Source organism: Variovorax sp. Soil_C_12 (assembly GCF_057657375.1).
In genome coordinates, this window is sequence record NZ_JBDGIO010000002.1 from 1 (window position 1) to 57671 (window position 57671).

At 66.3% G+C, this 57671-nt stretch carries 46 protein-coding genes (1 of these 46 running past the window's edge); 21 read left to right on the top strand and 25 right to left on the bottom strand.

The genetic code is table 11. The annotated features are described in order from the left end of the window. From AC3A6X_RS04955 to AC3A6X_RS04965, 3 genes are all read left to right on the top strand, one after another. Positions 1-891 (top strand): tripartite tricarboxylate transporter substrate binding protein (locus tag AC3A6X_RS04955; protein WP_487841108.1); only part of this gene is annotated, 891 nt, incomplete at its 5' end. 11 nt (positions 892-902) lie between these two features. Further along, positions 903-2432 carry a UxaA family hydrolase gene (locus AC3A6X_RS04960; protein WP_487841109.1) on the top strand — a complete coding sequence of 510 codons (1530 nt, stop codon included), beginning with the start codon at positions 903-905 and terminating at the stop codon, positions 2430-2432. Positions 2433-2627: 195 nt separating this feature from the next. Further along, on the top strand, positions 2628-3203 hold the full coding sequence (locus AC3A6X_RS04965; protein ID WP_487841110.1) for a flavin reductase family protein: 576 nt from the start codon (positions 2628-2630) through the stop codon (positions 3201-3203). Positions 3204-3357: 154 nt separating this feature from the next. Here AC3A6X_RS04965 and AC3A6X_RS04970 read toward each other — a convergent pair whose 3' ends face one another. From AC3A6X_RS04970 to AC3A6X_RS04980, 3 genes are all read right to left on the bottom strand, one after another. Then, positions 3358-6072 carry a sensor domain-containing diguanylate cyclase gene (locus tag AC3A6X_RS04970; protein WP_487841111.1) on the bottom strand — a complete coding sequence of 905 codons (2715 nt, stop codon included), beginning with the start codon at positions 6070-6072 and terminating at the stop codon, positions 3358-3360. Positions 6073-6258: 186 nt separating this feature from the next. Beyond that, complete coding sequence (locus AC3A6X_RS04975; protein ID WP_487841112.1) at positions 6259-9294, bottom strand: bifunctional diguanylate cyclase/phosphodiesterase; 3036 nt, start codon at positions 9292-9294, stop codon at positions 6259-6261. Next, complete coding sequence (locus tag AC3A6X_RS04980; RefSeq protein ID WP_487841113.1) at positions 9291-10373, bottom strand: TRAP transporter substrate-binding protein; 1083 nt, start codon at positions 10371-10373, stop codon at positions 9291-9293. The genes AC3A6X_RS04975 and AC3A6X_RS04980 overlap by 4 nt, the downstream gene beginning before the upstream one ends. A 385-nt stretch (positions 10374-10758) precedes the next feature. Here AC3A6X_RS04980 and bcsA point away from each other — a divergent pair, with 385 nt between their 5' ends. The 6 genes from bcsA (at position 10759) to AC3A6X_RS05010 (ending at position 21806) form a co-directional block, all read left to right on the top strand. Next, the gene (gene bcsA, locus AC3A6X_RS04985; RefSeq protein ID WP_487841114.1) at positions 10759-12930 is read left to right on the top strand and encodes a UDP-forming cellulose synthase catalytic subunit; all 2172 of its coding nucleotides are present in this window, start codon (positions 10759-10761) and stop codon (positions 12928-12930) included. Next, the gene (gene bcsB / locus AC3A6X_RS04990) at positions 12930-15224 is read left to right on the top strand and encodes a cellulose biosynthesis cyclic di-GMP-binding regulatory protein BcsB (protein WP_487841115.1); all 2295 of its coding nucleotides are present in this window, start codon (positions 12930-12932) and stop codon (positions 15222-15224) included. The genes bcsA and bcsB overlap by 1 nt, the downstream gene beginning before the upstream one ends. 23 nt (positions 15225-15247) lie before the next feature. Further along, entirely contained in the window at positions 15248-16456 is a 1209-nt protein-coding gene (gene bcsZ, locus AC3A6X_RS04995; RefSeq protein WP_487841116.1) for a cellulose synthase complex periplasmic endoglucanase BcsZ, read from the top strand. An 80-nt stretch (positions 16457-16536) separates the two neighbouring features. Continuing rightward, complete coding sequence (locus AC3A6X_RS05000; protein WP_487841117.1) at positions 16537-19500, top strand: cellulose biosynthesis protein BcsC; 2964 nt, start codon at positions 16537-16539, stop codon at positions 19498-19500. A 457-nt stretch (positions 19501-19957) separates the two neighbouring features. Then, positions 19958-21529 carry a putative bifunctional diguanylate cyclase/phosphodiesterase gene (locus tag AC3A6X_RS05005; RefSeq protein ID WP_487841789.1) on the top strand — a complete coding sequence of 524 codons (1572 nt, stop codon included), beginning with the start codon at positions 19958-19960 and terminating at the stop codon, positions 21527-21529. Positions 21530-21650: 121 nt separating this feature from the next. Next, entirely contained in the window at positions 21651-21806 is a 156-nt protein-coding gene (locus AC3A6X_RS05010; RefSeq protein ID WP_487841118.1) for a hypothetical protein, read from the top strand. Positions 21807-21812: 6 nt separating this feature from the next. Here AC3A6X_RS05010 and AC3A6X_RS05015 read toward each other — a convergent pair whose 3' ends face one another. After that, positions 21813-22535, bottom strand: a complete 723-nt coding sequence (locus AC3A6X_RS05015) for an SIR2 family NAD-dependent protein deacylase (RefSeq protein WP_487841119.1) — start codon at positions 22533-22535, stop codon at positions 21813-21815. Between the two features lie 465 nt (positions 22536-23000). Here AC3A6X_RS05015 and AC3A6X_RS05020 point away from each other — a divergent pair, with 465 nt between their 5' ends. From AC3A6X_RS05020 to AC3A6X_RS05045, 6 genes are read left to right on the top strand one after another with little or no spacing between them, the layout of a single operon-like run. Further along, positions 23001-23486, top strand: a complete 486-nt coding sequence (locus AC3A6X_RS05020) for a type IV pilin protein (RefSeq protein ID WP_487841120.1) — start codon at positions 23001-23003, stop codon at positions 23484-23486. Beyond that, a complete protein-coding gene (locus AC3A6X_RS05025; protein ID WP_487841121.1) occupies positions 23477-23959 on the top strand; it encodes a GspH/FimT family pseudopilin in 483 nt (160 codons plus the stop codon). Before AC3A6X_RS05020 ends, AC3A6X_RS05025 begins: the two co-directional genes overlap by 10 nt. Next, complete coding sequence (gene pilV / locus AC3A6X_RS05030; protein WP_487841122.1) at positions 23960-24568, top strand: type IV pilus modification protein PilV; 609 nt, start codon at positions 23960-23962, stop codon at positions 24566-24568. 8 nt (positions 24569-24576) lie between these two features. Next, positions 24577-25635: a PilW family protein gene (locus AC3A6X_RS05035; RefSeq protein ID WP_487841123.1), complete on the top strand. Its 1059-nt coding sequence runs from the start codon at positions 24577-24579 to the stop codon at positions 25633-25635. Continuing rightward, positions 25632-26171, top strand: a complete 540-nt coding sequence (locus AC3A6X_RS05040; RefSeq protein ID WP_487841124.1) for a pilus assembly PilX family protein — start codon at positions 25632-25634, stop codon at positions 26169-26171. Before AC3A6X_RS05035 ends, AC3A6X_RS05040 begins: the two co-directional genes overlap by 4 nt. 19 nt (positions 26172-26190) lie before the next feature. Further along, a complete protein-coding gene (locus tag AC3A6X_RS05045) occupies positions 26191-29502 on the top strand; it encodes a pilus assembly protein (protein WP_487841125.1) in 3312 nt (1103 codons plus the stop codon). A 173-nt stretch (positions 29503-29675) separates the two neighbouring features. Here the strand turns inward: AC3A6X_RS05045 and AC3A6X_RS05050 are convergent, their stop codons facing one another. After that, a complete protein-coding gene (locus AC3A6X_RS05050; protein WP_487841126.1) occupies positions 29676-30947 on the bottom strand; it encodes an MFS transporter in 1272 nt (423 codons plus the stop codon). 118 nt (positions 30948-31065) lie between these two features. Then, complete coding sequence (locus AC3A6X_RS05055) at positions 31066-32883, bottom strand: winged helix-turn-helix domain-containing tetratricopeptide repeat protein (protein ID WP_487841127.1); 1818 nt, start codon at positions 32881-32883, stop codon at positions 31066-31068. A gap of 163 nt (positions 32884-33046) precedes the next feature. On the opposite strand from AC3A6X_RS05055, the gene AC3A6X_RS05060 reads away from it, so the two are divergent. Continuing rightward, a complete protein-coding gene (locus tag AC3A6X_RS05060; RefSeq protein WP_487841128.1) occupies positions 33047-34159 on the top strand; it encodes a substrate-binding protein in 1113 nt (370 codons plus the stop codon). A 78-nt stretch (positions 34160-34237) separates the two neighbouring features. After that, entirely contained in the window at positions 34238-34912 is a 675-nt protein-coding gene (locus AC3A6X_RS05065) for a glutathione S-transferase family protein (protein WP_487841129.1), read from the top strand. A gap of 19 nt (positions 34913-34931) precedes the next feature. Here the strand turns inward: AC3A6X_RS05065 and AC3A6X_RS05070 are convergent, their stop codons facing one another. From AC3A6X_RS05070 to AC3A6X_RS05140, 15 genes are all read right to left on the bottom strand, one after another. After that, complete coding sequence (locus AC3A6X_RS05070) at positions 34932-37091, bottom strand: hypothetical protein (RefSeq protein WP_487841130.1); 2160 nt, start codon at positions 37089-37091, stop codon at positions 34932-34934. A gap of 240 nt (positions 37092-37331) precedes the next feature. Beyond that, on the bottom strand, positions 37332-37949 hold the full coding sequence (locus tag AC3A6X_RS05075) for a DUF1989 domain-containing protein (RefSeq protein ID WP_487841131.1): 618 nt from the start codon (positions 37947-37949) through the stop codon (positions 37332-37334). Continuing rightward, positions 37950-38675 (bottom strand): guanitoxin biosynthesis heme-dependent pre-guanitoxin N-hydroxylase GntA, encoded by a 726-nt coding sequence (gene gntA / locus AC3A6X_RS05080; RefSeq protein ID WP_487841132.1) that lies wholly within the window; start codon positions 38673-38675, stop codon positions 37950-37952. Positions 38676-38912: 237 nt separating this feature from the next. Further along, entirely contained in the window at positions 38913-39938 is a 1026-nt protein-coding gene (locus AC3A6X_RS05085) for a patatin-like phospholipase family protein (protein ID WP_487841133.1), read from the bottom strand. A 133-nt stretch (positions 39939-40071) separates the two neighbouring features. Further along, positions 40072-41043 carry an extracellular catalytic domain type 1 short-chain-length polyhydroxyalkanoate depolymerase gene (locus AC3A6X_RS05090; RefSeq protein WP_487841134.1) on the bottom strand — a complete coding sequence of 324 codons (972 nt, stop codon included), beginning with the start codon at positions 41041-41043 and terminating at the stop codon, positions 40072-40074. Then, the gene (locus tag AC3A6X_RS05095; protein WP_487841135.1) at positions 41033-41323 is read right to left on the bottom strand and encodes a hypothetical protein; all 291 of its coding nucleotides are present in this window, start codon (positions 41321-41323) and stop codon (positions 41033-41035) included. Before AC3A6X_RS05095 ends, AC3A6X_RS05090 begins: the two co-directional genes overlap by 11 nt. Before the next feature lie 134 nt (positions 41324-41457). Further along, entirely contained in the window at positions 41458-42933 is a 1476-nt protein-coding gene (locus tag AC3A6X_RS05100; protein ID WP_487841136.1) for an NAD-dependent succinate-semialdehyde dehydrogenase, read from the bottom strand. An 11-nt stretch (positions 42934-42944) separates the two neighbouring features. Continuing rightward, complete coding sequence (locus AC3A6X_RS05105; protein WP_487841137.1) at positions 42945-43982, bottom strand: ornithine cyclodeaminase family protein; 1038 nt, start codon at positions 43980-43982, stop codon at positions 42945-42947. Further along, the gene (locus AC3A6X_RS05110) at positions 43979-44929 is read right to left on the bottom strand and encodes a Bug family tripartite tricarboxylate transporter substrate binding protein (protein WP_487841138.1); all 951 of its coding nucleotides are present in this window, start codon (positions 44927-44929) and stop codon (positions 43979-43981) included. Before AC3A6X_RS05110 ends, AC3A6X_RS05105 begins: the two co-directional genes overlap by 4 nt. A 62-nt stretch (positions 44930-44991) precedes the next feature. Continuing rightward, the gene (locus AC3A6X_RS05115) at positions 44992-46011 is read right to left on the bottom strand and encodes a dihydrodipicolinate synthase family protein (protein WP_487841139.1); all 1020 of its coding nucleotides are present in this window, start codon (positions 46009-46011) and stop codon (positions 44992-44994) included. A gap of 134 nt (positions 46012-46145) precedes the next feature. After that, positions 46146-47060, bottom strand: a complete 915-nt coding sequence (locus AC3A6X_RS05120) for a LysR family transcriptional regulator (protein ID WP_487841140.1) — start codon at positions 47058-47060, stop codon at positions 46146-46148. Between the two features lie 73 nt (positions 47061-47133). Continuing rightward, entirely contained in the window at positions 47134-48246 is a 1113-nt protein-coding gene (locus AC3A6X_RS05125) for an FAD-dependent monooxygenase (protein WP_487841141.1), read from the bottom strand. A 26-nt stretch (positions 48247-48272) separates the two neighbouring features. After that, complete coding sequence (locus AC3A6X_RS05130) at positions 48273-49442, bottom strand: MFS transporter (RefSeq protein ID WP_487841142.1); 1170 nt, start codon at positions 49440-49442, stop codon at positions 48273-48275. 22 nt (positions 49443-49464) lie between these two features. Further along, positions 49465-49815 carry a Rieske (2Fe-2S) protein gene (locus AC3A6X_RS05135; protein ID WP_487841143.1) on the bottom strand — a complete coding sequence of 117 codons (351 nt, stop codon included), beginning with the start codon at positions 49813-49815 and terminating at the stop codon, positions 49465-49467. Positions 49816-49824: 9 nt separating this feature from the next. Beyond that, positions 49825-50772, bottom strand: a complete 948-nt coding sequence (locus AC3A6X_RS05140) for a VOC family protein (RefSeq protein ID WP_487841144.1) — start codon at positions 50770-50772, stop codon at positions 49825-49827. A 284-nt stretch (positions 50773-51056) separates the two neighbouring features. On the opposite strand from AC3A6X_RS05140, the gene AC3A6X_RS05145 reads away from it, so the two are divergent. Together AC3A6X_RS05145 and AC3A6X_RS05150 are read left to right on the top strand one after the other, a co-directional pair. Beyond that, positions 51057-52037, top strand: a complete 981-nt coding sequence (locus AC3A6X_RS05145) for a Bug family tripartite tricarboxylate transporter substrate binding protein (protein WP_487841145.1) — start codon at positions 51057-51059, stop codon at positions 52035-52037. A gap of 27 nt (positions 52038-52064) precedes the next feature. Next, positions 52065-52919 (top strand): ABC transporter substrate-binding protein, encoded by an 855-nt coding sequence (locus tag AC3A6X_RS05150; protein WP_487841146.1) that lies wholly within the window; start codon positions 52065-52067, stop codon positions 52917-52919. 20 nt (positions 52920-52939) lie between these two features. Here AC3A6X_RS05150 and AC3A6X_RS05155 read toward each other — a convergent pair whose 3' ends face one another. The 4 genes from AC3A6X_RS05155 to AC3A6X_RS05170 form a co-directional block, all read right to left on the bottom strand. Next, the gene (locus AC3A6X_RS05155) at positions 52940-53521 is read right to left on the bottom strand and encodes a TetR/AcrR family transcriptional regulator (RefSeq protein WP_487841147.1); all 582 of its coding nucleotides are present in this window, start codon (positions 53519-53521) and stop codon (positions 52940-52942) included. Positions 53522-53739: 218 nt separating this feature from the next. Then, complete coding sequence (locus AC3A6X_RS05160; RefSeq protein ID WP_487841148.1) at positions 53740-54306, bottom strand: cupin domain-containing protein; 567 nt, start codon at positions 54304-54306, stop codon at positions 53740-53742. Between the two features lie 56 nt (positions 54307-54362). After that, positions 54363-55412, bottom strand: a complete 1050-nt coding sequence (locus AC3A6X_RS05165) for a fumarylacetoacetate hydrolase family protein (RefSeq protein ID WP_487841149.1) — start codon at positions 55410-55412, stop codon at positions 54363-54365. Next, positions 55382-56359 carry a fumarylacetoacetate hydrolase family protein gene (locus tag AC3A6X_RS05170; protein ID WP_487841150.1) on the bottom strand — a complete coding sequence of 326 codons (978 nt, stop codon included), beginning with the start codon at positions 56357-56359 and terminating at the stop codon, positions 55382-55384. The genes AC3A6X_RS05165 and AC3A6X_RS05170 overlap by 31 nt, the downstream gene beginning before the upstream one ends. 261 nt (positions 56360-56620) lie before the next feature. On the opposite strand from AC3A6X_RS05170, the gene AC3A6X_RS05175 reads away from it, so the two are divergent. Further along, positions 56621-57505, top strand: coding sequence for a beta-keto acid cleavage family enzyme (locus AC3A6X_RS05175; protein ID WP_487841151.1), 885 nt, complete (start codon positions 56621-56623; stop codon positions 57503-57505). Between the two features lie 18 nt (positions 57506-57523). Then, positions 57524-57671, top strand: partial view of a PaaI family thioesterase gene (locus AC3A6X_RS05180; RefSeq protein ID WP_487841152.1) — the 5' end (the start) only. It continues 320 nt past the right edge of the window; 148 of the gene's 468 nt are visible here — the first part of the coding sequence; its start codon is at positions 57524-57526; its stop codon lies beyond the right edge, outside the window.

Below are 57671 nucleotides of genomic sequence, written 5' to 3' on the forward strand. Positions count from 1 at the left end.
CCGGCCAAACCGGTCACCATCGTCGCTGCGTTCCCGCCGGGCGGCACCGCCGACTTGCTCTCTCGCGTGCTGGCCGTCAAGCTCGGCGAAGCCTGGAAGCAGACTGTCGTCGTCGAGAACCGGGCGGGCGCGAGCGGCATCATCGGATCGCAGTACGTCGCCCGGCAACCGGCGGATGGCTACACGCTGATGGTGGTGCCCATCACGCACGTCACCAACTCGAGCCTGTTCGCCAAGGTGCCGTTCGACCCGATTGAAGACTTCACGCCGATCTCCATGCTCGCCGCGTCGCCCCTGATGATCGTCAGCAACAACAACTTTGCGGCGAAGAGCATCAGCGAACTGGTGGCGCTGGCGAAAGCCAAACCCGGCTCCCTGAACTGCGGCTCGGGCGGCACCGGCACCTCCCAGCACCTGGCCTGCGAATTGTTCAAGAGCACGGCCAAGGTCGACATCAAGCATGTCCCCTATAAGGGCAATGCAATGGCGATGACCGACGTGATGGGCGGCCAGATCGAGCTGTTGTTCGACCAGATGGCCACCGCGGTGCCGCATGTGAAGGCGGGCCGGGTCCGCGCCTTGGCCGTCACCAGCGCCAAGCGTTCGCCCGCGATGCCCGACGTGCCTACGGTCTCCGAATCCGGTCTCCCGGGCTTCGAAAGCAACGCCTGGTTCGGGATCGTCGGGCCGCGCGACATGCCCAAAGACGTGGTCGATAGCATCAACGCGTCGTTGCACAAGGTGCTGGCGCGCGCGGAGGTGAAGAAGCAGCTCGGCGACCAGGGACTCGAACTGACGCCCAGCTCGCCCGAGGAATTCCGCAGCACGTTGAAGTCCGAGATGACCAAGTGGGCTTCCGTGATCAAGGAAGCCGGCGTCAAGCTCGAGTGAGGGATTCATTCATGATCACTGGTGAATCCCTGGCGCTCAGGCTGGATCCGAACGACAACGTGGCGATCGCGCGGCACGCGCTTTCGCGCGGCAGGGTCCTGTCGGAGTACGCGGGCGTCGTCGTCGGCGCCGACATACCGGCGGCGCACAAGGTCGCGATAGCTGATATCGAGCAGTCCGAAGCGGTCCGGCGATATGGGCAGATCATCGGCTTTGCTACCCGACCGATTCGACGGGGCGAACACGTGCACACGCACAACCTGGCAATGGGCGCGTTCCAACGCGACCACGCCTTCGGGGCCGACGCCCGGAAACCCGAAGCCGCCGCGGAGCGCGCAACGTTCCTGGGCTTTCGGCGGCCGGACGGCCGGGTCGCGACGCGCAACTTCATTGGCGTGGTGAGCACTGTCAATTGCTCGTCTTCCGTCACTAAGCTCGTCGTTGAGCATTTTTCCAAGGCAGGCATGCTCGATGCCTATCCCAACGTCGACGGCGTAGTTCCCGTCACGCACAGCTTCGGTTGTTGCATCGACCACAACGGCGACGGGGTGAATCAGTTGCGCCGAACGCTGGGCGGCTATGTGAAGCATGCGAATTTCGCAGGCGTCGTGGTCATCGGGTTGGGCTGCGAAGCCAATCAGATGGGGGCCATGTTCCTGGCGCAAGGAATTGAACCCGGCCGCACGACCGTCCCGTTGGTGATACAGGACCTGGGCGGCACGCGCAAGACCGCTGACGCGGCGATTGCAGCCATAGAACAGATGCTTCCCGCGGCCAACCAATGCACCAGGGTGCCAGTGTCCGCCGCGCACCTGACGGTCGCGCTGCAGTGCGGCGGGTCCGACGGCTACTCCGGCATTACGGCGAATCCAGCGCTCGGCGTTGCGGTCGATCTGCTGGTCGCCCAGGGTGGCACGGCGATCCTGAGCGAGACCCCGGAGATCTATGGCGCAGAGCACCTGCTCACGCGACGCGCGGTTTCGCGCGACGTCGGCCAAGGCATCGTCGACCTGATCAAGTGGTGGGAAAGGTACGCCGACCGAGAGAAGGGCAGCATCGACAACAACCCGACGCCCGGCAACAAGGCGGGCGGACTGACGACCATTCTCGAGAAGTCGCTGGGCGCCGTTGCAAAGAGTGGCTCGTCCGCCCTGATGGCGGTCTATCGGTACGCGGAACCGATCACCGCCCGCGGGCTGGTGTTCATGGATGCGCCCGGCTATGACCCGATGGGCGCTACCGGCCAGATCGCCAGTGGGGCGAACCTGGTTGCTTTCACGACCGGCCGCGGATCCTGCTTTGGTTCGAAGCCTGCGCCCTCCATCAAGCTCGCCACCAATTCAACGATGTATGCCCGCATGCGCGACGACATGGACATCAACTGCGGCGACATCATGGACGGCGACGCCACGCTTGAGCAAAAGGGAAGGGAAATCTTCGAGAAGATGCTGGCCGTCGCGTCCGGCGAAAAGTCGAAGAGCGAGCAGCTAGGCGTGGGCAACGAGGAAACCGTTCCTTGGATGATCGGCGCTCAGATGTAACCCGCGAATACGGCGATGTCAACGGTGGCCAAACGGTACAGGAATGGTCGCGGGCGTTGGCGGGGCCGTACTTCTCGGGCTTTGAACCCCGGGTGCTCCGATCACCGGTGAGAGATGGACACACGCCATGACTCATTCGCTCGCGATCCTCCGCACCGTTCTGCTGGTCGAAACCTATCGCGCCATGAGCATCTCATGAACAACTTCGACAGCCGTGACCTTCGCACGACACTCGGCGCGTTCACTACCGGCGTGACGGTGGTGACCACCGTCGATGCCACCGGTAGGCGCCATGGCATTACTGCTAACTCCTTCAGTTCGGTCTCGCTCGACCCGCCCTTGATCCTTTGGAGCCAGTCGCTGAACTCGAGGAGCTATCCGGCATTCCGTGACGGGGAGCGCTTCGTGGTGAACATCATGGCGCATGACCAGGCGCACGTGTCCAACCAGTTCGCAAAAGCGGCCGAAGACAAGTTCGCCGGAATCGCCACCTCCGACGGTATCGGTGGCATGCCGATCATCGAGGGAAGTGCAGCCCATCTGGAATGTGTCAAGGTTGCGGCATGGCCCGGCGGGGATCATGTCGTCTATCTTGGCCGCGTGGAAAAGATCCACCGTGCGCCACGCAAGGGGTTGGCCTTTGGCGAAGGGCGCTACATGGTCACCTTCGAGCAAGAACTCGGCGGCCCCGTCCGATCTGCGGACGATGGCGATCTCGGCGACGATCAAGCCGGTGCGCTTGGCCGGCGCGCCGATGCAAGAAATCTGTGAGCAGGTCGCACAGCACACCGTCGGGAGCCAGCAGCGCGAGTGGCGAGACGATGGTTGTTGCCATGCGGTGTTCTCTCGAGTGGGAAGACGTCATCTGCTGCAGCGGCGCTTGCGGTCTTTGCAAACCTTGCCGTGATTTGGGGATGCTCTGCGTCTATGCCGCATGCGCAGCACTGCGAGCCATGGCGAAGCGATCACGCCCCGCCGCCTTGGCGTTGTAGAGCGCGGCGTCGGCTTGCGCCAGCAACTCTGCCGCCGTGAGCGGGCCCTCGCCAGGGCGGCTGAAGGCAACCCCGATGCTGCTGGTGACCTCCAGCAGCTGGCCGTCGACCTGGAACGCCGGCTCGCGAATCCCCTCGACGATCTTGCCTGCTATCAGCGCCGCAGCATCCTCCGAGTTCATGTCCTCGAGCACGACCACGAATTCGTCACCCGCCAGGCGCGCCACCATGTCCGAGCTTCGCACGCTCTCATGCAGGCGTCTTGCGAATTCCGCTAGCACCTCGTCACCGCTCGCGTGCCCGAGCGTGTCGTTGATGGACTTGAAGCGGTCCACGTCGAGGAACATCAGGGCGAGCGCGCTGCCGGCACGCCTGGCGCGAACGATCGCGTTGGGCAGGTATTCGTTGAAAGCAAGCCGGTTCGGAAGGCCGGTGAGCGTGTCCACGCGGGCAAGCTCGATCAGCTTGCGCTCCACCTGCTTGAGCGCCGTGATGTCGAGGCTGAGCGAGAAGATGCCATGGATTTTCCCGTCTGCGCCGATGTCCGGCACGTAGATGACGTGCGTGACGCGATCGAAATCCCCGTGCTTGGTCTCGGCCTCGAACTCGACCCGCTCGCCCGCCAACGCCCGCTCGATCGTTGCCTTGCGGTCGAGATAGAGATCGGGGCCGGCGATGTCTTGGATGTGCTTGCCCACCACGGTGGAGGGTTCCACACCGAGCCATTCCCGGTAGGTGCCATTGGCAAAGGTGATCTTCTGGTCGCGGTCGATGTAGGTGATCAGCGCCGGCATGTTGTCCGTGATCGTGCGCAGGCGCGTTTCGCTGTCAATCACCCGCAGTTCCGCCTCCTTCAGTGCCGTGATGTTGAAGGTCATCAGGTAGAAGCCCAACACCCTTCCCTCCAGGTCCTTGTCCGGGATCAGGTTCACCTGGAAGTAGCCGTCCTTGCCGCGCAGCGGGGCATGCACTGGGAAGCGCACGGGCTTTCCAGCGAGAACGCTGGGGAGGTATGGCTCGTGTTGCGCGTACACCGCATCGCCCACGGAGGAACGCAGGGTCAGGCCTTCGAGCGTCCCGTCGCCAACACCTGCCATCTGCCGCGCCCGGCTGTTGCCGTAGAGGCAATTCTCCCCGCGATCGAAGTACCCGACCAGCGCGGGGATGCTGTCGGTGATGTCTCGCAGCCGCTTCTCCTGCACACCCAGGGCCTTCTGGGCGTTGACTTCGTCCGTGATGTCGAAGGTCATCGCGAAGACGCCCTGGACCGTCCCGACCGCATCCCGGTCGGGGATGAAGTGGGCCTTGTGGGTCCGATCGCCGAGGCCGCGTGCCGGGTCTCCGTTCTTTTCGAAGACGACCGTCTCCCCCGCGAGTGCGCGGCGGTAGTGAGGCTCCACAACGGCAAATTCCTCCGCGCCCCGTACCTCGGCCACCGCTCTTCCGATCAGCCTTTCGCTGCCGTGCAGTGCCCTGATCTGCGCGTTGACGAAGGTGTAGTGCAGGGAAGCGTCCACATGCGAGACCAGTGCTGGAATGTTGTCCGTGATGGTGCGCAGCCGTGCCTCGCTGGCGCGCTGCTGCTGCATCAACCGGTCGAAGGTGCGGGACAGATCGCCGATCTCGCCATGGGCATACGTGGGCGGCGCACGCGAGGCTGACACGTGATCGTCTTGCGTCACGCGCATGTGCAGGTGCAGTTCGGCCAGGGGCTTGAGCTGCTGCCGCACGAAGGCCAGTCCGAGTGCCCCTGCGAGCAGGGAGAGGGCCAGCGCGCCGGCCCATGCGACCCGCGTGACGGCTTCGATCGGCGCGAAGGCTTCGCTGCGCGGATACAGGGCGCCGACGATCCAGGGAGTCTGCTGGATGCGCTTGAACGAATAGAGACCCCGCAGGCCGGCCCGGTTGGACCCTTCGGCCGTGCCCTCGAAACCGGCGAGCGCCTGGTCGGTCTCGCTGTCCTCGCCGCCATCGGCGTTGAACTGCGTCAGGATGAGCGACTTGCGAGGATGGTCGACAACGATGCCGTCGGTGGTGAGGATGAAAAGGTAGCCGGCGGCGCCGAACTTGATGTCTGCAAGCTCGCCCAGGAAGTTGCGCTCTCCCAGGTTGATTGCGCCGGATATCACGAACCGCAGTTGCCCGGCGCGGTCGAGCACCGGCTGCGTGATGGCAACCTGGGCTTGGCCGTTGAGGCGGTTGCTGTACGGCTGCGAAATCCGGCCCGCCTTGGAGGCGACGGTTTCCTTGAAGTACGTCCGATCCGCGATACTCACCTGTCCCATCTGAGGCGAGGCGTTGAGACTTGCAACCAACCGGCCGTCGGTGTCGAAGAACGCGACATTGGCGAAGGCTTCCCGCAGCGATGCGTGTTCTCCGAGAAAGGCCTGCAGGGCCTCGGGATCGGCGAAGGCCTGCGACCGCATGCTCTCGGCGAGGGTTTTCAGCAGCGTTCGGCGGCTGACGAACTTCTGGTCCACCGCATCGGCGATCGCAGTGACGCGAGCGAACTGCTCGCTCGCAATCGACGACTGCATGCCGAATTTGACCAGGTGCAATGCGACCGTGGCGACCGCCAGCGTAGCTGCGAGGACCACCGCAACGACGCCGAGGCTCAGGCGCGTGTTCAGGCTGATGCGCATGTTCATACGCGCGAAGACTTCATGCTCATGCTCATGCTCATGCTCATGCTCATGTAGATCCCGTCGGGTGCCCGACGACGGCTTCGGATCCCCACGCAAAGTAGCATCAAGTTCTGAGCTCCTTGATAGGCTACGGCCGCGCCGGCGGCCGAAGCGGCTCCTGTCGTAAATCGGCCCGCGGCCGGTCTGAGGTCACCCAACCATCTCGAGATCGAGCTGGGCTTCGAATTCCGGCAGCGGCACCGGCTTGCTGAACAGATAGCCCTGGAACAGCGTGCAGCGATGCTTCTCGAGAAAGCCGAGTTGCTGCTGCGTCTCAACGCCTTCGGCCACGACCTCCAGCTCCAGGTTGCGCGCCATGCCGATGATGGTCTGGATGATCAGTTCGACCTTGGGATCGACGCCGATATTCTGGACGAAGGACTTGTCGACCTTGATCTGGTTCAGCGGGAGCTGCGTCATGTAGGACAGCGACGAATAGCCGGTGCCGAAATCGTCCAGCGAGAAGCGCACGCCCATCGCAGCGAGCGATTTCATTTTCTCGATGGTGTCTGCCACGTTGTCCTGCACGAGGCTTTCGGTCAGTTCGAGCTTGAGTCGCCTCGGGTCGGCGCCCGTTCGGCTGAGCACCTCCCGGACCTGCTGCACGAAATCGCTTTCGCGGAACTGCCGCGCACTGACGTTGACCGCCAGCTCCAAGTCTCGGCTCCCCGGGTGGTGACTCCAGCGCTCCAGCCGCTGGCACGCAGCCTCCAGAACCCACAGGCCCAACGGCACGATCAGCCCGGTCTCTTCGGCCAGGCCGATGAAGTCGAGGGGCGGCACCATGCCTCGCGCCGGGTGCTGCCACCGCAGCAGGACCTCCGCGCCCACGATCTGGCCTGCCGATGTCACCTGGCTCTGGTAGTGCAGCAGGAATTGATCGTCCGCCAGCGCGCAGCGCAACTCGCTTTCGAGCGTCGCGCGAGCCGTGATCGTGGCCTGCATCGCCGCCTCGAAGAAGCGCATGGCGTTGCCGCCGGCGGTCTTGGCGTAGTACATGGCAATGTCGGCCTGCTTCAGCAGGGCTTCGAGCGACTGCTGCTGGCCGTCGAAGAGCGTGGCACCCACGCTGCAGGTGCCGTGGTACTGCAGGGCGCCAAGCAGATAGGTTTGGCCGAGTTCGGCGAGTATCGTGTCGCCGACGGCCGCGGTCTGCCGCAACGCCACCTCCGGGTCTTCGCCAAGGCCTTGCAGCATCATCACGAACTCGTCGCCGCCGAGCCGGGCAAGCGTGTCGCCATCGCGCGTACTGGCGTTGAGCCGCGCCGCCACCTGCTTGAGCAGGACGTTGCCGGTCTCGTGGCCATGGGCGTCGTTGACCCGTTTGAAGTTGTCCAGATCCAGAAACAGCAGAGCGCCGTGGCGGCCATGTCGTGCGTTGGCGTCGATGGCCCCCTCGAGCCGATTCAGCAAGAGCCGGCGATTGGGAAGGCCCGTGAGAACGTCATAGAACGCCAGGTGCTCGATCTCCCGGGCTGCCAGCTTGGTATCGGTGATGTTGCGCAGGATGACGATGAAGCGCGGTTCCGCTTCCTCTTCGAGGCACTTGCGCGACGCCGAGATTTCGAACCATGTCGCTCCTTGCGCGGCGGGACGCTCGAACTGGCGGCCTCGTGAAAAGCCCACGGCATGGGCTTCGTGAAGCGCTGCCATCACCTCCGCCGCGCCCTGTGCGGGCAGGAGCTCGCCCAGCAGCCTGCCGACGGGGTCCTGGGCTTCGACGACGGAGGGCATGGCGCGCGACGCATGGAACAGATGGCAACGCCCATCCAGTCCGGCCTCCAGCAGCAGGTCTGGCAACGCATCCAGTGTCGCCTGCAACTGCGCCTTGCTTTCCACGATGGCGGCGGTATGTCGCCTTTTCTCGGTGACGTCGCGATACACACACACGAGCCCGCCGTCGGGTGTGCGGCTTCTGATGCAGACAATGATCTGGCCGCTGGGCAGGACGATCTCGTGTTCGCCCTGCGCCCCGCTGGGCAGTGCCGGCGCCGCGGGGTCCCCGGCATGGCGCTGGCCATCGGCAGCCCCGCGGCCCAGGTGCGCTGCCGTCTGGTCGATGACGCGCTGAATGGGCAGGCCCGAAGCGATCGTCACCTCGGCGCAGGGAAAGATCTCGAGGAAGCGCCGGTTCCAAGTCACGATGCGATCCTGCGAATCGAGTAGCGCGAAGCCGTCCACCATGGACTCCAGCGCCTGGTCCAATGTCGATTTGGAGCGAACCAGCTCGACCCGGGAGCGCCATTGGCGCCGCAGTTGGAGGTGAGCGAAGCAACTGACCAGCAGGATCAACAGCGCAAAGGCCAGCGCCGTTCCGAGGATGAACAGGCGCTGCATGCGCCAGTCTTCCAGCACGAAACTGAGCGGGATGCTCGCGACGATCAGCAGATTCCGGTGCAGCGTGGGGCGCGCCACCACAATGGCTGGCTCGCCGCTCAGGCGCGCGGCCATTCGCATGGCGCGCCCGTCGCTCGTCTGCTCGCTCAGTGCCGGCAGGATGGCCCCACCCGAGAGATCCTCGCGCGCTGGCACGCTGGCCAGCAACGGCCCGGCATCGCGCTCCAGCGTGATCTGCAGCCCTTTGATGTCGGTGCCCTGCGCGAGGATCGTGATCAGCAAGGGAATTGGCACTTCCGCCACGGCCACGATCTTGCTGCCGTCGGAAAGCCGAACGCTGCGTGCAAAGTAGAGCACCTTCTGCGAGCTGGACTCGCTGACCGCCGGCGTGCTGATGGCCAACGTCGAGACGGACTGTGCCGCAACGCGCTCCAGGAACTCAGGCGGCATGTGCACCGCCAGCTTGTCTCGCCGTCGATCGGAAGACGACAGCAGGGCGCCGTCCGGCCGCAGAAGGGCCACGTGCCGCACCAGCAGGTTCTGACGCACGACCGCATCCAGCAGCTGCAGGGCGTCGGGTCTGAGTGCGTCCGCCGCCACCGTTGCTGCGGTGGACGATTGCAGAACCTGCCCCTGGACGGCGAGGAGCATATCGATGCCGAGCAGGCCGCGATTGAGCGCGGCTTCCGATCCGCTCACAAATCGCATCGCCAGGCTCTCGCTGTCGGACATCGCCTTCTTGCGAAGTTCCCACGTCATGACGGTGGCGCTCGAAAGGATCCCGATGAGAAACAGCGTCGCCACCCCGTAGATGAATGCGGTCGTGCGGCGGGGCAGGCGCCTGTTCACTGTGCCGGTGCCTTGATTCCCGTCACCGGTGCGACGGTCTGTGTCCATACCTGCGCGCAGAGGGAGCCGCAGCGCTGCAGCCACCCGGCCAATACCTTCGTCGCGAAGATCTCCCGCCCGCGCCGTTGATCTTCTGCGGAGGGACGCGCCTCGACCATCGCGCCCTTCCTGTCGCGTGTGCATGCGGGGGCGCCGGTGTTGCACGCCACTCCCTCACTGGTCTCGCGCTCCGACTCGGTCCAGACAGCGGCCTCGAGCTTCGGAAGCTCGCTTCGCAACAGCGTTTTCAGATCCGCCGGCAGCGCAGTCCAGGCCTCCTTGTTCGCGCCGAAAATCGCAAGCCCCCAGTTGATGGGCATCGTGTAGATCGAACTGGTGACGCGATGCAGCCCCAGGGTGTTGCCGGACATCGCGCCGGTGATCGCGCAGTCCGTGTTGCCCGAGTTCATGTTCGACATGAGTTCCGCGAACTCGGTGAAGACCGGCGTGCCGTTCAGCGCCCGGACGAAGTCGGCCTGCGCGGCACCCGAGACGCGGATGCGCCGGCCCGCCAGGTCGGGCAAATGCTTCATCTGCTGCTTGCAGAAGACAACCTGCGCCGGATAGACATAGATCGCGAGCAGCTCCACGTCGTGGCGTTCGCGCAAGGTGCGCTCAAGATACGGACGGAATGCGCCGACGACACGCCGCAGCGATGGCATGTCCGGATTCAGGCCCGCCAGGTCCGGCGCCCCCAACTCGGGATGGTCGTTGGAGATCTGGCTCAGCAGCGCCGTGCCGAATGGGACCACCCCAAGCTTCATGAGGTTGAGCATCTCCGGCCCGGGAACACCCGCCCGGTTGAACGGAACGATGCTTGCGCTGTACTTGCCGCCGCTCAGGCGGGCCAGCTCCTGGTTCCAGAAGGGCTCTTCGTGCAGCGTGTATTGGCTCACGCTGGCGAGGCCGCCGACGACGCGAAGCCGCTGCGCAGATGCAGCCTGCGCGACAGCGCTCGCCGGCGCGAGGCTCAGCCCCAGCGCGCCGAAGTAAACCAAAAGCGTGCATCGTAGGTAGAGCGTGCCGTTGCGTAGGGCCATGGCGAAATGATGGTGCAATTCGAGCCCCTGTGACCAGCCCTTCTTGCAGGACCGCGTGCATTTTCTTGCACAGGTGTATTGCAACGGCCTCATGCATGTGCATTGACTCTGCCTCGGCGTCGGGACCGACACCAGGTGTAGCGTCTCTCCTACGATCTTTCCGAAGCGTATGGGTCCTTTCTGCTCACCGGCCGCGCTTGATGATCGCATTTGCGCGACAGCATGGCGCTCGCGTGTTGTCAATGAAAGGTCTCGCCGCCACAATCGCGCAAGGTCCGATGAAAGACAAAGTGCTCCACCCTCACCCCAAGCGCCGTGATGGCGTCATGGGGCCGGATCGGTTCGCCGCTCACCGCAAGGCGGCGGCAGTGCCCGTGGTCATCCGGTGAGCGAGAACGGGCGACAGCAGCGCACGGGCGGTGCTGCCGCGGGGCACACGGTGTTGCGCGGCGTGGCCTGGGCGATCACGCTGGTTGCGCTGCCGATGCTGATCATCACGCCGATGACCCTGCACCAGCAGCTCACGCTGTCGGTCACGATCTTCGTCGCGGCCCTGGTCCTCAATCGGCTTCCGGGCCGACTGCCCACGCTGGCGCTGATCTTCCTGTCGGTCGTGGTCTCGTCGCGTTACCTGTACTGGCGAATCACCGAGACGATGTACATGAGCAATGTGCTGGATCTCGTGCTGGCGTCGGGGCTGCTGATGGCGGAGATCTATGCGTTCGTCGTGTTGCTGCTCGGCTATGTCCAGACCGCCTGGCCGCTCGAGCGCAAGCCGCTGCCCCTGCCCGCCGACCGGGCGCTGTGGCCCACGGTCGACGTCCTGATTCCCACGTACAACGAACCGCTCGCGGTGGTTCGTCCAACCGTGCTGGCCGCGATGTCGATCGACTGGCCCCGCGACAAGATCAGGATCTTCGTGCTTGACGACGGGCGCCGCGAGCAGTTCCGGGAGTTCTGCGAGCAGGTGGGCGTGACGCATGTCACGCGTGACAACAACCGGCACGCCAAGGCCGGCAACATCAACGCGGCGCTGAAGAACACGGGCGGCGAGTTCATCGCCATCTTCGATTGCGATCACACGCCCACGCGCTCCTTCCTCCAGGTCACGATGGGCTGGTTTGGGCGCGATCCGAAGCTCGGGATGGTGCAGACGCCGCACCACTTCTACTCGGCGGATCCGTTCGAGAAGAATCTCGACACCTTCGGCACGGTGCCGAACGAGGGCGAGTTGTTCTACGGCCTGATCCAGGACGGCAACGACCTCTGGAATGCAACCTTCTTCTGCGGCTCATGCGCCGTGCTTCGGCGCACCATCTGCGAGGAGATCGGCGGCATCGCGGTGGAAACGGTGACCGAGGACGCGCATACGGCGCTCAAGATGCATCGGGCCGGCTACAACACCGCGTACCTGGCGCTCCCGCAGGCGGCCGGCCTGGCTACCGAAAGCCTGTCTGGCCATGTCGGCCAGCGCATCCGGTGGGCGCGCGGCATGACCCAGATCTTCCGCACCGACAACCCGTTGCTGGGCCGCGGGCTGAGCTGGGCACAGCGCCTGTGCTACCTCAATGCGATGCTGCACTTCCTCTATGGCTTGCCGCGGCTCATCTACCTTACGGCGCCGCTGGCCTATCTCGTGTTCGGCGCCAGCGTGATCCACGCCTCCGCCGCGATGATCTTCGCGTACGCATTGCCGCACATCTTCCACGCCAACCTGACGAACAGCCGCATCCAGGGGCGCTTTCGCTACCTGTTCTGGAACGAGGTCTACGAAGCGGTGCTGGCCTGGCACATCTTCCGCCCGACACTGGTGGCGCTGATCAACCCCAAGCTGGGTGCCTTCAACGTCACGGCAAAGGGCGGGTTGATCGAGAGGCAGTACTTCGACACCCAGATCGCCAAGGCCAGCCTGCTCCTGCTGCTGCTCAATTGCATCGGCGTGGGCTTCGGCCTTTGGCGCCTGACCTGGGTCGATGAAGAGCGCATCGCCACCGTCTGGCTGAACCTTTCATGGACGCTCTACAACCTCGTGATCCTCGGGGCCTGCGTCGCCGCGGCCAACGAGTCGCGCCAGATGAGGGCAGCGCACCGGGTCGACTTGCGGATGCCCGCGACGCTGCATTTCCCCGGCAAGCCATCGCTTGCCTGCCACACCTTCGATTTTTCCAGCAGTGGCCTGGGCATCGATCTTCCGGTCGAGGCACGGTACGCAAATGCCTTGCCGCTGGAAGTGTCGCTGTACGACGGCGAGATCGAACACCGCTTTCCCGCCACGGTCCGCTTCAGCCGCGGCAAGCGCATGGGAGTGCGCTTCGAGGCGCTGACGCTGGCGCAGGAGCATGCGCTCGTGCAGTGCACGATCGCGCGACCCGACATCTGGTCCGAGCGCTGGGGCAAGCATCCCCGGATCGGGGCACATCGGGTACTCGCTCACATCGCGCGCATCAGCGCCGTTGGGTTCAGGGACATGTTTTCACACTACGGTCGTGCCGTTGCGCGCAGGCTGCGCCCTCCGGCGGCCGCCACAGACAGCTCTCGCAGCGGAGGATCCAGCTGATGCTGGCGAGCCATCGGGCCTGGGTCGTGTCGTTCTTGCTCGCCTCGCTCGCCTGCGGCGAGGGCTCCGCGCAGGCACTGCGCGAGCCCTCCAACCCAGCTGCCGCAAGCGCCGTGCCGGGGGGCGCCTCCGCGGCGCCCGCCAGCACCCGGGACGCAGGCGCCCAGGGCGCCGCTGTTCGCGAAATGAACCTTGTCCAGTTGGGCGTCGACTACGCCGTCACCCTGCGCGGCACCAGCGCCACGGTGGGGATCCCGTTCAGCGTGCGCGCCGACGAGCTGGTCACGGCCGCGTCGCTCAAGCTCGACTATTCCTATTCGCCGGCCCTCATCCCCGAGCTGTCCCATCTGAACGTGAGCGTCAACGACGTGGTCGTGACCACGCTGCCGGTCGCGAGCATCGAAGCGGGCAAGCCGCAGAGCGCCGTCATTCCGATCGACCGACGCCTGATCACCGACTTCAACCGCATCAATATCGAATTGATCGGCCACTATGCACGTGGGTGCGAGGATCCGGCGCACACGAGCTTGTGGGCCAAGGTGGATGCGTCGAGCAAGCTGCGCCTCACCGTCGAGCCATTCAGATTGAACGCCGACCTCGCGACACTGCCGCTGCCTTTCTTCGACACGCGCGATGTTCGCAGGCTCAGCCTGCCCTTCGTCTTCGACAGCGCCGCGCCATTCTCCACGCTCGAGGCCGCGGGCGTCGTGTCCTCGTGGTTCGGCGCGCTCGCGGACTACCGTGGGGCCGTCTTTCCGGTGTCACGCGGGGCGCTCCCGACGGGCGCGCATGCGGTGGTGTTCGCCCTGCCCGATACGACCATTGCCGGTCTCGCGCTCCCTTCGATCGGCGGGCCGACGCTCGCCGTCGTCGACCACCCTGGCGATGCGACGCACAAGCTGCTGCTCGTCATGGGCCGAACCCCTGCAGAGCTGCGCACTGCGAGTTCGGCGCTGGCGCTCAACAGCCGGGCCCTCGCCGGGGCCGCGGCCGTCATCTCCAACTTCGCGGCGCCCGCCGCACGCCGCGCCTACGACGCCCCGCGCTGGATTGCGAGCGACCGGCCGGTGCAGCTTGGCGAACTGGCGGCGGCGGACGATCTCACGGTGGCCGGCTACACGCCGGACGTGGTCAAAGTCAACCTGCGCTTGCCGCCCGATCTGTTCGCCTGGCGCGCCCGCGGCATTCCGCTCGATCTGGGCTACCGCTACACGCCGCGCGTGCGCGCGGACCAGTCGACGCTGAACCTCAGCCTCGGCGAGACCTTCGTCGGCTCCCTGCCGCTGAAGGCAGCGAATCCCGCCAATGAGCGCTGGTGGAACCCGCTCGCGCAGCGGCTGCTGCCGGACGGGTCGCTCGGCGAGCGCAAGAAGATCTTTCTGCCGCCGCTCGCGCTCGGCTCGCGCAACCAATTGCGCATGCACTACCACTTCGAACCCGCGGCAGGCCCGTGCACCCCCCTGCTCGACAACGTGCGCGCCGGCATCGAGGCCAACTCGACCCTTGACATCTCGGGGCTCCCGCACTATCTGGCGATGCCGGAGCTGGCGACCTTCGCCAACGGCGGCTTCCCTTTCACACGTCTTGCCGATCTCGCCGAGACCGCCGTGGTGCTGCCAGAGCAGCCGACAACGTCGGACACGGAGACCTACCTCGCGCTGATGGGGCAACTCGGCAACGCAACCGGCTATCCGGCACTTCGGGTCACCGTCGGTGGTGCGTCGAGGCTATCGCAATGGGCGGACAAGGACCTGCTGGTCATCGGCAGTTTGCAGAACCAGCCGCTCTTCGCGCAATGGGCCGAGCGCATGCCGCTGAAGCGCAGCGAGGGCGCGCAGGCGTTCCGCCTGGGAACGTGGGTTGACGAGACCCTGAAGTTCGTCGCCGGCACGCGCCAGCGGGAAGACCTGCCGTCCAGCACGCAGATGACCGTCGCGTACGACGGCAGCGATGCCGTGCTGTCGGGCTTCCAGTCGCCGCTCCGGCCGGGGCGCAGCGTGGTGGCGGTGGTCGAGGACGCGAACTCCTACCAGGCGCTCCTGAATGCGTTGATGTCGCCCGAGCTCCTCAAGGGAATCCAGGGCAGCACGTCGATCGTGCGAGACGCACAGGTGCACAGCCTGCTCGCGGGCGAGACCTACTACGTCGGGCATCTGCCGCTCATGGCCTGGCTGCAGTGGAATCTTTCGCGCAGCCCATTGCTGCTGGCCGCCCTGATCGTCGCACTGGCCTTCATCGGTGCCGCCGCGGCCTACCTCAGCCTGCAGCTGCGCGCGCACCGAAGGCTGCGCTAGCGGGTGGCCGTCTTGACTCACCGATGACCATCCCTCAACCCCCGGGCCTCGTGCGTTGCGAACGCCGTTGCTTTCTCGCGGCGCTCTCGCTGTCCCCACTTGCTGTTTGCGTGCCGTCGCTCGTGCATTCATCCTCCAGCGCGTGCCTCGCCACCGCAGATTGGACCAGCTTCGTGGAGCGCCATGTCCAGCGTGATGGCCGCATCATCGACTTCGACACGCCGCAGCAACACTCGACCTCGGAGGGCCAGTCCTATGGCCTGTTTCTCGCCCTGGTTCACAACGACCGCGCCACCTTCGCTCGGGTCCTCCGATGGACCGACGCCAACCTCGCGGCCGGCCGGCTTGGCGAGCGGCTGCCGGCATGGCGATGGGGCCGCAAGCCCGATGGAAGCTGGGGCGTGCTCGACCACAATGCGGCGTCCGACTCGGACCTGTGGATCGCCTATGCGCTGCTCGAGGCCGGGCGCCTCTGGGACGAGACGAGCTACAGGGCGCTCGGGCGCAGCGTGCTCTCGACGGCCGCGCGCGAAGAGGTCGTCCTGCTGCCGGGACTCGGCGGGATGCTGCTGCCCTGGCCGCGGGCGATCGCGGGCGGGCCGCTATGGCGTCTCAATCCGAGCTACCTGCCCCTGCAGCTGCTGCGCCGGTTTCAGCACGAAGACGCGCAGGGACCTTGGCGCGAGATCGCGGACAACACCGTGCGCATGCTGGGCGCCGTCGCGCCGCGCGGCTTCGCACCCGACTGGTGTGCCTGGGCCGAGAAGGAAAGGGCCTTCACGGCCGACCCCGAGCAGGGGACCGTGGGGAGCTATGACGCCATTCGCGTCTACCTGTGGGCCGGCATGCTGCACGCCCAGGACCCGGCGCGCGCGCCGCTGCTGAAATCCTTGCACGGCCCCCGGACCGTGCTCCAGGAGAGAAGGCCGCTCCCCGAATACGTCGACACCGCCACCGGGGCGGCACGCGGCACCGCGCCGGTCGGCTTTGCGGGTGCGCTTCTGCCCTACCTCAAGGCACAAGGCTTGCAACGCCCGCTCGCCGCGCAGATCGCGCGCATTCGGGACCGGGCGCCCAGTCCGGCCCAGCCCGCCTTGGCGCCGCTGCCCTACTACGAGCGCATGCTGCTGCTGTTCGGGCAAGCCTGGCTTGATGGTCGCTACGCCTTCGGCAAGGGCGGCCAGCTGCTGCCGAATTGGAGACTTCTGTGCCCTGCCGCGCAGCTCGCCTGACGCGGCTGGCGTGCCTCGCCGCCTGCAGCGCCCTCGGCGCAGCAGGGCTGGCGGCAGCCCAGGGCGATGCACGGACTGCCTTGGCCGAACAGGGCATCTATTGGCAAAGCCTCGGCCGCTTCGAACTCGCCGAGGCGAGCTGGCGCAAGCTGCTCAGTGCGGACCCCCGATCGGCCGATGCCCTCTACGGCATGTCGCAGGTCGAACTGGCGCGCGGCAACGCCGAAGCGGCGCGCGCCTGGATCGCACGCTTGGTCGCGGCGCACCCCGGCGACCCGAGGGCCATCCAGTTCGAAGCACGCAGCCGGCAATCCGGCGCACAGGCCACCGACCTGCAACTCGCGCGTTCGGCCGCACGCGCGGGGCGCACGGCCGAGGCGGTGCAGATGTATCGCACGATCTTCAACAACCGCCCCCCGCCGGAACCGCTCGCGCTCGAGTTCTACCAATTGGTCGGAGCCAGTCCCGGAGGCTGGGACGAGGCCCGCCTGGGCCTCGAGTCGCTCGTGAAGGACAAGCCGGACCATCCCGACTACAAGCTCGCGCTGGCGCAGTTGCAGACCTACCGGGAGCCGACGCGGCGCGAGGGCATCCGCAGCCTGGTCGATCTGTCCAAGCAAGCTGCCACCGCGACCGCGGCGCGCGCCAGTTGGCGCCAAGCGCTGCTTTGGCTCGACGCGCGCGCCGCCGATGCAGCGCTCTACCGCGACTATCTCGCGACGCAGTCCGATCCGGCCGTAGCGCAACGCCTCCAGGCGCTTGCCGCGACCCGTCCCGTCGATGCGAGGCCAGCGGTCGCCGACCGCTTGGGCCCCGCCTTCGCTGCCCTCGACCGTGGCGACGTGCCGGGCGCGGAGCGGCGCTTTAGCGAGGTGCTGCGGCTGCAACCCGGCAACGCCGATGCGCAGGGCGGACTCGGTCTCGTGCGGCTACGCCAGAAGCGTTTCGCGCAGGCCCAGGCGCTGTTGGAGCAGGCTTCGAAGGCCGGCGCGAGGAAGTGGGCTTCGGCGCTGCGGAGCGCCACCTACTGGAACCTGGTCAGCCAAGCCGGCGCCGCACGCGACAGGAACGATCCGAGCGCCGCGCGCAGCCTGCTGGAGCGCGCGGTGCGGCTCGAGCCGCGGGAAAGCGCCGCCCGGAACGCGCTGGCCGATCTGCGGCTGGAAGCCGGCGAGCTCGCCCGCGCACAGGCGCGGCGGCAAGGTGAGGCGGGCGATCTCGCCGGGGCCCAGCGCACGCTCGAAGACGCGCTCGGCAGCAACCTGGACAGTTCCTGGATTCGCCACGACCTTGCGCTCGTCTATCGACGTCAAGGTCTGGAGGCGCGGGCGCGCCAGGTGATGGAAAGCGTTCCCGCCTCGCAGCGCGGCACGCCGGATGACCTGTACACGCGCGCGCTGCTGGCGGCGGATGCGGGCGACCGAGCTGGAGGCCTGCAATACCTCGAACACATACCCGCCGCATCGCGCAGGCCGGAGATGATGCAACTGCAGCGCCGACTGTGGGCACTGGAACAGGCGCAGCGCGCTCGGGACTTGCTGTCCCAAGGCCAAGCCGACGCAGCACGCGACCTGCTTGCACGCACGGAGTCGACGCTCGGCAGCGACATTCCGCGCGACGCGTTCGGCCCGCTCGCGCTCGCCTACGCCGATGCGGGCGACACGGCACGCGCGTTGAGCCTGGGCCGCCAACTGGCTTCGAACGGGGAGCCATCATCCGTCGCCGACCGCTTGCAGCATGCCTCGCTCCTGTTCAAGACGAATCAGGATGCCGAGCTGGCCGCGGTGCTGGAGCAGCTGCGGACGGCCGACATGACGGGCGCACAGCGCAAGGATTTTGAAGCCCTGCGCACCGGCTACGACGCGCGGCAGGCTGGTGCTCGGGTGGCCGTCGGGGGCGATGTGGCGGCGGGCAACCCTGCGCTCGCTGCCGGCGGCGTGTATCGCCGCCGCGGCGGCGAGCCCGGTCTCGGCCGGTTGTCGGACAAGCAGATAGCCATCGAGGCGCGCCTTCCTCTGGGCGCGGGCCGGCTCGTCCTGGGCGCGACACCAACCGAGCTCGATGCCGGCACGCTTGCACCCGATCTCGCGACCGCGAGCCGCTTCGGCGGCGGCGTGCAGGCGGCGCAGCTCCAGTCGACAGGGGCCGTTGCAGCACCAGGCTCGCAAACTGCGCGCGGGGTCGGGCTCAGCGTCGGCTACGAAAGCCCGAGCCTCGATGCCAGCATCGGGACCACGCCGCTGGGCTTTGCCGAAACCAACGTCATCGGCAATCTCACCTACAGGGCTCAGCTCGCCGACCACGTCTCGTTGAAGGCGGATCTGTCGCGCCGTCCCGTGACCGACAGCCTGCTGTCCTTTGCCGGCACGCGCGACCCGCGCACCGGCGTCCGTTGGGGCGGCGCGGTCGCCAGCGGCGGCCGACTCGACCTCGGCCGGGATCTCGGGGCTTGGGGCATCTACGGCTACGGCTCGGCCCATTCGATCACCGGCAGGGATGTGACGACCAACAGCCGCTACGAACTCGGCGGCGGCGTGTACCTACCCCTCTCGCGCAGCGCGAGCTCCTCGCTCACTGTGGGAGCGAACCTGGACCTGCTCTCCTACGACAAGAACCTCAGCCAGTTCACCTACGGCCAAGGCGGCTACTTCAGCCCGCAGCGCTACGCCAGCCTGACCTTGCCACTCGATTGGAGCGGACGCGATGGGCGGATGACGTGGCGGCTGAACGCATCGATCGGCGTGCAGTCCTTCAGGGAAGATCCTGTTCCTTCACTTCCCGCAAGCGGCACGGCGGCTTTCACCACGCTTGCCGGCACGCGACGCACGGGGCTTGCGTACAACTTCGCTGCGATCGTCGAATATCAGATCGCGCCGCAGCTCTATCTGGGCGGCGCGCTCGGCTTCAACAATGCGCGCGACTACCGGCAGGTCAGCGGCAACGCCTACTTGCGCTACGTGTTCGGCAGTTCCGGATCTCAGAACGTCCCGGCCGGCAGCACGACGCTCAAGCCCTTCAGCTCGCCGTACACGCCGCTGCTGTAGGTCTGGGCGAAGAAGCGGGTCACGGGCAGCTCGAGAGAGAGAGACAGAGAGACGGCGCACCCCAGCGCGTGCATGATTGCGACGCGCAACCCCTACTGCATGGAAGAGCTCAATCGGCTTTCGCGCAAGGGCCCATGGCCGGTCTCGGTGCTGGCGATCGACCTGAACGGGCCATGTACGAAGACAAGGCCAACGACTACCGCGAGCACGACGGCGAGGGCCGCAACAAGCGATGAAGCAAGGAGCGCCCCCGTTTTCAGTGAACAATAGGGGCTGTAACTGAATGTCCGCGTGCCTGTGACGCGTTGGCGCACTTCCATCAACTTCCATCATGCCCAGTCGCATCCAAGCCGGCCATCTCAAGACGTGCGATGGACAGATTCTCTGGGCCAACGAGGATGCGCACAGCCTGCTCGGCTTCCCGCTTGGCGCGCTGACCGACATGCCGTTGGGCGACGTGCTGCCGCTCGGGCCGCAGATGCCGCAGACGAAGGCCGATTCCGAAACGGGTCCATCCGCGGACATGCAGGTCCCCGCGCGTGGCGCCATCGACGTCCACCGCGTTGCACTGCGTGCCCACCATGGACGCAGCATCCTGGTGGACATGCGTGGCGAGCGCATGGACGATCGTTGCATCCTGTGGACGTTCGGCCTGACGGCACAAGGCGTGCGGGGCGAACGACTCGACACGCTGTCGCGCCATGACGCCCTCACCCGGCTGCCGAACCGCATTCCCTCGATCGAAGAACTGGGCCGGACACCCCATGCCCATTACAGCGATCCACACCGCCTGCTGGCAGTCTCCTATCTGGACATCGACCGCTTTCGGGATGTCAACGACAGATTCGGCCCCGCGGGAGGCGACGCGGTGCTGCGCGAGGTGGCCCGGCGTCTCAAGACGGCACTGCCGCCCGGCGCCGTGGCGGCGCGGGTGGGCGGCGACGAGTTCGCGCTCGTGGTTTCCGTCACCAGCCGGCAGCAATGCGAAGCACTGCTGCAGCAGCTGCTGGCACGCCTGGCCCACCCCTACCGGCTGCAGGATCGATCGGCGCGCCTTCGCGTCAGCGCCGGCGTGGCGCTCATGGGACACGGCGAGCAGCCCACGGAGGTGATGCTGCAGCATGCCCAGCACGCGGTTTTCTTTGCCAAGCGCGTAGGCGGCAGCCAGGTGCACTTCTTCGATGCCGCACAGGCCCTGGAGGAGCAGCAGGAGCAACTGATCCGCCAGCGCATCAAGGAAGGGCTGGTACGAAACGAGTTCGTCCTCGCCTACCAGCCCAAGGTGGACATGCAGCGCGGCGTGGTCATCGGCTTCGAAGCGCTGATCCGCTGGCAGCATCCCGAACGGGGCTGGTTGCAGCCGGCCGCGTTCGTGCCTCTGATCGAGGACCACGAACTGGTGGAACAGATCGGGGACTGGGCCATCGGCGAAGCGGTTCGTCAGGCCGCGCAGTGGCTCGCGCTGGGCGTCAAGACCTCGGTCAGCGTCAACGTCAGCCCGCGCCATCTGCTGCGTCCCGACTTTATCGAGCGATTGACGTTGCACCTCGGGCGCTTCCCGCAGTTGCATACCGGCGTGCTGGAACTGGAGATCCTGGAAACCACAGCGATCAAGGACTTCGGCGCAGTCGCCGATTTCATCGGTGCCTGCAAGGAACTGGGCGTGCCCGTCACCATGGACGACTTCGGCACCGGCTACTCGTCGCTCACCTACCTGCGCCGACTGCCTGTGACTGCGCTCAAGCTGGACCAGTCCTTCGTGCGCGGCATGCTCGAGGATGCTGAGGATCGGGCCATCGTCGAGGGCATTCTCGTGATGGCGCGTGGCATGGGGCGCCAGGCCATCGCCGAGGGCGTGGAGTCTACCGCCCACGGCGATGCGCTGATGGCTCTGGGCTGCACGCTGGGCCAGGGCTACGGCATCGCCAAGCCGCTGCCGGCCGATCAGGTCCCGGACTGGATCGCCGGTTTCGAGCGTACGCCCCTCTGGCCCACGGCGGGCAAAGGTCAACAGGGAGTGATGGGCTAGATGCACGAGGCCGGGGTCGTCGACAAGCCGGACATCGGCTTACTGAATGACTGAGGTGCCAACGGCGGATCGGCGTTGACCTGCATGCAAGCCTGGAGCCAATGCCAAGGAGCGACTCGAAATGACGAATCCCAAGGTGCCGTCTGAAGAAGACCCAGCGCAGCATCCTGTCGAGCCCGAGTTCCCGACAGACGACGATCCGGTCAACCCTCACTCGGACGAAGGGAGGCCCGGCGCGGACGAGAATGCTGCCGGGATCGTGAAGCCGAAGCTTTGACGCCGCCTACGGTCTGAGGCGGGCGGCCTGAATCAGGTCCGGCAGGAGCTCCTCTGCGGGGCCTCGAAGCACCACGGCCGCGACGCCGTCAATGTCGATCGCCTCCATGTTGAGCGTGATGATCTTGGCACCATTCGACGCTGCGATCGTCGGCAGGTCAGCCGCGGGGTAAACCGCCGCTGAGGTTCCTACGACCAGGAACACATCGCTTTGCGCTGCGACCTCTTGCGTCCTGGTAAGGAGTTCCTCGTCGAGCATCTCCCCGAACATCACCACGTCAGGCCTCGCTTGCGCGCCGCAGCGCGGACAGCGCTGCGACAACCAGGGTCCCTCCCGATCTCCGCAGCTGTCGCACCGCCAACGCCGCAGGTTGCCGTGGAGCTCGAAGATCTGTTGGGCGCCGGCGTCGCCGAGCAGCCCGTCGACGTTCTGTGTGATGAGTGCCGTGCCAGGTCGGTGCATCTGCAGTTCGACGAGCGCGCGATGACCTGGGTTGGGCTTGGCAGCCGACAACGCCGCCATCCGCGACGCCCAGAAGCTGTGAAAGCCTTCGGGATCCCGCTTCAGAGCGTCGATGTGGGAGAACTTGACGGCGTTCTTGTCCCTCCAGAGGCCGTCCGTATCACGGTACGTCGGGATTCCCGACGCCTTCGAAAGCCCCGCGCCCGAGAGGACTGAGATGCAAGAAGCGGCGTGAAGGAGCGCCGCGGCGGAGTCGATTGAGGTCATCCAGGAATCATCCAAGTTTCCGCGGCAATCGGATGCAAGAGACGCGACCGAAGTTCAATGATACGCACCTGACTGAGCTGTCTCCCGACCAGACGACTGCCGCGCTTGCGCCATCTTCCCGCAACCATCACCGAGTCAATGTTGGCAAGGCTCGTCCGCCGGCAGCGATGAATCGATCGATTTGCGCGTCTGCGAGATCGTTGCCGTGCACGATGTTGATGTTGGGCGGCGGAACGCCGCTGCATTCAACGCATGCGCCCGACTCGCGCGAGCCAGATCCATGCGAATACTTTCCGCCTCACTCGTGCCGCGCCAGTTTCCCAAGGGTGTGAGCAGCCGTGAATTTGTGCCGAAAAGCCCATGCCGGTGATTGGCCTTGTCGAATGTGATTTTTTCACAGCTAACATATAGTCACCTTTGGCAACAATCTCTGGATTGCTGCGCACTCGAAAGGATTGGCCCCTGATGTCTCAGTTTCCGTACCAGCCGTCGCCCGGCATGACGCGCGCGAGCTCGCATGCGCGTGGCTGCGGCAGGCCACTGCCATCACGTGGCTTCACCTTGATCGAATTGATGATCACCGTCGCCATCATCGGCATCCTGGCAGCAGTCGCTTATCCCTCGTACACCAACTACATCATTCGCTCGAACCGATCGGCGGCCCAGGGCGTCATGCTCGAGCTCAGCAACTTGCAGCAGCGCCATCTGCTGGACGCGCGGACCTACGCCGCCAACCTTGCTGCCTTGAATTGGACCGTGCCGGAGAATGTGCAGTCCAACTACACCATCGCAGCGGCCCTCAAGACCGGGACGACATTGCCGGGCTTCACGATTACGGCGACGCCCATCGGCAATCAACTTGCCAGGGACACCGCCTGCGGGACGCTGAGCATCGACGAAGCGGGAGCAAAGAGCGCGTCCGGCACCAGCGGAGCGCCAGGATGCTGGTAGGCCCTCGCAACACCAGGCGCCGTGTACGCGGCTTCACCCTGATCGAACTGGTCACCACGATCACGGTCATCGGCGTCCTCGCAACCCTCGCGCTCCCCTCGTTCCGCGCCTTTGTTGCGAACCAACGCATCCGCAACGTGTCCTTCGACCTGATGGCCGCACTCACGCTGGCGCGTAGCGAAGCCGTGACCCGCAACCGCAGTGTCGACTTGAAGAGGACCGGTACTTCGTGGGGCGGTGGCTGGACGGTGGAAGAAGGTACCCGCACATTCCACAGCCAGGAAGCCTACAAGGACCTCGCCATCAGCGACTCGAGCGGCCTCGGCGTCATCACCTACGGCAAGGACGGGCGCACCGTGACCACGAGCACCAAGTTCACCATCGCGCCCCCGGCCGCAATCGCAGGTGTCAGCTCGCGCTGCATTTCTATCGGATTGAGCGGGCTGCCGAGCAGCAGCATGGGGGCTTGCTAGATGGCGCCGCATGTTCCGGTTCGCGTGCGTCGTGGGGCAGCCCTTCTGCGGGGCATCGCACTGATTGAAGTCCTGATCACGCTCGTGATCCTGCTTTTCGGTCTCCTCGGGCTGGCGGGGGTTAGCAGCCGCGCCAATCTCGCGGAGATGGAGGCCTACCAGCGAATTCAGGCTCTGCAACTGGTGCAGGACATGGCCGATCGGCTGAACGCGAACCGCAAGGTCGCGAACTGCTATTCGAATGGCACCACCGGCGTGACATTGAGCGCGAGCAGCACCAGCCTGCCCGTCTGTACCACTGGCAACGTGCAACAGCAAACCCAGGCGATGGCCGATCTCGCAGCCTGGAAGGACTCGATCAACGGCCAAGCCGAAACGCAGTCGGGCGCCAAGCTGGGCGCCATGATCGGTGCCATCGGCTGCGTGACGCTCGACGACGCCGCCAACAATGTCTACCTGATCGCCGTGTCGTGGCAAGGCCTGCACAAGACGGTTGCGCCCACGCTGGCAGATGGCAGCACCGCCTTTCCCTGCGGCAGCGGCGCCTACGGCGATGAAAAGTTGCACCGGGTGGTCTCCAGCAAGGTTCGTATCGGGGTCCTGTCATGAGAGCGCCCTTGCATCCCGGCCACCCGCGTCACAGCCTCGGCTTCACGCTGGTCGAGCTAATGGTGGCGATCGTGCTGAGCATGTTCCTGATGATTGGCCTGATCAGCTTGCTGGTCTCGACCGTGAACTCGCGCTCCGAGCTCGACAAGACGGGACGCCAAATCGAAAACGGCCGCTACGCTCTCCAGCTGCTCAGTGAAGACATCCAGATGGCCGGCTTCGTCGGTGCGTCTTCGAGCACTGCCTTTGCGACCGTGGCACCCGTAGCCTGTCCCACGAACGTCGCTGAGCTGGGCTACTTTGCCATGACGAGCCCGGGCACGTCCACCGTTCCCTTGCCGATCTACGGGTTGAACAGCACGCCGGGCTGCATCAGCAATGTCATGGCGGGCACCGCCATGCTGGTCGTCACGCGGGTCAACACCAACGTCGTGAGTCCCGCGGCGGCGGTCGCGTCCGAGGCTTACCTGCAGGTCTCCACTTGCGAAAACGACACGCTGCCGTTTGCGACCGCCTCGGGCGCGTCGGCCGCGAGCTTCCCGCTGATGCAGAAGAACTGCCTGTCGAGCAACCTCGCGCCGCTGCGCAAGATCGTTCAGCGCGTGTACTTCGTGAGCACCTGCAACGCATGCGGGACCGACACCATTCCCACCCTCAAGATGGCCGAGTACCTGAACGGCGAAATGCGGATCACCCCGCTGGTCGAGGGCATCGAGAACCTGCAACTCGACTACGGAATCGACATGGACGGCAACGGCTCCCCGGACTGCTACACGAGCAACCCGGGCAGCCCGCCACCCGCGCAGATTGCCGCTGCGGTGTGCCCGCAAACCACGCCGCCCTACGACTGGACCGCGGCCATGACCAATTGGGCCAATGTGATGGCCGTGCGCATTCATGTGCTGGGGCGCAATACCGCCGCCAGCGGCGGCTGGACGGACGCCAGAACCTATGCCATGGGCCTGGCCACGCCGGCCGCGGGTCCCTTCAATGACAACATCAAGCGCCACGTCTACAGCACGGTCGCCCGGCTCTACAACAGCTCGGGCCAGAGGGAAACACCATGAAGCGCTCTAGGCGCAGCGCCGCGCTGCGCAAGCAGGCAGGCGCCACCTTGCTGGTCGCGATGATCTTCCTGGCGGTGATCACGCTGATCGTTACCTCGTCCATCAAGGCCGTCAATGTCAACACCAAGCTGGTCGGCAACATGCAGATGCAGGAGGAGGCCGAGGCGGCTGCGCAGCAGGCGATCGAGAAAGCGATCAGCAGCGACTTCACTGCGATGCCGACGGCGAGTACCTGGGTGACAGACAACGGTCAAGCCGTGTCGGCCTATACCGTTGTCGTGCCGGCGCCGGCTTGCACCGGCATCAAGGCAATCAAGCTGAGTGAGCTGGACGCGACCAACACGGACGACCAGCCCTGCTATGCCAGCGGCGCCGCGCAGAACACGGGCATCGTCGGATCCGGCGTGAGCGGCAACTCGCTGTGCTCGAACTCGAGCTGGGAAGTCAATGCCACCGCCACGCCGCCCGCAAGCGATCCGACACCGACCCTGCATCAGGGCATCGCCGTGCGCGTGGCCGTTGGCGCCGCGTGCTGATCAATCAGGAGCAGGACAGATGCGCCCCACCTACTTTTTCCGACTGGGCGCCGCGGCCCTTTTGTCGTTGGCTGGCGCCGCAGCGCAGGCCGAGGACATCGACATCTACCAGGGCACGACCAGCGGCGGCGCTCCGAACATGCTGATCATTCTGGACAACGCGGCGGCGGCCAGCGCGAGTTCAAGCTTCACATGCCCAGGGTTGACGGTCAACGATCCCAGCAAGAACCTGGGCTTCGAGCAATGCGGCCTGCACAGCGCCGTCTCCGCCATCGGGACCAACGCAGCCCTCAACGGCAACATCAACCTCGGCCTGATGTACTTCCCGGGCGGCCCCACCGACGGAGGCACCTTCGTCCTCCCCGCCGCGTCGCCGGCGCCCGGCTCGCTGCTGCTCATGGACGGCACCACCAGCGACAACAGCAAGGGCGTCGGCAAGATGCTCCGACGCATCGAGCAGCTCAGTCTCAGCAACGACAAGGGCAACAACAACCAGATTTCACAGGCGATGCAGGAAGCCTGGGCCTTCTACCAGGGGAAGACCGGCCTCTCCGGCACCCGCTACCCGGGCCTTGCGAACCAGCAGGCGTGCGGCAGGAACTTCGTTCTCTACATCACGCTCGCGACCAACAATCAGAAGCCCCAGGACGGCGGCACCCTGGGCGGTAACGCCTTGCAGGCTGCCGAAGGCCTGAGCGCGCTCCCTGCGCAAGTGACATTGCCGAACTGGAAGTCGCCCCTTTCACCCTACAGCACGGCCTCGGGCAAGTACCGAAGCGACTACTCGGATGAGTGGGCGAACTTCATGTACACCGGCAGCTCGCCCAACCTGGCGACGACGTACCCGGGCATTACCACTTACACCATCATCCTCAGCGACGGCAGCAATCCGGACTACGAACAGCTCATGGTCAGCATGGCCAACCAGGGTGGCGGCCAGTACTTCATGGTCCGGCTCGGAGACGTCCAGGGCCTGATCGACGCCATCGGCAAGGTCTTCACCGATGTGCAGGCGGTCAACAGCGTGTTCGCGGCGCCGGTGCTGCCGGTGAGCGCCAACACGCAGGGCACCTACCTAAACCAGATCTACATGGGTATGTTCCGCCCCGACAGCGACGTTAACCCGCGCTGGATGGGCAACCTCAAGCAGTATCAGTTCGGCGTCGACATCACCGACCCATCCGCGCCGCAGCTATTCCTCGCCGACGCGTCCTGGGGCACGTACTCGATCGGCACCAACGCCAACCGTGCGCTGAGCGCAGCAGGCACCGGCTTCGTCTCGCCCTCGGCCGTGAGCTTCTGGACCTCCAAGGCCATCGGCTCCCTGCCCGACTCCCAGGGCGGCTTCTGGCTCAATGCCTTCAAGGCTCAGGGCGCCAGCGACGGCTACGACTGGGCGGATGGCCAGGTCGTCGAGAAGGGCGGCGTCGCACAACAGATCCGCCTCAAGCACCTGACCAACAGCTACCCGGCCAGCGCGACCACCACGACAGCCGCCACCACGCGCAATGTGTTCACGTGCCTCGGCAGCGGCTGCACCGCCAACGCTGCGTTGAGCACGATGCCCTTCAAGGTGGGCAACTTGAACCTCACGTCGACGGCCCTCGGCATCAGCGCCAGCACCATGACCGCCGACAACCTGATCAACTGGGTCCGCGGGCAAGACACCTACGCGGCCGGCGATGCGGTGGCAGGCCGCGAGGCGAGCAGCCCGCCCGACGCCAGCATCACGATCCGCGGCTCCGTGCATGGTGACGTGCTGCATTCCCGCCCCGCGGTGATCAACTATGGCGGCACCACCGGCGTGGTGGTGTTCTACGGCGCCAATGACGGCCTGTTGCGAGCCGTCAACGGCAACCAACCGAACAACCCCACCGACAGCAGCAAGCCCAAGGGCAACTGCACGGTCTCCTCGACTTGCGCCCTCACCATCAACGACGCAACCGGCGTCAGCACCAGCGTTCCACCCGGCGGCGAGTTGTGGAGCTTCGTCCCGCCGGAGTTTTATCCGGGCCTGCAGCGGCTGTATCAGAACAGTCCGAGCCTGAAGCTGGGTACCCTGACCACAGGCAGCGCGAAAACCTACTTCTTCGACGGCGCGCCCAGCGTCTATCAGAACAGCACCACGGGGAAGGCATATATCTTCCTGTCGGCGCGCCGCGGCGGACGCCTGCTCTACGCGCTCGACGTGAGCGATCCCACGAACCCCAAGTTCATGTGGAAGCGCAGCAATGCAGACAGCGGCTTCGCGGAACTCGGGCAGACCTGGTCGCAGCCCAAGGTGGCGATGGTCAAGGGCCATGCAAATCCCGTGCTGATCTTCGGTGCAGGCTACGACACCAATGAGGATGCCGAGCCGCCCAATGCCGACACCATGGGTCGCGGGATCTTCATCGTCGACGCAGTGACCGGCGACATGCTCTGGCAGGCCGGCCCGGGCGGCACCGGCAGCAGCTGTACTGGCAATCCATGCAGGCTGGCCGAGATGACCTATTCAATCCCGGCCGACATCACGCTGGTGGATCGCGACTTCGACGGCAGCATCGACCGGCTCTACGCAGCCGATACCGGCGGCAATATCTGGCGCGTGGACCTTCAGCCCACCGGCAGCGGCGACGTGAGCACCTGGCAGGTCACCCACCTTGCCGCCCTGGGCGGAAGCGGCACCACCCGGCGCAAATTCTTCTTCCCGCCGGACGTGGTGCTGACCAAGACCTACGACGTGGTGCTGGACATCACGGGGGACCGGGAGCATCCGCTCCTCACCCACCAGTCCCGAAACATCGTGAACCGCTTCTACATGATCAAGGACACCAAGGTCGGCATGAGTGCCAGCGGCTGGACGCCGGTGCGTGACGACACCAGCAGCAGCGCCGACCTCGCGCCGACGGCGCTGTTCAAGGCCACGAACACAATCCCGTACGACGGCTCGCTGAGCGGTTTCTACGTCACCCTGGCCGGCGCCGGAGAAAAAGGCGTGAACGCCCCGACCACCGTCGGCGGCCTGGTCTACTTCGGCACCAACCAACCCATCGTTCCCAGCACCACCACTTGCCAGGCGAATCTCGGCACGGCGCGCAGCTATTCGGTCAACTTCCTCACCGGCGCTTCGAACTTCAGCCTGCTCGATGGCGGCGGGCTGGTGCCGTCGCCCGTCTTCGGCATCGTCACGGTCAACGTAGGCGGCACGGAACGCCGGCTGCCCTTCCTGATCGGCGGCGGCGGCGGCTCCGGGGCAGACGGCAGGTCCGGCCTTGGGGCGCAAAAGCCAATCATCCCCGTCAAGAACATTCGCAAGAGAACCTACTGGTACCGGGAGACCGACCGCTGAGGAAGCAGACGCCGCGCTGTGCGCGCTCCTGACCGACGGCGCGACCGAGGCCTTGCTCACGGCCGCCTCGGAGTGAGGCACGATATTCCCTTACGGTTCGAGCGCGCGACTCAGCTATCGTCTTGAGTCGTGAAGCTCGGCGGCCAGCCCTGGGGCCGGTGTCAGCCCAATCCCTAGCTTGAACGCCGAGCTGAAATTTTCAGCCCCCAGCACAGCGGCAAAGCGAGGGCGGACAACAGGGCCATCAGCAAGAAGCCGTGGGCTCCGAGCCGCGCATAGAGGATTCCGGATGACAAGGTCAGCAGCGCTGACACGAGTCCCGGTCCGAGCGCATAGATGGCCTGGCCGGTAGCGGCAAGATGCTGGGGCACGGCAGTGCCGATGAGGCGCATACAAGCGAGATGCAGAAGCGCAAACGTCATTCCATGCAAGGGCTGTACGATTGCAAGCGCTCCAGGATCGGTTGAGAACGCCACCACGAGCCATCGCAGGATAGCCGCTATGGACGCAATTGCGGCTGCACCGCTCGGCCCGAGTGCATCGACCAATCGAGGTCCGATCAGGATGAAGACCATGACCTCCGCAACGACGGCCTCCGACCACAGGACACTGATCATGGTCGGACTGATGCCGGCCGCATTCCATCTGATGACCGCGAATGCGTCATGCATGGCATGACTGCCGTAAACCAGGGCCGCGATGAGTACCATGCGCCGGAACACGACGATCCCCACGAGTTGCCTGATGGCTCCGACGGAGGATGGCTCAGGGGTGGCTTTGGTCTTGTTATCAAGCGCTGGCAACAGCATGGTGCTTGCTGCTGCGAGCAGAAGCAGGGCGCCGTGCATCCATGCGATCGATGTGAGTCCCGTCCAGCCGATCACTTGGCCAGCGGCCAGCGTTCCGAACACGAAGGCAGCCGATGCCGAACCCCGTACCCAGCCATATTCAAAGCTCATTCCGGGCGAGGCGCGCGATTTCGAAGCATCTAACGCCAAGGCGTCGGCAAGCGACGTGGTTGGTGTCAGTGCAGCTTCATGGCAGAGGCGGACGATCAGAAGAATCCAGAACCCACCGACCCAAGGGAGACCAAATGCCAGGCAGGCGGCAAGGCCGGCAGCCGCGGCCAGTACGTGACGCAATCGCTGCAAACGATCTGCTATGCGCGCCGCAACCGGTCCGGCAATCAGACGGATGATCGTCCCCAGTCCCAGCAGAAGCCCGATCTGCTCGGGTGACATCCCTCGCGTTTCCAGAAAACGAGGCCAGAAGGGCGATGCCACGCCAAATGCGGCGTACATCAAAACGTAGAGAAGGAAGAATGATCGCAACGCGTCAGGCTGGGGCATTCGCATGGTGGCATATATACGCGCTACGCGAGCTGGCTCGGACTTGAGGAGATCCCCTTCATCCTCGGGCCGGTGACGCCCGTTGCAGATCGTCATCGACGCGCAGATCGCCAGAGCGCGCTTGACCGTTCTGATCTTTCAACGATTCGGTCCTTTCGAACAAGTGCAGTACGCATGGAGCGGAAGCGCGCGCCGGGACCACCTCGGTGCGCCGTCAAAACCCGAAGATCTCCCTAGGCACACCCTTCGCCGACTCACACTCCTGCCGAAAATCGTAGGGCACCTCGTCCGCGCAATCGGGCCATTGGCCGCTGGCGAGCCAAAACTCCACCAGGCCCAGTCGCGCGCACAGCCGCGGGAAGCGAGGGTCGTTGCGCAGCTCGGGCATGCTGGCCTGGAACAGCAGCGCGGTGCGGTAGCCGTCGGGGCCCATGATGTCGGTGCTGGCCCCCACAGGGCCCAGGCGGGCGCCCTCGGCAGCACGGAATGCCTCGTCGACCAGACCCAGGTGCGCGGCATAGACCAGGCGCGCCACGTCCACACCGCCGGTGATCATCACGTGCGCTTCGAACTCGCTGCGCCAGGCGCCGATGTGCTCAGGCGTCGGGTCGCGCTTGGCGCGGACGAAAGGAATGGTGTCCTGGAACTCGCGCAGCGGGCGCGTGGCCGCGAGCGCGAGCAGGCGATCGACCGCCGCCCAATCCTGCAGGAAGGCATGGGCCCGCAGCAAGCTCGAGATCGGAAAGCTCATGCCGGGGATGCGCGCCACGAGGTCCTCGTACACGGGCACCGCCTCGGCGACCTGCCCCGTGGCCATGCGGGCCAGCGCCACGAGGTTGGCCGACATCGGATCGAGCATGTCCAGGCCGTAGATGCGTTCGGCCTCGTCGAGGCTCGCGCGCAGGCGGCCCGTCAGGCGCAGCAGCCAGCTGATGTAGCGCCGGCCGTCGCCCGAGCCGGGCGCCTGGCGCAGCCGCTCCAGGAAGTCCTCCGCCTCGACGAACCGGCCGAAGGGCGGCATCACGAAGCATCGCGCGACCAGGGCGTCGTTGTTCTGCGGGTCGAGCGCCAGCGCGTGCGAGGCCTCGCGAACCACGTGCCCGGCGCTGGCTGCACGCTCGGCAAATGGCAGGTACATGTGCAGGAAGCTGCGCAGGTAGGCGAGCCTTCCCCAGGCCTCGACGAAATGCGGTGCGCGCTGCGTCACCACCTCGAGCACGCCGACGCTGGTGCGCAGCTCGTCCGGGGCATAGGACTTGGGGCTGGATCGCAGGTAGAGGTCATAGACCGCAGGATCGACTGCGCGTGTCGCAACAGCGAAGAACCCGTGGTCGAGCGCGCGCGCGATGCTTTCGGCGATGTCGTCCTGGACCTCGAAGATGCCTTCCAGCGCACGGTCATAGTGGTCGGACCACAGCGTTGTGCCGGACGCGGCCTCCATCAGGTGGGCGCTGATGCGTACCTGGCCGGCCGCGCGGCGGATCGAGCCGTCGAGCACGTAGGCGCAGTTCAGGCGTTGCGCCGCCTCGGCCTTTCGTTCGCCACGGAACTGGAAGCTCGTGGTGCGGCTGATCACCCGCAGCTGGGTGCCACGCGCGAGGCGCTGGATGATCTCCTCGCTGACGCCGTCGGAGAAGAACTGCATCTCGGGCTCGTTCGACAGGTTGTCGAAGGCGAGCACGGCGACGAGGGGGCGCTCGCGCGGGAGTGACGGCTCGGCCGGTAAGGCGGGAGCGTCCTCGTCCAGCAAGGGCAGCGTGAACCGGTAGCCGCGCCCCGCCACGGTGGCGATGGCGTGCGGCCCGAGAACCTTGCGAAGCGACGAGATCTGCACGGTGAGGTTGTTCTCCTCGACCACCGTGCCAGGCCAGACCCGCGCCAGCAGCTCGTCCTTGGCGACCACGCGGTCGCGCAGCTCGATCAGCGCCAGCAGCAAGTCGAACGCGCGTCCACCGAGCGAGACCGGCTGGCCATGAGCCAACAGGCGGCGCTCGGCTGGCCGCACTTCGAACCCCTTCGCCTTGAAGATCAAGACCTGAGCGCCTCTCTTGCTTGTCGGCCCCGATTGTCGGGCCACGCGGCGGGCTTTAGCAACGTTTCACATCGCTTAAAGACGCGGCCGTCCCCCGGCGCGCACAGTGCCTACACCCCGCGACAGGGCCGTACCCATCCACCATCCGCAAGGAGATCCCATCGTGAGCCAAGCATCCATCAAGATCGGTCTCGTCACCGACCAGACCGGCCCACTGTCCTTCCTCGGCATTGCCAACGCCAACCTCGCCCGCCTGGTGGTCGACGAGATCAACGCTGGCGGCGGCTTGCTCGGGCGGCGCATCGAGCTGATCACCGAAGACAGCGCCACCGACGACAAGGTGGCCGCCGCCAAGGCCGCCAAGCTGGTTCAGGGCGATCGCGTGGACGTGATCTTCGGCGGCATTTACAGCTCCACCCGGCAGGCGATCAAGGGCCCGGCCGTCGTGCAGGGCAAGAAGCTCTACATCTACCCGGAGCAGTACGAGGGCGAGGAGAGCGACCCGCTGATCTTCTGCACCGGTCCGGTGCCGGCACAACAGGTCGATTCGCTGATCCCCTGGTTGATGAAGCACACCGAAGCTCGCAGGTTCTACCTCCCGTCGGCGGACTACATCTGGCCGCAGGTGATGAACAAGCGGGTGCGTGCCGCCGTCACCGCGAACGGCGGCTCGATCGTCGGCGAGGAGTATTTCCCCGTCGATCACGCGGACTACCGCGGCACGGTCGACAAGATCATGTCCAGCGGCGCGCAGGTGGTCTTCAACACCACGGTGCCGCCCGGCGTGGCGCCGTTCCTGCAGCAGCTGTACGAGGCCGGTTTCACGAAGCGCGGCGGCCGGATCGTTTGCCCCTACTTCGAGGAGAACCTTGCCAGCCTGCTGCCGGCCGAGCATGTGGAGGGGCTCTACAGCTGCCTCGACTACTACCAGGCCGTCAGCGACCCGTTCAGCACGGCGCTGCTGCGCCGCTACAACGAACGATTTCCGGGCAGCGCCAAGTTCACCGCCGGCAGCGCCAGCACGGGTCTGTATCGCGGGCTGAAGCTCTGGGAGGCGGCCGTGCGAGAGGCCGGCACGCTGGATCAGGCGGCGGTGATCCGTGCGCTCGACCACGCGCGCATCGCCGAAGGGCCGGGCGGGGCCGCCGAAATGGTGCCCGGCCAGCATCACCTGCGGCTTACCATGTACGTCGGCCAGGTGCAGGCCGGGCAGATGAAGGTCATCGAGAACCTCGGCGTGATCGATCCCAACGAGCGCGTGCAGAGCGCGCAATGAGCCACGCCCGGCCGCTCCGAAGGGGCTCGCACCGCAGTGCGCAGCACGGAGGTTGCCAATTTAGCCAGGAGACCTGAGATGAAGCTCTACTACCACCCCGCTTCCACCGCGAGCCGGCCCGTGCTGCTCTTCGCTGCGGAGAGCGGTATCGATCTCGACCTGAAGCTGGTCGACATCTTCAAGGGCGAGCACCTGCAGCCGGCCTATCGTGCGCTCAACCCGAATGCGCTGGTGCCGATGCTGGAGGACGGTGATTTCCGCCTCACCGAGAGTTCGGCGATCCTGAAATACCTGGCGGACAAGATCGACTCGCCGCTGTACCCCAAGGGGCTGCAGCAGCGGGCGCGCGTCAACGAGCGCATGGACTGGTTCAACACCCAACTGAGCCGCGACTACTGCTTCGGCCTGGTGTTCGCCCAGTTGCTGCCGCACCACAAGCGTCGCAGCGACGAGGCGCAGGCCGGCACGGTGCAGTGGGGCCAGGAGCGCTCGAAGGTGTGGCTGCAAGTCCTCAACGACCACATCCTCGGCCCCGGGCACAACCACGTGTGCGGGGATGCGATCAGCATCGCGGACCATTTCGGCGCCGGACTGCTCACCTTGGGCGAGGTGATCGGTTGCGATTTCACGGCCTATCCGTACGTGCAGGGCTGGCTGGCGCGCATCAAGGCGCTGAAGAGCTGGAAGTCGGTGAACGCCACGCTCGACGGGGTCACCGCCGCGCACAAGGGCGAGTCGTTCGTGACCGTGTGAAGCGCCGGGGCGCAGGCGCTCAGAAGCCGAAGTCTTCTTTCGGCACGGCCCGTGCCTGCTCGCATGCGCGCTGGAAGTCGTAGGGCACTTCGCTCGCGCAGTCGGGCCACTTGCCGCTGGCCAGCCAGAACTCGACGAGTCCGAGCCGTGCGCACAACGGCGCGAAGCGCGGATCGTTGCGCAGCTCGGGCATGCTGGCCTGGAACAGCAGCGCGGTGCGGTAGCCGTCGGGCCCCATGATGTCGTCGGCATGGCCGGCCGGCCCCAGGCGTGCGGCGTCGGCGGCGGCGTAAGCCTCGTCCACCAGGCCCAGGTGGGCCGCGTACACGAGGCGTGACACGTCGACCCGGCCCGTCCTGCGAACATGCGCTTCGAGCTCCTCGCGCCACGCGCCGATGTGCGCGGGCGAGGGGTCGCGCTTGGCGCGGATGAAGGGCAGCCCGTCCTGGAACTCGCGCAACTGGCGCTGCTCGGCCAGCGCGAGCAGCCGGTCCACCGCGGCCCAGTCCTGCTGGAAGGCGTGCGCGCGCAACAGGCTGGACACCGGAAAGCTCATCGTGGGCATGCGCTCCACCAGTTCCTCGAACACGGGAATGGCGTCGGCGATATCGCCGGCCGCCATGCGCGCGAGGGCAAGGAGGTTGGCCGACATCGGATCCAGCACATCGAGCCGGTAGGCCTGCTCGGTGGCCGTCAGCGCCTCGCGCATCCAGCCGAAGTGACGCAGGGCCCAGCCGGTGTAGCGCTGCCCGTCCCCCGTGCCGGGTGCGCGGCGCAGACGAGTGAGTGCGGCATCGGCCTCGACGAAGTGCCCGAACGGCGCGATCACGAAGTACTGCCCTGCCATCGCGTCGAGGTTCTGTGCATCGAGCGACAGCGCGCGCTCGGCTTCGCGGTTCACCTGCGCCGCACTGGCCGCGCGCTCGACAAACGGCTGGTAAAAGCGCAAGAAGGCACGCAGATAGGCCAGCCGGCCCCATGCCGCGGCGAACTGCGGTGCACGCGTGGTCACCAGTTCCAGCACGCCAACGTGGGTGCGCAGTTCGTCAGGCGCGTAGCCCTTGGGCCTCGATCGGAGGTAGAGGTCGTACACCGCCGGCTCCACCGTCGGGGCCGGCGTGCTGGCGAAGGCCTGATCGAGTGCGCGGGCGATGTTCTCGGAGATCTCGTCCTGCACGGCGAAGATGTCTTCCAGCCCGCGCTCGAAGCGTTCCGACCACAGCGTGGTCTGGGAGGCGGCCTCCATCAGGTGCGCGCTGACCCGCACGCGGGTTGCTGCGCGACGGATCGAGCCGTCGAGCACGTGGGTGCAATGCAAGGCGTTCGCCGCTTCGGCCTTGCGATCGCCGCGGAACTGGAAGCTCGACGTGCGGCCGATCACCTTGAGCTGGCTGCCACGCGACAGGAGCTGAATGATTTCCTCGCTGACGCCGTCGGAGAAGAACTGCATCTCGGGGTCGTTGGACAGGTTGTCGAACGCGAGCACGGCGAGCAGCGGCCCGGCGCCCGGCGCGGCGGGCATGGACGATGTGGGCGCCTGGGCCACGCGCTGCGCCTTTTCAGCGCTTGGAGGCGGCGTCAGCGCGTTGGCGCCGGCGGCGGCCACTTCGCAGACCTCCACCGGGTCGTCGACGCCGGCCATCCGGTACGGCCCGTGCGCGGCCCAGCGCAACGCGGCCTCGTCGGCATGCCCCACCACACCCCGGCGCGCGAAGTCGTAGGCCGTGCGCGTCATCAGGATGCGGCCCTGGCCGGCGAGCGACATGACGCGCGCGGCGATGGCCTTGGCCAGGCCCTCGACCTCGAGCGGCTTCGCACCTCGCGCAATGTCGGCGGCCGCGTTCTCGCGCAGCACCACCTCGCCAAAATGAATACCCACGCGCGAGATGAGGGCAGTCTTCGACTGGGCGCCGAGTTCGAGCAACTGCGCCTGGTAGGCAAGCGCGAAGCGCACCGCCTCGACCGGTCGCTCGAACAGCAGCAGGAACCCGTCGCTCTTGTCGATCTCGCGGCCGCCGTAGGCAGCGAGCAGGTCACGCGCGATGCGGTCGTGGCGTGCCATCAACTCGGCCGCAGCGGCGTCGCCCAGGCACTCCACGAGGTGGGTGCTGGCGACCAGGTCGCACAACAGCAGCGCGCGGATCGCGGGGGAGGATGGGCCGGGTGTGGGAATGGGCATGCAGGGGTCCCTCGATCGAGACCACCGCGCGGTAGCCGCGTCAGTGCACATCTTCGCACACGAGCCTGCCAGGTCAGCCGCGTCAGACATCATGGTCGCTCGCCAACCCGGCGCAGGGGCTCGTCTCCAGTATCGTGGGTTGCGCACCGAGGTGTGCCGAGCCACGAGAAGCCCCGCCACGTTTTACGCGGGCGCACCAGTGCGTCGAACGGGGGGTGCAGCTCACCCCTCGCGAACTGCCTACTCGTTGCAGGAACGCACCAGGACTTCGTAGTCGATTGGCTTGAACCACCCGTTGTTCGAGTTCTCGGCAGCGCAGGCGGTCAAGCCGCAGACGAGGTTCATCTCAGCCCGCAGCTCGATGAAGTCGCCCGCCCGGGACAAGGGCGGCTTCACCGCCACTTCGCCGTCCTGCGCGACGACGACATTCATGAAGACGTTGAAGGTGGTGCCGATCTGCTCCGGTCGGATTCCGAAGGGCTCGAAGGCCCGATACAGGTTTTCGAAGCAGCTGGGATGGTGGCCACGGTGTTGGTACAGGATCTCGAACATCTCCTGGCTGCACGGCGTGAGCAGGAAGTCGTGTCGCCCGACGGAATCCTCCAGGATGCGGAACATGGGGCGGCTGTCGTTCGCGTAGAGCACGTCCCCCTTCGTCAGATAGATCCTGGAGGCGTAGTCGATCGTGCGCCCGGACGACAGGCTGCAGGCGTGGTCGTTGTCGGCAAATGCAAAAAGATCGGCGACCTGCTCGCCAAAGGGGTCGTTGATGCGAAGAATCTCGCTCGCCCGCAGGCGAAATGCCACTCCCGACTGGGGCGCAATGCGGCAGCATCCGGTGGGATGGGTGGCAGACATTCAAGCGCCCTTCGTTTGGAAAGGGCACTTCCAGCCATCCTCGACTGCCCGGCCCGAGTACTGCCGGGCTTCCGAGGACTCACCGAAGCGGGAAAGAACGGGATTGACCGAACCTTGAAGTCCCAGGTCGCGTGCCCGGATGGCCTGTTGCATGGTTTGGTACTTCCCCGAAGCCTTCAGTGCTTCGAACTGCTCGTGGAAGTTGAAAACCAGGCATGGCATGGGAGCGCGGCGCGCCAGTCGAGAGGCCCGCGGGTGCAGGCCAACCACGAAATAGGCCCGGCCACCGGTGCTGAAGGAGAAGTCCGCGCGGTTCGGATCTTCGCCGACCGTGGGATCCCAGGCAAAGCCGCGTGCGCTATCGACTTCGTGCATCGCCTGCAGCTGCTGCCACAAGCGCCGTTCGAACTCCTGTTCTTCCAGATCAGCGGGCTCAAAAAGCGCCACGAAGCTCACGGGCGCGCAGCCCGCGACCCTGAACTCGTCCGAGAAGGCCGACAGCGCGTCGCACAGCTTGGGAGCTTCGGCGGCGTCGCCCAGTCGTGCGAAGCTTCCGAAGCGCATGCGGTCCTTGTTGAGTGCGGATTTCGCGCCGACGCATGGGAAGGACCTGTCTGCAATGAAGGCATCAAGTTCAGCGCGTGCCGAGGTCGTTTTGTCAGAGCTTCCATTTCCGGAGCGTGTGGCACGGAGCGGTCGAGGGCCCGTGGTGTAGTCGTTTCTCATGCGCCTACCGTCGGATGCACAAGGCGCCTGCGGCGCAGGCCACCGGAGGATGCCGAGGTGGGCCAAGGGAACGCCCCCGGGTAGGCGAGCAGCCGTCCTATGTCTTAAGACACACTGGCAGGCCCCCAAACGTACATCGTCTTGGCCGTTTGCGGCGTCTTGTCCCACGTGGGGGTCCTTGCACGCCTCACCCTCGCGCGCCCCGAGGTGCAATCGAGCGCGACCTGCGCCGATTCGCTATCGCTTCCCACCGGCGGCGGCCCACGGTGCGTACTTCGAAAGATACCGGTCTTCAAGACTCAGCGAGGACCGCACGCCGAGCGAGTTCCGATTCGCCTGGAGCCAGCTCGCGCAAGCACTGTAGCCAGTGCGACGCAGCGACTCGAAGAGGACGGGTCCTACCGTGCGTTTGATCGATGGCTCTATCTCAGCCGCTGTCCCCGCACCTTGCAGACTGAGGGCGTGCAGCCGGATGTCGGCCTGAGGAACCGTGCGATTGATGAGATCGAGCGCGCGCAGTTCCGAAAGCAGGCCATTGATGGACGCGATCTCGTTGATGCGATTCAAGATGTTCTTGGCGGTCGTGGGCGTTTCCGGCCGGTACAGGGGCGTGAGCTCGACCATGAAGATGTCGGTGTCCAGGGTTCGCTCATAGAGTGGCCACAGCATGGGGTTGCCGGCATAGCTGCCGTCCCAGTAGGCCTCCCCGTCGATCCGCGCGGCCTGAAACATCAGCGGCGCGCAGGCCGACGCCAGGATCGCATCGACGGAGATGTCCTGCGGCCCGAACACGCGTGAATGGCCAGTATGGACATTGACGGCGTTGACGAAGAGCGGGTTGCCATGCGATGCCCTGATCACATCCATATCGACAACGGAGTTGAGGATGTAGCGAAGCGGTTCGAGCGCCAGGGGATTGGTCTGGTAAGGCGACAGCAGCGGCATTGCGTCGTCCCAGATCCCCATTCCCGGCTTGCGAAGCGGTAATAGAAGGAACGTCAGCGGTGTGCCAGCCTCAACGATCTTCTGCCACAGCATCGCCAAGTGGTCCTTGGCTGCCGCGCGTCCGCCTTTCGCCAGCCCCGTGACCAGCGCCGCTGCATTCAACGCGCCGGCACTGGTCCCGCTCACGCGCCCGATCTCGAGGTCATGCTGGTCGAGCAGGCAGTCCAGGGCACCCCAGGTGAACGCACCATGGGCGCCGCCCCCCTGAAGCGCGAGGTTCAGGATCGGGGTTGTGGACGTAGGACGGCGCTTGCCCATCAGACTTCGACGCGTCCGTGGACCGCGCCACGGCATCCCCTGCATCCCGACGATGGCTCTTCGCTGCGTCGGCATGCCAGAGCCGAATCGCACAGTTCAGATTGCGAGACGCGATGCGCACCGATCCCGAGCTTCACTTCGCGATCCCCACGACGGATGCCTGTCGACGTGCCCACTTGCTCGGTTGATCCGCGAAGAAGCGCAGCATCTCGTCACTCGCATTCGGACCGAAAGGGTCGGCGAACGATCCTTCGCTGCTTCCGCCTGACCACGCGTGCTGCGCGTCATGCAGCGTCCAGTGCTCGCCGCACACCCCAGCACCGTCGCGCGAATAGATCCGATGAGTAGTTCGGCGCCCATCAGGGCCGCTGTCCTTACGAGACACGCAGGCGCAATCGACTCCGAGGGATGCCTCGATGACGCGCTCGCCATTGATGGGGTTGACCGTGGCGTCCTTGTCGCCGTGGAAGACGATGGTCGGCATGCCGCTCGCGTCCATGGCAACGCGCTCGGCGGCCCCCCGCATGGCGGCCAGGGCGGAATGCAGGTCCGATCCAGCGCGCGCCGCCAGACCCGAGTGCACGCCGACGGCCGCATACACGTCGGGGTAGAGGTCGCCGAGCAAGGCAGCCATCGCGCCACCGGCGGACAAGCCAGCGACGTAGATGCGATGGGGGTCGATCTCGTGCTCGCGCGCGATCCGCAGGGTCAGTTCTGCGATGCGCGCCGGATCGCCTTGGCCGCGCGTCTGGTGCGCCCGATCAAACCAGTTCCAGCAGCGGTGCGCATTGGCCTGCGTCGACTGCGCCGGATACAGGACGATGAAGCCGTGTCTCTCGGCCGCCGGGTTCATCTGAGTGCCGGTCGCGAAGTCGTCCGGATCCTGACCGGCACCGTGCAGCATCACGACCAACGGGGCCCCACGAAGCGGCGCAGTCGCTGGGACGTACAACCCATGCTCATCATCGTGCTGCATCGTCCGGACCGCAGGAGCGGGTCCTTCCCGGCTCGGTGACGGCGGGACGAAGAAAGACGTGCTCACATCGGACGCCAACTGGAGCCACGCGAAAAAGGGATGGATGGGCAAGAAGGCGTTATTTTGCATAAAGGCACTGTGGCCGAGACAAAACAACCTGCAGTGAGCCCATGTCGCGCGACGAAGTAGGTGCACAAGCCGGCGTGGCGGTTCGGCGCAGGGTCGGCAGCCGCCGCTGCGCGCGGCCCTTGCTCCAGGTCGTCGCAGTCTGTTTAGCCGCGACTGGCTTGGCGACTTTGCGGCCCTTCAGGCTGCGGGCCAGCAATTCGGTCAGATCGATGAGCTCCGCGCCCGCCGACGGCATCTTCATTTCCGCAGCGCCGATCTTCGCGCCCTTCGCGCCGGCCACAGGCAGATCCAGGCCTTCCAGCGCTCACCTCGTCGCCCCAGCGCAGCAGGTTGAGCACGAGCGCCTTGCCACTGGGCACCAGCGCCGCCAGATGCTGCTTGGTAGCGATCACCACCTTGGCCAGACCTTGGATTTCAACCGAACACCGGCGCGAGACCGTCCCAGCACAAGTACTTCGGTTCCAGGAACTCCTCGATGCCATGGTGCGAACCCTCGCGCCCCAGCCCGCTCTGCTTCACCCCGCCGAATGGCGCGACTTCGTTCGAGATCAACCCGCAGTTGATACCGATCATCCCGGACTCGATCGCCGCCGAGGCGCGCCAGATGCGGGCGGCGTCGCGGCTGTAGAGATAGGCCGCGAGCCCGTACTCGGTCGCGTTCGCGATTGCGAAGGCTTCCTCGTCCCTCTCGAAGCGAAAGAGCGGCGCGAGGGGCCCGAAGGTTTCTTCCCGTGCCAGTGCCATCTGCGACGTGGCGCCGGCCACGACGGTCGGCTCGAAGAAGCGGCCGCCGAGCGAATGGCGATGCCCGCCGTGCAGCAGCGTCGCCCCCTGTGCGACGGCGTCTGCGATGTGCTCCTCCACTTTCTGGACGGCGGCGTCGTCAATCAGCGGGCCGAGCTGCGCGTCAGCTTCCAGGCCATTGCCGACGCGCAATTTCGCGACACGCTCGACCAGCTTGGCGGCAAAGGCCTCGTACACGCCGGCCTGAACGAGCACCCGGTTGGCGCTGATGCAGGCCTGGCCGGTGTTGCGGAACTTCGCCGCGACCACGCCGTCTGCCGCAGCGTCGAGGTCGGCGTCGTCGAAGATGATGAAGGGTGCGTTGCCCCCCAGCTCCATCGAGCATTTCTTGATGGTGCCCGCGGCTTGCGCCAGCAGCACGCGACCGACCTCGGTCGAACCGGTGAAGGTGATCTTGCGCACCAGAGGATGCGTGCTGAGCTGGCCCCCGATGTCGTGGGTGTCGTTGCCCGTCACCACGTTGAACACGCCCGCGGGCACGCCGGCGCGCCGGGCCAGTTCCGCCAACGCCAGGGCCGTGAGCGGCGTCTGGCTCGCTGGCTTGACGACCATGCTGCAGCCGGCGGCCAGCGCCGGGCCCGCCTTGCGCGTGATCATCGCCGCGGGGAAGTTCCAGGGCGTGATGGCGGCGCAGACACCGATCGGCTCCTTCAGCACCACGATGCGCTGGGTGTCCTTCGGCGCCGGGATCACATCTCCGCGCACCCGCTTGGCTTCCTCGGAGAACCACTGCAGGAACGACGCCGCGTACTGGATCTCGGTTTTCGCTTCGGCCAGCGGCTTTCCTTCCTCCAGCGTGATCAGGGTCGCCAGGTCGTCGCCGTGAAGAACCATCAGGTCGTACCAGCGGCGCAGCACCTCGGATCGCTGCTTGGCCGTGGTCCGGCGCCAGTCGAGGAAGGCGCGGTGTGCAACCTCGATGGCCTGCGCCGTCTCGTGCTGCCTGAAGCGAGGCAGGTCGACGAGCCTCTCGTCGGTGGCGGGATTGCGCAAGGAGTAGGTGCCGTGCGGCGTCGCGTCGATCCACTCGCCGCCGACGAAAGCGGCGGTGCGGAACAGTTCGGGATCTTTCAGCAGGTTCTTCATGGTTCGCCGCATCAGCCGATGCGCTTGGTTTCGAAATGGATAGGCAGGGGCGTGGCCAGTCCGGCAGCGCGGGCAAGGTCGAGGATCATCCCGGCGACGACCACGTCCTGCAGGCCCGAACCGACGGACTTGTACATGGCGATTCCGCCTGCGGGACGGTCCGCCTTGCCGGCCAGCAGGTCATTGAGGCTGATGCACTTCGCATCGGGTTCGGCGCCGTCTTTGCGGGCGGCCAGCATGTCCCCGGATTCCTCGAGCACTTCCTCGACGTTGTCGCAGACGATGAGGCCGGCGCGCGCCACCACGCTGCTGTCGACCTCCCGCTGATCGGGGAGCGTCGACCCGATGGAGACCACCGTCGCATGGGGCTCCAGCCAGGCGCCCCGCAGGATGGGTTTCTCGCCATACGAGCGGGCGGCAGCCAGCACGATGTCGGCGCCGCCTGCGGCCTCGGCAGGCGATTCGACCGCGCGCGCCGGGATGCCCAGCTCGGCGCTCATCTCGGCCGCGAAGGCTGCGCGCTTGGCCGGCGTCGGACTGAACACCCGGATCTCGTGCAGCTCGCGCACCGAGGCGATGGCCAGCGTGTGCATGCGTGCTTCCAGGCCGCTTCCCAGGACGGCGAGGCGGGCCGCTCCCTGCGGCGCCAGGCGGTCCAGTGCGGCTGCGGATGTGGCGGCGGTGCGATAGGCGGTGACCAGGTTGCCGTCCACGATCGCGGCCAGTGAGCCCGTGGTCGCGTCGAACAGCACGACGACGTACTCGAGCTGCCGACCGGCCGGGCCGAAGGCCATGCCCATCAGCTTGGCGCCGTAGTAGCGCGATCCTGGCGGCACCGCGGTCATGGTCCGCAGCGAGGCGCGCTCCGCCGCCCCTGCAGCGATCGTGCGTCGAGGAACGGCCTGGGGCCCCAGCGGCCTTGCGTAGGTTTCCTGCAGGGCGCGCACGGCGGGCCGCCATTGGAAGACGGCAGCAGCCGTTTCGGAAGAGACGAACAGGGGCGCATCGGCCCCGGTGCTCACGGGTGATTTCAGGTCGGAGGTGTTCATTCGAATTTCAGTTTGGCTTCATGGATGACGCGCCGGTACAGCTGGGTGTCGTGGCGCACCTGGTCGATCAGCAGGCTCGGAGGTCCGGAGCGCGGGAGCATTCCGAGTTCGCCAAAGCGCGCTTTCAGTCCTTCGTTCTGCACGGCGACGCTCAGCGCCTGGTTCAGGCGCTCGATCACGGGCGCGGGTGTGCCGAGCGGGGCGAAGAGGCCGAGCCAGGAGGCCGTCTCCATGCCCTTCAGCCCGGCTTCCGCCACGGTGGGCACGTCCGGCATCCGCGGGTCGCGCTCGGTGCCCGACACCGCCAGGATCCTGACCCGCCCCGTCTTGGCGAGCTCGATGGCGGTGGCATCGAAGGTGAGGTCGATGCGTCCAGCCGCCACTTCGGTGAGTGCACTCGCGGTGGACCGATAGGGAATGTGGACGAGGTAGGTGCCCGTCAGGGCCTTGAACAGCTCGCCGCCCAGATGCGCCCCGCTGCCGGGGCCGGCGCTGCCATAGCTCAACTTGCCGGGGTTCTTGCGCGCATAGTCGATGAACTCCTGCAGCGTCTTCACGGGCAGCGCCGCATTGACGACCATCGCGATCGGGTACACCGAGGCGATTCCCACGGGCGCGGCCGCCGTCGCCGCGTCGTACTTCACCGACGGGTCGACCAGCGGGAGGATGCTGTAGGCAATGTTGGTGAGCAGCAGCGTGTTGCCATCCGGCTTTGCCGCGAACACCGCGGACGTTCCGATCCGCGTGCCTCCGCCCGGCCGGTTCTCCACGATCACGGGCGGGCCCAAGGCCTGGCCCAGCTGCTCGCAGATGACGCGCGCACCGATGTCCGTGATGCCGCCCGCGCCGTAGGGCACGATCACGCGGACCACCTCGGCGGCGCCGGCGGATGAAAGCAGGAAGCAGCCGACGCCGCCAAGGAAGGCGCGGCGTGCAAGGTGCGTCATGGTGTCGTCTCCAGTTCTGTTGGGCCGATGTCAGGACGTGCAGGGCCGTCCTGGCGCTTCGCTCAGCAGGGATGCCGCCCCACCATGAATGCGCTGTCCGGATCGGAGGTCACGGGGAGTCCGGAAGCCACCAGCCCCTGGCGAAGCACCTTCATGAATCGGTCGGGAATGCGCATCGCCGGCGCGCGCAGCGGGCCGCCGTTGAAGCCCGCCAGCCAGTCCTGGTACTTCCACATGGTCCGGTTCAGGAAGGAGGTGCCGCCGATGTAGGCCTGGGTCGCCGCCGCATTCGCACCGCGCGCGGGGTTGACCTTCCAGTACATCTCCATCGCCTGCTCGAATTCCCCCTTGCGGGCCAGCTCGAATGCGCGCGGGTAGTAGTGACTCATCCACTGCGTGTTGCTGGTGCCGGAGAACTGCATCTTCATCACGCCCATGAGCGGGATGGCATCGCCCTCGATCGGGCAGCTGATCACCACCTCGTCGCGGAAGTGGTAGTACATCTCGCAGATGCCGGCGGGCAGCGGAAAGCCCTGCTCGGACTTGATCGCGACGATGTTCGGGCAGTCCTTGAGCAGGCGGCGCACGAACGCCACCGACATGCCCGCCGGATGGATGCGCTCGAAGCCCCAGGCCGGCAGCGGAAACAGCATCACGGCCAGCTTGGTCGCGTCGCAGAACTGCTTGGTGTAGTCGTAGACCTCCTGCTCCGTGGTGGGCCAGAACTGCGCGGGATACGAGAGCAGCACCATGGTGGCACCGGCGTCTTCCGCCAGCTTCACGGCCTCGATGTTTTCCGCTAGCGTGTTGAAGGACGCATGGAAGAACAGGCCGAAGCCGGGGCCGGCCGTCTCCGCCGCCCAGGCCGTGAACTTCGCGTTCTCCTCCGGCGTGATGGCGACTTCAGTGCACAGCAGCGTGTGCTTGAATCCGAGCTCCTTGGCGAGCGCGACGTCGTGACGGATGCCGCGCTCGTTGAGTTGCTTGAGATCGGCCGAATAACTCGGAATGGTGACGGCCGAGCAGCCGATCAGGTTCTCCCGGGCCCAGGCCCGGGCGTCTGCGCGCTTGTAAGGAAGCATGGTGGTCTCGCTTTGTCAGGGATAGCCGCCGTGTCCGCAGGAGTCGCGGCACGGAACGCAACAAGACTGTAGGTTCGCCGTGCGCAAGGGGCGAGGGGGCGCGCGCGATAGCAGCTATGCGCTCGGACGAAAGCTCAGGCGGCCTCGCCTTTGGCCAGGATGTCCGGCGCCATCGACAGCAGCAGCCCATGGATCTCGCGGGTGGCCAGCGTGTGCGGACGGTGGCGTGCCACCGCGAGCACCACGGCACGTGCGAGCACCGGCTCCACGATCTTCAAGGCAACGAGGCGATTCCGGTCGTGCGGCGCGATGGAAAGGGAGGTGATCGCATAGCCGGCAGCGGACGCCGCCACCTCGTGCTGCAATCGGATCGAGTTCGCCTCCGCCGCAATCCGCAGCGTCAGGCCCCGCTTGCGCGCCAGCAAGGCCAGCCTCTCGCGCAAGGGATGGGGTTCGCCGGGGAGCACCAGCGGCAGCCTGGCAACTTCCTCGAAACGGATTTCCTGACGGCCGGCGAGCGGATCGCTGCTGGCGACGACGAGGCACAAGGCACCCTCCATCAGGACCGGCTCGTCCGCGCTCGCCTCGCCACCATCGCGCAGCAGCAAGGAGAGATCCAATCGACCCTGGTCCAGCATTTCCTGCAGTTGCGAGCTCGAGCCTTCCGTCAGGTGCAAGCGCACCTGCGGAAACTGCTTCAGCACACGCTGGTACAGCGGGCCGGCGAGCGCCGGCACGGTTGAAGGCAGCAGTCCCAGGCGCACGTCGCCGACCGGCACGCCCCGGCTGGCGCGAACCTCGTCGGCAAAACTTTCCGATTCGGCGATCAGCCGCTTGATCCGGGGATACAGCTGCTGCCCGAGTTCCGTCAGGACGACGCCGCGCCCGGTCCGGCGGAACAGGGGCGAACCCGCATCGCGCTCGAGCTGAGCGATATGCCGGCTGACGACGGATTGCGGAACATCCGCCGCCACGGCCGCGCGCGAGACCGACCCCAGCTCCGCAACCTTGACGAAGTGATGCCAGCCGGCGTCGATGATGGGCTTCATGCCCGCAATTCTCGCCGCGCCCAACTGCGGACGGCCGGGCTCCGGTGTGCAGGTGGACCCTGCCCGGGCGCGGTCACATGGGCTGGCCCAGGTACTGGTACGTCTGCAGCATGAGTGCCGCCGACCGCTGCGGATTCGGCACGGGATCCTGCTCGTACTTGCACAGCTGCAGCGAGGCGTTCCACACCGTCGACACCCGCTCGAAGCGCCGCGCCGTATAGGCGAGCAGTGCCTCCTCCACGTCGGGCTGGGCCTTCATGCATTGGGCGAGCACCACGGCATCCTCGATGGCCATGCCGCCGCCGGAAGTCATCTGCGGCGTCGGCGAGTGCGCCGAGTCGCCCACCAGCACGACCCGTCCGCGGTGCCACGGTGCAGGCACCAGGGTGACATCGAAGGGGCGGACCAGGACCTGCTGGGGCGTGGTGACTTGCGCCAGTGCATCCTGGATCACGGGGGCGGAGAAACCGGCCAGCCGCTCGCGCACGAGGACATCCAACTGATCGTCCGGCCAGTGCATGTGCTGGGCACTGTTCTCCAGGAAGAACAGATAGCACGCCTCTTTGGACGTGGGCAGCGCGCCCACGGCGCGCTTGCCGTCCGGCGAGCGGTAAAGACAGAAGCCATCGACCTCGGGCGGCCGGGGCGCATTGAAGCGCCAGGCACTCTGGCCGGCGAACCACACCCGATGCTCGGGTCCGAAGAACTGTTCCCGCAGCTTCGAATAGGCGCCGTCTGCCGCGACCACCAGGTCGTACGCCGCCTCGCGCCCATCGGAAAAAACGACTTCCACGCGGTCGCCGCGATCGCTCACGGACCTGGCGGTGAGGCCACGCTCCATCTTCGCTCCGGCCTCGCTCGCCGCGGTCTCGAGGATTCGGGCGAGTTCCGGACGGCGGATGCCGATGCCGGGTGGTGTCGCGTTCGACATGAGCAGCTTCCCGGCAGCGTCGTGTTGCTTGAACACTTCGAAGCGCAGGCCGCTGTCGAGACAAGGCTCGGCCAGGCCGATCTCCGCGAGGGCGCGCATCGTGTTGTGAAGCAGGCAGATGCCCGAGCCGACCGTCGACCTGACCGGCTGGATGTCGATGCAATGCGTCTCCAGGCCTGCCTTGGCCAGGGCGTAGGCCGCCGTCGCGCCGCCGATGCCGCTTCCGACCACCAGCACCCGCTTGGCTTTGTTCATGAGTGTCTCCTTTTCAATGACTCGATTCATGCCTGCGCTCTTGCCGCCTGCGCATCGGGCTGCGCGGCGCTGCTGCGCAATTGCAGATAGAAGCAGAAGGCAACGGCATCAATGGCGACTGCGGCCCAGCCGATGGCTCCGTAGCCGAAGAACTTGACCAGGGTTCCGCCGAGAACCGGGCCAATGGCCGAACCGATCATCAGCATCGCAGGCGTCGCGGAAAGGGCCCGCCCGGACGGATCCAGTTTGGCCAGTACCCCGAAGGTGAAGATGTGGGTGAAGATCACCGCAGAGACGAAGAAGGCGCCTGCCGCTGCATAGGCTGGGAACGCCGTGCTCGAAACCAGCGCCACCGCCAGAGCCGCCTGCGCCACTGCGCCGCCGAGCACGACCTTGCGGGCAGCCAGCTTGTGCTGGAGGAAGGCAGCGACGGCACCCGGCGCGAGGTTGACGATCCCCACCGCGATGAGCACGAACTGCAGATTGGACGGCGTGAACCCGCGATCGGCGCCCATCCGCTCCAGGAAGCTGAACACCATGGCCTGCGTCACGTTCATCAGGCTGATGCCGGCCATGGCGCACCATGCGGCCTTCGGCAGCGCAGCCGCTCTCGGAACATGCACCTCTGCCGCGACGCGGGTGGGTTGCACGTTCGGAAAGGCCAGGGCCGTGATGGCGCACGCCACGAGCATGATGCCGCCAAAGATGGCGAAGAGCCCAGGGCCTCCGACCGCCGCGACGATCTGGGGCGCGGCTGCCATGTAGGCAACGCCGAAGACACCCACCGCCACCTGCATGAAGCCGAACATCCGATGCGGATTGCGCGTGAGGGCGACGGTGCCATGCGTGATGCTTAACCCGACGCCGGTGGCCAGGCCGCCCAATGCATGCAGCAGGGCCAGCGTTTCGAACTGGTTGCTGCGCATGCAGGCCAGGAATGCAGCGGCCGAAGCGGCGTAGGCGACGGGGACGATCCAGCGGCCGCGCAAGCGGTTGAAACGCGGTGCCACCACCAGGCTCGCCGTGACGGCGCCCGCCAGGAACAAGGTCGCGAGCGCGCCTGCCTGCTGCGGGTCGAAGCCGAAGCGTGCGATGAGCGTGCCGACCCACACGGGCAGCGCGACGATGTCCACCATTCCCGCGCAATGCGCGGCCATCAGAGCGATCCGCGACCGCAGGTTGTCTGTCGAATTCATGGCAAGCCCCTTCGTAAGAATTTCACTCGGCAGCGCGTGGTGAAGTGATCCACAGCGCCCCCTCCTCGTCGCGCTCCACCCTCACAGGCGTGAGCGCTTGCCCCAGACACGGTCCCAGGGTGCAGACCCCGGTGTCGATGTCGAACACCGCACCGTGCCCGTAGCAGACGATCGAACGTCCGTCGGCGCTCAGGTAGGCGTCCTTTCGCCAGGCCAGCGGCGCGCCGTCCACATGCGGGCAGGCGTCCAACCAGCCCCTCACTTGGTCGCCGCGCCGGACCACGAACATGGGCTTGCGCGACGTGCCTGCGGCATCGAAGCCGCGCGCCGTCCCATCGGCGAGGTCATCGAGCCTGCACAGGTACGTTTGCATGCCGGCTCTTCAATGCGCCTGGCCGGCGGGCGGCGGGCCACCCGGCGCCCACTTCTCCCGGTGCTGGAACAGGAAGATCTGCGATTCATCAACCTGCATGGGTGCTTCGCGGGCGACCCAGGTGTCGTCGTGCAGGTCCATGTCCGCGTCGTACTCCACATGGCAGCCCACAGGGCTGTTGAAGTACCAGAACCAGTTGGACCCGAACTTGTGGCGGCCGGGGCCCCAGAAGCTCTGGTAGCCCTTGGCGACTAGACGAGAGCCGCATTGAAGCACCGCGGTCGGACCGGAGAGGTGGAAGGTGAAGTGCTCCACGCCCTTCATGAAAGCCGGCGTCTGGATCAGGAACAGCGTGTGGTGGTCCAGCGTTCCCGCGGGTTGCAGGAAGCTGCCGGCGTCGGTGAACCGGTCGGTGCAGCGGAAGCCCAGCCGGTCCATGTAGAACCTGGCGGCCTTGGCCTGGTCCGGCACGAAGTACACCACGTGCGAGAGGGTCAGGGGCCGGTGCTCGGCATCGGCGCTCGCCCCGAGGATGTTGGGGCCGCGGCCCGGCGGGCTGCCGGGCGAGTTCACGGCTTCACCCGGGACGTCGATCTTGCGGCGCACCGTGACCTGGAAGCCGAGAACGAAACCCAGGTCGTCGGACGCTTCGATGGAACCATCGGGCAGGCGCTTCACCTCGCGATCGCGGCCGAGTTCGTCGGCGATGGCGTCCAGCGTCTGACGATCCGCGACGCCGTAGATCGTCTTGCGCAGCATCGTTCCGGTTTCCATCGGCGCCGGCAGCGAGGGGTCGTCGCGGCGTGCGATGACGATCGAAGTGCCGTCGATCGCCTCGAAGCGCCCGCCGGATTCGCTGACGCCGACCGGCGTCAGACCGTAGTCGGTGAAGAACTGAATGCAGGCACCGACATCGTCGACGCCGAAGACCAGGGAATCAGGTCCGAGGATGTTCATCCTTGTTTCCTTTTCGAGAGTTGGAAGGCTCCGCGGCCAGCGGCTGCAGGTCTGAATTGCAGCGATACTATACGCATCGTCTCGATATAAGTTAAGGACAAACCCTTGTTGCCCCGCCGCGCTCGAAAGCTCCTCTGTGGCACCCCTCCCGCCAAACAGAGGGCGAGCGTCTCACGCGCCGCGCCTACGGGGTTTCCCCGGTATTTTCAATACGGCTCGTCTTGTATTATCTGCAACAACGATCAGGCGACTCGATGCAGGCGCCCCAACTACGGAGACGATCCATGACGATCTCGAGACGACAGGCGCTGGGAGCCGGCGCCGGGATGCTGATGACTGCTTTTGCTGGCAAGTCGCTGGCCGAGGACTACCCGAGCAAGCCGGTGCGCATCATCGTCGCCAACCCGCCCGCCTCCGGGCTCGACGCCGATTCACGCTTCTGGGCCGCGGGGCTCACGTCCTTGCTGGGGCAGCCGGTGTTCGTCGACAACCGCCCCGGTGGCGCGACGACGATCGGCACCTCGCTGGCTGCCAAGTCGCCTGCCGATGGCCACACCCTGCTCATCGGCATCCCGAGCTCGCTGTGCTACATGTCCGAGCTGTACACGAGGCTTCCGTACAAGCCCACCGACTTCGACGCCATCAGCCAGCTCACCACCTTGCGCAGCGTGCTCGTCGCCCACCCGAGCCTGCCGGCCTCGACGGCGTCGGAACTCGTGGCGCTGGCCAAGGCCAGGCCCGGAGCCATTCCCGCGGGAACCCTCGGCATCGGCACCTTCCAGCACCTGCTGGGGGAGTGGTTCGGTGCGATCACAGGAAGCAGCTACCAGTTCGTCCCGTACAACACGACCAGCCCCTACGCGGCGCTGCTTTCAGGCGAGACGCAGGTGATGTTCGACGCCCTGGCGGCATCCATGAGCAATATCCGGGCGGGCAAGCTGAAGGCGCTGGCGGTCACGGGCAAGAGCCGCCACCCTCTGCTTCCGAACGTGCCGACCTACGAGGAACTGGGCGTCGCGGACTACGACGCTTCGACATGGTTCGGACTGATGGCCCCCGCAGGCACGCCCAAGGCCGTGCTGGACAAGGTCGCCGCCGCATGCGCCACCTTGGCACGCAAGCCGGAGGTCGTTCAGAGATACCACGAGTACGGCGGCGAGCCCGTCGGGAGCACGCCCGCGGAATTCTCGGCCTACATCCGCGCTGAGCGCGCGAAATGGATTCCGGTGGTGAAGCGTTCCGGCATCAAGCTCGAATTGACCTGACGACGGAAGTGCCGAGCACGCCATCCCATGTCTCCCACACTTCGACTTCTCTGGTTCGTTCCTCCCCCTGTGGCCGTGGTGGCCGAGGCGTTGGCGCTCACGGCAGGCGTGGCCCTCCAGGTCGAGCGCAATCCGTCGTCCGACGCTCAGTTCGAGGCGCTGGCGTCCGGCCAGGCAGACGCGGTGGTCACGGCCATGGACAACGTCATGGACTGGAACCTGCGCCAGGGACCGCAGGATCTTTGCGTTGTCGCGCAGCTGGAGCGCACGACCCCGCTGACCCTTGTCGGGCAGCGAGGGCGCGCCAGGCTCGAGGACCTGCGCGCCGCCACCATCCTCGTCGACGCGCCCCGCAACGGCTTTGTCGTGGCCCTGCGCGCCATGCTGGCCGAAGAGGGAATTGGTCCGCAGGCCTATGCGCTGGAGCCAGTAGGCGGCGTGAAGGAACGGCACGATGCGATCGTCGCCGGGCGCGGCGACGCCACCCTGCTGGGCCCTCCTTTCGATGCCATGGCACTCGAGGCCGGCCTCAACCGCATCGCGACCGTGCAGGAGCGCTACGCCGCTTTCCCGGGGCAAGGCCTCGTGGTAAGGGCGGGCGCCCTGGAGCGGCTGCGCCCTGCTCTTTCCGCCTGGCTGCGCGGCCTCGAGAATGCGCGCCGGCGAACGGCCAGCGACCCGGAGGCGGCGCGACAAGCAATGGCGCGGGCAGGCTTCTCTGCTTCGGTGGTGGGTGCCATGCTTCGTGCCACGCCCGTCTCGCTGCGCCCGGATCGCACCGGAATCGAGCTTCTCATCGAGCAGCGCCGCCGCTGCAGCCTGCCCGGTGCCGACACCACGTACGAGCAGCTGGTGGATGTCTCGGCCCTGCCCGCGGGCTGAAGCTGCCTCGCGCGGGCACCTCAGGCGAGCTTGCGCTTCCTGGCGGGCACCGCGCCGGCCTCCTTCTCCGCCGGTGCCAGCATCTGCATGATCGCGGCGCAGTGGTCGTCCGCAAACTTCTTGTCCAGCGGCAGGTGCCGCATGAGAAGCCGGAAGTAGATCGGCGCATACAGGATGTCCATCTGCAATTCCGTTTCCTGGTCGGTGCGGAACTCGCCCAGGCGGCGCGCTTCTTCGACCACCTCGCGGACCACCGCCCGCCGCCCGTACCAGAAGCGTTCACGGAACTCGCGCAGCACATCCGGGTCGCCCTGGCCCTCGGCCATGATCTGCGAGACGATCCGACCCGACCAGCCGCTGTACTCCTCGACCAGCCGGTGGATATGGCGGGTGAGCGCCGCGCGCGGGCTGACATCCTTCGGCATGGGCGTATGGCTCACGTGGGTGTGCAGGAACGCCTCGATGACCACCGCAGCCTTCGAGTTCCACCAGCGGTAGATGGTGGCCTTGCCGACGCCGGCCTCGCGCGCGATCGACTCGATCGAGATCTGCTGCACGGGCGTCGTCTCCAGGAGCTTCAGCGTCGCATCGAGGATGGCCATGCGCGATGCATCGCTGCGCGCGCGCCCGGGAGGACGGGGGGCGGCCGGGCCCGGGGCGGTGCCGAGCCTCGCAGAGGAGGAGGCTGGGGAGCGGCCGCGAGCCTTGGCTGCGGCCCCTTGGGACGAGGTTCTGGTAGGCAAGGAATTCCCGATGGCTGCTAGGACGGCCCCATTATCTGGGACGGGGCACCCCGCCGCAGGGGACCGTCTCTGCGGACTCACACCTTCGCGCCGGGCTCAAGGTCCAGCAGCACGAAGGCCATGCGGCAAGGCTTGCCGGAACGGTTCGCCCAGCTGTGGTTGGTGGCTCTCTGGATCAGGATGTCGCCGGCGCGCATGAGCGTCTCGCCCTCGTCCATGAGCGCATGGATCTCACCCTCCAGGACGATCGCATAGTCCAGGGACTGCGTCTTGTGGAACCAGAAGTGGCGGGCGTTGCCCTTGTCCCGCACCCCATGGTCGTCGAGGAAGCGCGCCAGCTGAGCCGGCTCGTAGGTCTCATCGGGCGGGAAGTCGACCACGCGCAGGAGGGATCCCCCCTTGGAGTGAAAACCGAACGCCTGTCCGGCGGGAGCCGGATCGGGACCGGGCGCGGAGGCTTCGCCTGTCACCCACAGTACCTGGGCGAACGGCGTGTTTGGATCCGTCGTGTGATTCGGCGCCGGCCCATCCGACACGAAGATGGACCTGCCCTGCGCGTTCTCGCCGGTGACGATGCGGCGCACCGGTCGCGAATGCGCCTGGGTCTTCTCGTGTTGTTTCTCGATCGTTGCTTCAGTGTTCACGCCGAGGTCCTTTCTGGTGGCGATAGTTCAAGTTGTTCGTATGTCGGGGTGCACGATCAGACCGGGGTCGGTGTCGGCGGCCGCACGCACACATTGCGCTGGCGGCCCAGACCTTCGATCTCTGCGTCGATCACATCGCCGTCCCGGAGGAAGCGGTTGTAGTGCGTGCCGTTCCCCGCAGGCGATCCGGTCGCGACGAGGTCGCCGGGCCAGAGCTGGACATGCGCGGTGATGTACTCGATCTGCCGCGCCACATCGAACAGCATGTCGGCCGTCGATTCATCCTGCATGGTCTGCCCGTTCAGCTTCAGGGTGATCTGCAGCTTCTGCGCATCCGGCACGAAGCATGCGGGCACCAGGACAGGGCCGAAGGGCATGAAGCTCGGGGCAGACTTGGATCTCAGCCAGTCGGTGCCAAGCATCTTGTAGTCCGTGCGGGCGATCAGGTCCCGTGCCGAAACGTCGTTCACGATCGCATACCCGGCGACATGGTCGAGCGCCTCTTCGCGACGCACGTTCCGGGCCGGCCGGCCGATGACGACGGCGAGCTCCAGCTCCCAATCCGGCTTCTGGGTCGTTGCAGGGAGCAGGACCGGATCGAAGGCCCCCGTGATGGCCGAAGGCAACTTCGGGAACACGTACGGCTCGCCGTGCGCGGCCCGTTGGTCCATCATGTCTTCGGCCCACTTGCGCAGCGCCGGCCCCTCGAGACCTTCCGGCCCCACACCCATGTCGAGCGTGAGGTCGACGACGTGCTTGCGATAGTTGGCCCCGGTGCACAGCACCTGGCGCGGCAGGTCCACGGGGGGATGCACCCGCAGGCGGGACATGGGCAGCTCGAGCCCGTGCTTCGCGGGGATTCGCTCACGCAGCGCGCGCAGCACCGCCAGGTTGCGATCCCAATCCTGCAGCAGGTCCAGCACGGAAGCCCGCTCGGACCAACCGGCCCCGCAGCGCAGCGCCTGCGCATGCAGCGCATGCAAGGGCAGCACGCGATCCCCGATGCACATGGCAGCGAATCGTTCGCCTCGATCGTGCGAGAAGGTTCCCAGGGAAAAGGTCGTCATCGCCTTTCTCACATGAAAGGCTCGCGCGGCGTCGGCCACCAGGTGCCCTGCTCGCGCTGGCCCATGCGGTTGCGCAGGAGGCCCACGCCCGACACCTCCAGTTCCACGACATCGCCCGGGCTGAGGCTGCGGCCGAGTTCGAGCGCCGAGCCGTTGCCCATCGTGCCAGAGCCGATCACGTCCCCCGGCTGCACATGGTCGCCCAGCGACACGTAGGCGATCAGCTCCTCGACGCTCCACAGCATCTCCGAAGTGTCGCCCTCCCCCCAGGTCTCGCCGTTCACCCGAACGGCCATGCGGATGCGGTCCAGGTGCGGGAACTCGTCGATCGTCGTGATCCAAGGTCCGATGCCATAGGCGAAGTCCTTGCTCTTGGTCGGCCCCATGCCGATCGCGAACTCGTTGGCCTGCAGGTCGCGCGCCGAGAAGTCATTGAAGATCGTCACGCCGAACAGATGCGAGCGGGCGGTGTCGGGCGTGATGTTGTGGGCGGTCTGCCCCATGACCCAGCCGATCTCCAGCTCGTAGTCCATCTTCTCGGCGCGCGCCGGCCACGGCACCTCGGCCTCGTGCCCGATCACGGTCCAGGGGGAGCCCTTGAAGTAGCCGGGAACCTGCAGCAACGCCGGCGCGGGCGTGAGCTTCATGCGCTCGTGGAACTGCCGGATGTGCTTGACGAAGGTGAGGCCGTCGCGCACGACGGATGGGTCACACGCTGCGGCCCAATGCAGCCCTTCGAAGGGCTTCGAGGCATCGTCCCCGTGACGGGTCGCCGCCTCGTGCGCCGTCTCGAGGAACTGCTCACCGAGCGAGATGGCTGCCGACATGCTTTCCGGGAACACGGCCGAGGCGTAGCGCAGCGCCGCCTCGCGGCTGGCGCCGCGCGACTGCTGCCGCAATACCTCCGCCGCACGCAGATCGATGACACGGGACTGGTCCGGCAGCACCATGCAAATGCGTTGAACCGGACCATCGAGTCCCTGCACGACAAATCTTCCGAGCTTCACAGTGACTCCTGCAAGTTGATTATTGCGATACTGTACGTCTCGTTTCTAACTCGACTCTTTGGTGTTTACCCTAGGGATTGCAAGGGAGAGACTGTCCTCGCACCCCATTGACGCAGCCAAGGCCTGCGCCTATAGTAGAGACCGATACGGCTCGTATCGTAACAGATTCGGCAAGACGCGATCACGCAACGCGATTCCAGCCAGGCCTCCCCTCCTCCTTAACCCCTCGGCAGCCATTCCATGAGCAAGCGCCTCCCCGTCATCATTTCCTGCGCCCTGACCGGGGCCGGGGACACCCGAACGAAGAATCCCGCCGTCCCTGCCTCGCCTCGAGAGATTGCGGACCAGGCCATCGATGCCTCGCGCGCCGGTGCTTCCATCGTCCACATTCACGTGCGCGAACCGGAGACCGGCAAGTCCTCGACAAAGTTCGCCTACTACGAGGAGGTCGTGCAGCGCATCCGCGCCTCCCGCTGCGACGTGCTGATCAATCTCACGACGGGTCCGGGCACGATGCTGACGGTGCCGACCGATGCGCCGTTCCGGGTCGAATCGATCCCCGATGCCGAACTCATGACACCGCGCGAGCGGGTTGCGCACGTGATCAGGCTCAAGCCCGACATCTGCAGCCTGGACGTCGCCACCATGAGCTTCGGCGACGCGGTCTTCGTCAATCCCGCGAACCACCTGCGCGAAATGGCCTCGGAGATCCAGGCGTGCGGCGTCACCATGGAGCTGGAGGTCTTCGACTTCGGGCACGCCCGCCTGGCGAGTCACCTGATCGCGACTGGCGCCATCCCGAAGAGCGCCTACTTCCAGCTGTGCATGTCAGTGCCCTGGGGCGCACCTGCCACACCGACCGTCCTGGCCGAGATGCAGCGCCTGCTGCCGCCGGGCGCCCGTTGGAGCGCCTTCGGCGTCGGCCAAGACCAGTTTCCGATGGTCGCCATCGCCGCCATCCTGGGAGGGCACGTGCGGGTCGGCCTCGAGGACAACCTGTATGTCTCGCCGGGCAAGCTGGCGCGCGACAACGCGGAGCTCGTTGCCAAAGCGGCCAGGATCATCGGGGACCTCGGGTACGAAGTCGCCACGCCCGACCACGCGCGAACCACCCTGCTGGGGTGACCCGTGGAGCAGCGCGAGATGTCGGAAACCCTGTTGGAGGAGGACAACCCCACCCGAGCGTACGTGGCAGGCGCAGTGGCTTCCAGGCGCCGGTACGTCCCCCTGGAGGTCAATCCTGCCCTGGCCAGCCTGTCGGCCCTGTTGGTGGAGAGTGGGGAGAACGAAC

Excerpts from the sequence above, each read along its gene's own strand:
- AC3A6X_RS05115 (WP_487841139.1), bottom strand. The coding sequence starts at position 46,011 with ATGCTTCCTTACAAGCGCGCAGACGCCCGGGCCTGGGCCCGGGAGAAC.
- AC3A6X_RS05105 (WP_487841137.1), bottom strand. The coding sequence starts at position 43,982 with ATGAACACCTCCGACCTGAAATCACCCGTGAGCACCGGGGCCGATGCG.
- AC3A6X_RS05075 (WP_487841131.1), bottom strand. The coding sequence starts at position 37,949 with ATGTCTGCCACCCATCCCACCGGATGCTGCCGCATTGCGCCCCAGTCG.
- AC3A6X_RS05110 (WP_487841138.1), bottom strand. The coding sequence starts at position 44,929 with ATGACGCACCTTGCACGCCGCGCCTTCCTTGGCGGCGTCGGCTGCTTC.
- AC3A6X_RS04960 (WP_487841109.1), top strand. The coding sequence starts at position 903 with ATGATCACTGGTGAATCCCTGGCGCTCAGGCTGGATCCGAACGACAAC.
- AC3A6X_RS05100 (WP_487841136.1), bottom strand. The coding sequence starts at position 42,933 with ATGAAGAACCTGCTGAAAGATCCCGAACTGTTCCGCACCGCCGCTTTC.
- AC3A6X_RS05150 (WP_487841146.1), top strand. The coding sequence starts at position 52,065 with ATGTCTCCCACACTTCGACTTCTCTGGTTCGTTCCTCCCCCTGTGGCC.
- AC3A6X_RS05130 (WP_487841142.1), bottom strand. The coding sequence starts at position 49,442 with ATGAATTCGACAGACAACCTGCGGTCGCGGATCGCTCTGATGGCCGCG.
- AC3A6X_RS05010 (WP_487841118.1), top strand. The coding sequence starts at position 21,651 with ATGACGAATCCCAAGGTGCCGTCTGAAGAAGACCCAGCGCAGCATCCT.
- AC3A6X_RS04965 (WP_487841110.1), top strand. The coding sequence starts at position 2,628 with ATGAACAACTTCGACAGCCGTGACCTTCGCACGACACTCGGCGCGTTC.
- AC3A6X_RS05085 (WP_487841133.1), bottom strand. The coding sequence starts at position 39,938 with ATGGGCAAGCGCCGTCCTACGTCCACAACCCCGATCCTGAACCTCGCG.
- AC3A6X_RS05065 (WP_487841129.1), top strand. The coding sequence starts at position 34,238 with ATGAAGCTCTACTACCACCCCGCTTCCACCGCGAGCCGGCCCGTGCTG.
- AC3A6X_RS05040 (WP_487841124.1), top strand. The coding sequence starts at position 25,632 with ATGAAGCGCTCTAGGCGCAGCGCCGCGCTGCGCAAGCAGGCAGGCGCC.
- AC3A6X_RS05025 (WP_487841121.1), top strand. The coding sequence starts at position 23,477 with ATGCTGGTAGGCCCTCGCAACACCAGGCGCCGTGTACGCGGCTTCACC.
- bcsB (WP_487841115.1), top strand. The coding sequence starts at position 12,930 with ATGCTGGCGAGCCATCGGGCCTGGGTCGTGTCGTTCTTGCTCGCCTCG.
- AC3A6X_RS05070 (WP_487841130.1), bottom strand. The coding sequence starts at position 37,091 with ATGCCCATTCCCACACCCGGCCCATCCTCCCCCGCGATCCGCGCGCTG.
- bcsZ (WP_487841116.1), top strand. The coding sequence starts at position 15,248 with ATGACCATCCCTCAACCCCCGGGCCTCGTGCGTTGCGAACGCCGTTGC.
- AC3A6X_RS05020 (WP_487841120.1), top strand. The coding sequence starts at position 23,001 with ATGTCTCAGTTTCCGTACCAGCCGTCGCCCGGCATGACGCGCGCGAGC.
- gntA (WP_487841132.1), bottom strand. The coding sequence starts at position 38,675 with ATGAGAAACGACTACACCACGGGCCCTCGACCGCTCCGTGCCACACGC.
- AC3A6X_RS05140 (WP_487841144.1), bottom strand. The coding sequence starts at position 50,772 with ATGAACATCCTCGGACCTGATTCCCTGGTCTTCGGCGTCGACGATGTC.
- pilV (WP_487841122.1), top strand. The coding sequence starts at position 23,960 with ATGGCGCCGCATGTTCCGGTTCGCGTGCGTCGTGGGGCAGCCCTTCTG.
- AC3A6X_RS05015 (WP_487841119.1), bottom strand. The coding sequence starts at position 22,535 with ATGACCTCAATCGACTCCGCCGCGGCGCTCCTTCACGCCGCTTCTTGC.
- AC3A6X_RS05120 (WP_487841140.1), bottom strand. The coding sequence starts at position 47,060 with ATGAAGCCCATCATCGACGCCGGCTGGCATCACTTCGTCAAGGTTGCG.
- AC3A6X_RS05125 (WP_487841141.1), bottom strand. The coding sequence starts at position 48,246 with ATGAACAAAGCCAAGCGGGTGCTGGTGGTCGGAAGCGGCATCGGCGGC.
- AC3A6X_RS04970 (WP_487841111.1), bottom strand. The coding sequence starts at position 6,072 with ATGAACATGCGCATCAGCCTGAACACGCGCCTGAGCCTCGGCGTCGTT.
- AC3A6X_RS05155 (WP_487841147.1), bottom strand. The coding sequence starts at position 53,521 with ATGGCCATCCTCGATGCGACGCTGAAGCTCCTGGAGACGACGCCCGTG.
- AC3A6X_RS05050 (WP_487841126.1), bottom strand. The coding sequence starts at position 30,947 with ATGACGATCTGCAACGGGCGTCACCGGCCCGAGGATGAAGGGGATCTC.
- AC3A6X_RS04980 (WP_487841113.1), bottom strand. The coding sequence starts at position 10,373 with ATGGCCCTACGCAACGGCACGCTCTACCTACGATGCACGCTTTTGGTT.
- AC3A6X_RS05135 (WP_487841143.1), bottom strand. The coding sequence starts at position 49,815 with ATGCAAACGTACCTGTGCAGGCTCGATGACCTCGCCGATGGGACGGCG.
- AC3A6X_RS05175 (WP_487841151.1), top strand. The coding sequence starts at position 56,621 with ATGAGCAAGCGCCTCCCCGTCATCATTTCCTGCGCCCTGACCGGGGCC.
- AC3A6X_RS05145 (WP_487841145.1), top strand. The coding sequence starts at position 51,057 with ATGACGATCTCGAGACGACAGGCGCTGGGAGCCGGCGCCGGGATGCTG.
- AC3A6X_RS05045 (WP_487841125.1), top strand. The coding sequence starts at position 26,191 with ATGCGCCCCACCTACTTTTTCCGACTGGGCGCCGCGGCCCTTTTGTCG.
- AC3A6X_RS05090 (WP_487841134.1), bottom strand. The coding sequence starts at position 41,043 with ATGCAAAATAACGCCTTCTTGCCCATCCATCCCTTTTTCGCGTGGCTC.